The organism is Streptomyces sp. NPDC046805 (genome assembly GCF_040645355.1).
Classification (GTDB): Bacteria; Actinomycetota; Actinomycetes; order Streptomycetales; family Streptomycetaceae; genus Streptomyces.
Genome location: NZ_JBEYYC010000017.1, coordinates 94,589 through 151,369, shown reverse-complemented (window position 1 = coordinate 151,369; position 56,781 = coordinate 94,589). Strand labels below are relative to the sequence as shown.

The following is a 56,781-nucleotide window of genomic DNA, read 5'->3' as shown; positions in this document are numbered from 1 at the left end:
CACATGCCGATCCCGATCACGTCCGGACGGCCGCCCCCGTCCTCGCGGTCGGCCGCGGTGCGCCGCGCGTCCAACGACCAGACCTGACCGCAGCGCGTGAACACCAGGCAGACCGCCATGACATGGACGATATTGTCCCCGCCGTCCCCCATCAGCGGACTGCGGTTCTGCAACGACAGCACGCCCAGCATGAAGAGCAGCGAAGTGGTGCGGGTCCGCCATCCAAGGGCCAGCAGCGCCGCAGAGGCCATCCCCGCGACGTAGACGACCTCGAACCACAGTTGGCTGTTGCTCCACATGAGTGCCGTGAAGGCATGGTTCGTGGAGATCAGTTCACGGGCCATCGTCCAACTCCACGGACCGTCCGGCCCGTAGAGCTCATTACGATGCACCCACTCGCGGAGCAGATACGCAAGCCAAGCGAGAGAGAAGCCGATCCGAAGGACGGCGCACTGGTACGGCGCGATGGCAGTGCTGGTGATGCGTCCGAAGCCTCGCCTCATCGCGGCGCCGAAGGATTGCCGTAGCCCCGCGAGAGGGCGCGGCGCAGGTTCTCGCACATCAGGGCAGGTGCTCATGGGAAGTCCTTGGCGTCGACGGTCCCCCAGGGCTCGACCTGATAGACGGTCCCGGAGTCGATGCGCTGCTTGCTCCACGGGGGCGGACTCACCGGCGTATCGGCCGAACGCAGTTGGACGCGTAGCGGCCTGCCGCCGTCGAGGCTCGGTGCAAGTCGCTGTACGGCGATGCGTCGTACGTACTCCTGCGTCAGATTTCCGAACAGGCCGATGGGGCGGTCCTGTTCATCACGCGAATTGACAAAGCTGTTCCAGGCGATGCGTATTTCGTTCTGGTTCGTATGGCTCGGGAAAGGATTGTGCAGGATCCGTTTCTCGTCCATCGCGGTCAAGTTCATCCAGCCTGTCGTGGTGAGAGATCCGTCCGGCATCAGGACCTTCGCGCGTGCCTGTACCCGAAGGTTCGACGAAACCGGGTTGGGGGCGAAGAGCCGCCAATTCTGTTCGAACTCGGGGGAGAGGTGCTTGCGGACGGCTGCGACATGCGGTTGGGACACCGGGTTCAGGGGAGCGATGCTGAGGAAGACCACCACCAATTGCGCGACGGCTGCGGTCGCGACGCCCAGAATTGTCAACACCAGGATGGCCAGTGATACTGGTGACAGACGGAACAATCCGCCGGGATCGTTCACGCGTCTCGACGGAAAACGTGTGCCGGGGCTCGGGTCGCCGGGAGTGGGTTCGGTCGGTGTGGGCCTGTGCGGCAGCAGCTCGCCGCCTGCCCCCCGAACCGCCCGTGCAGATGTCGGGCCGGAATTCTTGGATGCGGTACCGGAGCGGGTACTTGTCATGGTGAACCCGCAAGCCGCCAGGAGATACGCGGCCGTTGCACTGATGCTTCGCCGTTTCTTCTTCATCGCAGCCTCATGAGATTCCGGTCCAGGGCCGCGTAAGCCACGCATTCATGACGGGATGCGCAAGGTGGTTACCGTGGAGAACTGGGATCGCAAGGGGTGTTCAGAACTCCGCCGTCCGAGGCCGTCGCCTTGGAACCCTGGGACTCTTCGACCAGGCCAGCCTGCTCCTGCCGTGGCCGGGGGCGCATCGGGTGAACACCCCACGTTGAGCCGGGGCACACCCCACATCCCACCTCCGTGCACCCCACCCATGCGGCGACACCGCACCCCTCGTCCTGCCTGTCTTGACCGGGTTTTGATCTATCGCGCCGCGGCCCGGAGGGATACTGGGTGGTGATGGACCTGCTGGAGCGAGACTCCGTCCTCCAGGACCTCGCGGGTCACCTGCAGGCGGCCGTGAGCGGGCCTGGACGAGTGGCCCTTGTGCGTGGCGAGGCCGGTATCGGCAAGACCACCGTCGTTCACCGACTGGCCCGGCTGGCCGACCCCCATGTCCGGGTTCTGGTCGGTGCGTGTGACCCGCTGGCCACGCCGCGGCCCCTGGGTCCGCTGATGGACCTGGCTTCCAGCCTCGGCGGTGCGGTGCGTGCCGCCCTCACCGGGGCGCTGGCCGGTGACTGCCGTCCCGCTGAGGTCTTCGACTGTCTGCTGGCCGATCTGAGCGGTCATCCCAGCCTGCTGGTCATCGAGGACGTCCACTGGGCCGACGAGGCCACCATGGACCTGCTGCTCTACCTGGGGCGGCGTCTGTCGTCCGTTCCGGCGCTGGTGGTGGCCACCTACCGCGACGACGAGATCGGCCGCACCCACCCCCTGACCGCTCTTCTCGGCACCCTGGCCGGCTACCCGTGGGTGCACCGCCACACGCTGGCCCCCCTGAGCCGCCAGGGCGTGGCCCGGCTGGCCGCCGGACACGCCGTCGACGCCGGGGAGTTGTATCGGGTCACTGCCGGTAACCCGTTCGTCGTGACCGAGACCCTGGCCACCCCCGGCGAGACCATCCCGGCCACGGTGCGCGAGGCCGTCGCCGGGCGGCTGGTCGGTCTGTCGGACGCCGCGCGCAGGGTCACCGACGTGCTGGCCGTCCTGGGGCACCGGGCCTCGCTGTCCCTGCTGGCCGACCTGCTGCCGGAGGTGAACGGGGCGGTCGAGGAGGCCGTCGCCTGCGGGATCCTGCGCACCGACGGGCAGGTGATCGAGTTCCGCCACGAGCTGGCCCGGCGGGCGGTACTGGAATCCGTCCCCGTCCACTGCCGCCTGCGCGTGCACCGGCAGGTGCTGGCGACGATGGACGCGGGACATGTCGGTGCCGATGATCTGGCGCTCCTGGCCGATCACGCCGAGGCGGCCCGCGATCCGGCCGCCGTACTGGAGTACGCGCCGAGGGCGGCCGCCCATGCCGCCGCGCTGGGCTCGCACCGGGAGGCCGCCGCCCAGTACGCCCGGGCCCTGCGGTACGCCGACCGCCTGCCGCCCGTCCGGCAGGCCGCCCTGCTGGAGGGCCACTCCCAGGCCTGGCTCCTGGCCAGCCGGCTGGACGAGGGGATCGCCTCTCGCCGTACCGCCGTGGAGCTGCGCCGTGCGCAGGGGAACCGGCTGCGCGAGGGGGACGATCTGCGCTGGCTGTCGTACGTCCTCTGGCCCGTCGGGCGGACCGCCGAGGCCCGACGGATCGGCCTGGACGCGGTACGGGTGCTCGAAGGGCTGGGGCCGAGCCGGGAGCTGGCCGGGGCCTATCTGAACCTCTGTCAGCTGGCCGTCTACGAGCACGAGGCGGCGGCCGTCGCCGTCGCCCATGCCGAGAAGGCGATCGCCCTGGGGGAGCGGTTCGAGGACGCGTCGGTGGTCGTCCAGGCGCGCTTCCACGCCGCGGCGGCACGGCTGCTCGGCGAAGGGGGCGGCTGGGACGCGTGCGAGCAGGAGCTGTCCAGCGCGATGGCGCAGGACCTCCCGGTGGACGCCGGTTTCCTGGCGATGCTCATGTGCTGGTTCGCCGCGCTGGAGCGGGACAGCGCCCGGACCACTGCCGCCGTACGGCGGGCCGAAGCCTATCTGCTCGATCGCGACCTGGTGTCCTACGTGGTGTGCACACGGGCCTGGAGCAGCTGGGGGCTGCTGAACCAGAGCTCGTGGAGCCGGGCGACCGATGCCGCGCAGGAGGTCCTGGCCCATCCCGGCTCGCCGGCGGCCGCCCGGGCCGTCGCCCTGAGCGTCCTGGGCCTCGTACGGGCCCGCCGGGGCGAGCCCCAGGTGTGGCCCCTGCTGGACCAGGCGGCGAACCTGGTCGACAGGAACTGCCTGCTGGACACCGGCATCGGGTGGGAGGCCCGGGCCGAGGCGGCCTGGCTGGCCGGTGACGACGAGCGGGCGCTGGCAGAGGCGCGGCACGGCCTGGTGGCCCTGGCCGACCGGGTCCATCCCTGGCTGTCCGGCGCCCTGGCCTGCTGGATCCGCCGCGTCGGGGGCACACCCCCACGGGCTCCGGCGGCCGGACCCCACGCGCTGGAGCTGGCCGGCGACTGGGCCGGCGCCGCCACGCGGTGGAGCGAGCTCGGCAGTCCGTACGACGCCGCCGTGGCCCGCCTGGCCGGGGATGCGTCCGCGCTGCGCGCGGCCCTGGCGGCGTTCGAGGCGCTCGGCGCCCGGCCCGCCGTGAAGCGCACGCGCGCCGTGATGCGTAACCGCGGGGTGCGCCCGGTCTCGTGCGGTCCGCGGGCGGCCACGCGGGCCAATCCGTACGGGCTGACCAACCGGGAACTGGATGTGTTCAAGCTGCTGGGCGAGGGCCTGTCGGATGCCGAGATCGCCGCCCGGCTGTACATCACCCCGAAGACCGCCGGGCATCACGTCGGCGCGGTGCTGGCGAAACTCGGCGTCCACACCCGCCTCGCGGCCGCCCGTAAATTCAGCCGCCCCGAGCGCCGTTAGGGCTTCTCGTTTGGATCAGGCCGGGCTCGCGGGGTCTGGCACGCACATCTGGGGCGTTGTCGTCGGTTGCCGACTCCCCCAAGCTCTCGGCTGCGCTCGAGCAGGGGGGACCCCCATCGCGTCGACGCCCTCCTCCGCCTTGCAGTTGCACGCACCAGACCCCGCTCCCTGATCCGGCCTGATCCAAACGAAAGACCCTAGCGCCCGCGGGGAACGCAGTCGCGGCCGGCGTCAGTCGGCCTGCTGCCCCTCGCCCCGCTCCCGGCGGCGCAGCTCCTCCTCGCGGCGGCGGAGGTCGGCCTCCCAGTCCTTGAGCAGGGCCTCGTCCTTCTTGTTCTCTTCCTTCAGGGACCGGAGGAACTCCGGGTTGTCGTCGGGGGCGACGTAGTCCGTGCGGTGGTTGCGATGCCACTCGGAGGGCGTGGAGCCTGTACGCCCGGCCGGGGCGTGGCGCGCCTTGCCCGCGACGAGCCACGCTATGGGGCCGACCAGCACCTCGCCGAAGAGCAGGATGATGATCACCCAGACCACCTTCGGCAGCCCGCGCACCTGCTCCTCGGGGGTGTTCAGGCAGTCGATGAAGGCGTAGATCCACAGGGCCAGGACGAGCAGGTAGGGCACATACCTGATCATGGTGACGCGATCCCCCCACGAGACAGTGACAGACCGGGCCAGGGCCCGATGACCGGGTCAGGGTAGCGGGTGGCGGCCGCGCATCCCGGGGGGACGACCCCCCGAACCTCCGGCCGGGCGGGGGCGCTCGCGTGGACACGGGGATTCGTCGGCGATACTGGGGCGCATGGCTTATGACGATCTTCGCTCCCTGCTGAGGGCTTTGGAACGCGACGGAGACCTCAAGCGCATCAAGGTTCAGGTCGATCCGTACCTTGAGGTCGGGGAGATCGTCGACCGGGTGCAGAAGGCCGGCGGACCGGCGCTGCTCTTCGAGAACGTGAAGGGCTCCTCGATGCCCCTCGCGATGAACGTGTTCGGCACTGACCGGCGCCTGCTCAAGGCCCTGGGCCTGAAGTCGTACGGCGAGATCAGCGAGAAGATCGGCGGGCTGCTGAAGCCCGAGCTGCCGCACGGCTTCATGGGCATGCGCGAGGCGTTCGGCAAGCTCGGCGCGATGGCGCACGTGCCGCCGAAGAAGGTCAAGTCCGACAACGCCCCGGTGCAGGAGGTCGTCCTGCACGGCGACGAGGTGGACCTGGAGCGGCTCCCGGCCCTGTTCACCTGGCCGCAGGACGGCGGCTCCTTCTTCAACCTGGGGCTCACCCACACCAAGGACCCCGAGTCGGGTGTCCGCAACCTCGGGCTCTACCGCCTCCAGCGCCACGACAAGCGCACCATCGGCATGCACTGGCAGATCCACAAGGACAGCCGGAACCACTACCAGGTGGCCGCGCGCCGCGGCGAGCGGCTCCCGGTCGCCATCGCCTTCGGCTGCCCGCCCGCGGTGACGTACGCCTCCACCGCCCCGCTGCCCGGTGACATCGACGAGTACCTCTTCGCCGGGTTCATCGCGGGCAAGCGGATCGAGATGGTCGACTGCAAGACGGTGCCCCTGCAGGTGCCGGCGAACGCCGAGGTCGTCCTGGAGGGCTGGCTGGAGCCCGGCGAGATGCTGCCGGAGGGGCCGTTCGGCGACCACACCGGCTTCTACACGCCGCAGGAGCCGTTCCCGGCGCTGAAGATCGACTGCGTGACGATGCGCAGGCGGCCGCTGCTCCAGTCGATCGTCGTGGGGCGCCCGCCGACCGAGGACGGACCGCTGGGCCGCGCGACCGAGCGGTTCTTCCTGCCGCTGCTCAAGGTCATCGTCCCGGACATCGTGGACTACCACCTGCCCGAGGCCGGCGGCTTCCACAACTGCGCGATCGTCTCGATCGACAAGAAGTACCCCAAACACGCCCAGAAAGTGATGCACGCGATCTGGGGTGCGCACATGATGTCCCTGACCAAGCTGATCGTGGTCGTCGACTCCGACTGCGACGTCCACGATCTGCACGAGGTCGCCTGGCGGGCCCTGGGCAACACGGACTACGCCCGGGACCTCACGGTCGCCGAAGGTCCCGTAGACCACCTCGACCACGCCTCCTACCAGCAGTTCTGGGGCGGCAAGGCGGGTATCGACGCGACGAAGAAGTGGCCCGAGGAGGGCTACACGAGGGACGGGGGCTGGCCGGACATGGTCCTGTCCGACCCCGACACGGCGACGATGGTCGACCGCCGCTGGAAGGAGTACGGACTGTGAGCAGCGCCTCCGCAGCGATTGCGCAGCCGGGACGCACCAAGGCGTTCCTGCGCCTGGTGATGATCGAGCACTCCGTCTTCGCGCTGCCCTTCGCCTACATCGCCTCGCTGACCGCGATGTACGAGTGGGACAAGCACATCCACTGGGCCAAGCTGCTCCTGGTCACCATCTGCATGGTGGGCCTGCGCACCTTCGCGATGGCCGTCAACCGGATCATCGACCGCGAGATCGACGCCCGTAACCCGCGCACCGCCCAGCGTGAGCTGGTCACCGGCGCCATGTCGGTCCGGCACGCCTGGACGGGCGCGCTGATCGCGCTCGCGATCTTCCTCGGCGCGGCGGCCCTGCTGAACCCGCTGTGCCTGGCCCTCGCCCCCGTCGCGGTGATCCCGATGGTGGTCTATCCGTACGGGAAACGTTTCACGAACTTCCCGCAGGCCATCCTCGGCCTCGCCCAGGCGATGGGCCCGATCGGCGGCTGGCTGGCGATCAGCGGCCAGTGGTCCTGGGACGCGCTGATCCTGGGCCTCGCGGTCGGCATCTGGATCGGCGGCTTCGACCTGATCTACGCCTGCCAGGACGTCGAGGCCGACCGCGAGCACGGCGTGCTGTCGGTCCCGGCCCGCTTCGGCATCCCGGCGGCCATCTGGGGAGCCCGGGTCTGCCACATGATCACGACGGGCCTGTTCGTCTGGTACGCGCTGGCCACCGGCGCGGGCGCCTTCTTCTGGCTGGGCCTGGCCATCGTCGCCGGTGCCTTCGTCTACGAGCACCGGATCGTCCGCCCGCACGACCTGTCCCGCCTCAACAGGGCGTTCTTCACGACCAACGGCTTCATCGGCATCAGCCTCTTCGTCTGCGCGCTGATCGACCTTCTGCTGCGCGGGCTCACGGTGTAGTCCGTTCGGATGCCCCTGGCGCGGACGTCCGGCCGGTCTTCGGCCGGGTGACCGCGCCGACGGGGCGCTTTCCCCGCCGCGGCGGGGATGACCCGAGGGCGGTCCCGACGCATCCGCGCACGGCCAAGTGCTCCCCGCGGGTGCGGGCTTGCTGTCCGGCCGCCCGGCGCCCATGCCGGGCCGCCGGATAGGCTCGACACCATGAACCCAGGACAAACGCAGCGCACGCCTTGGATCGTGGGGGTTTCCGGGGCGTCCGGCACCCCCTACGCGGCTGCCGTGCTGCGTGCGCTCCTGGACGCGGGGGAGAGCGTCGACCTCGTGGTCAGCCGGGCCTCGCGGCTCACGCTGCTCGACGAGACGGGCATCTCCTTCCGGGACGCGCACTGGCAGGACGACCTGCGGGAGTGGCTCGCGCGCGGGGCCGACGGAAAGCCCGGGACCTTCCAAGCGGACGTCAGCGGGGTGCGGTACTGGAACGCGGGGGATCTCGCGGCCGGGCCGTCCTCGGGGTCGTACCCCGCGAAGGGCATGATCATCGTGCCCGCCTCCACCGCCTGCGTGGCCGGTGTCGCGCTCGGGCTCTCCAAGGACCTGCTCCAGCGGACGGCGAGCGTCACCCTCAAGGAGCGCCGCACACTGGTCGTGGCCGTACGGGAGACCCCGCTGAACGGCCAGACGCTGCGGCACCTGGTGACCCTGGACGACGCCGGCGCGTCCGTGGTGCCCGCCTCGCCGGCCTTCTACGCGGGGGCCACCCACATCCAGGACCTGGTGGACTTCGTCGCCGGACGCGTGCTCGACGCGGCCGGTGTCGAGCACGGGCTCTACCGCCGCTGGAAGGGCGAACTCGGCGGCGGCGCACGGCCCGAGTGAGCCGCACGCGGTACCTCACCAAGACTCAGCATCACCTCGCACCACCCAGCATCACCCCGCACCACCCAACATCACCCCGCACCACCCAGCACACCTCTGCACCACGCAGCACCGAGTCAGCAGCACACGTCACTTCAGGAACTCTGCAGATCTCCCAGGGGGATCTCTCAGTGGAAGGCTTCGATCGCATGGACGCCGTGGACAGGCAGCTCATCCAGGCCCTGAGGGAGAACGGCCGGGCCTCCTATGCGGAGCTGGGGCGCCTCGTCGGCCTGTCGGGACCCAGCGTCACCGACCGCATCAACCGGCTCGAAGCGGCCGGTGTCATCACCGGTTACCGCGCCACCGTGGACGCCGCCTCCCTCGGCCTCGGTGTCACCGCCCTCATCGGCATCTCGCTCTCCGACGCCACCGACCACGAGGACGTGGCGCGCCGGCTGAAGGACCTGCCGGAGATCGAGGACTGCTGGTTCATCGCGGGCGACGACTCCTACATGCTCAAGGCCCGGGCGGCGGACGTCGACGGACTGGAGCGGATCATCCGGCGGCTCAGCGGCACCAAGGGCGTCTCCCGGACCCGTACGACGATCGTGCTCTCCACGAAGTGGGAGAACCGCGTCGGGGAGCTTCCCGAGGAGGTCTAGGCACTCCTCCACCGCAGCGCGGCCGCGCTGCCAAGGTGGAGCGGGGGAGTACGGTTTACGAAGTCTGTCGGGAGAAAGAAGAGGTAGCGGTATGGACGTCGGGCTCAAGCGTGAGCTGGAGGAGAAGGTCCGCTCCGGCGAGCGGCTGACCCGCGAGGACGGCATCGCGCTGTACGAGTCGGACGACCTGGCATGGCTCGGCGGACTCGCCCACGAGGTGCGCACGCGGAAGAACGGCGACGTCGTCCACTTCAACGTCAACCGTCACCTCAACATGACGAACGTGTGCACCGCGTCCTGCGCCTACTGCTCCTTCCAGCGCAAGCCGGGCGAGAAGGACGCGTACACGATGCGCATCGAGGAGGCGGTCAAGCTCGCCAAGGCGATGGAGTCGGAGAACCTCACCGAGCTGCACATCGTCAACGGCCTGCACCCGAACCTCCCGTGGCGCTACTACCCGCGCTCCCTGCGGGAGTTGAAGGCCGCCCTGCCGCACGTCTCGCTCAAGGCCTTCACGGCCACGGAGATCCACCACTTCGAGACCATCTCCGGGATGTCGGCCTCCGAGATCCTCGACGAGCTGATCGACGCGGGCCTGGAGTCCCTCACCGGCGGCGGCGCGGAGATCTTCGACTGGGAGGTCCGCCAGCACATCGTGGACCACAGGACCCACTGGGAGGACTGGTCCCGCATCCACCGCCTGGCGCACGAGAAGGGTCTGAAGACCCCGTGCACCATGCTGTACGGCCACATCGAGGAGCCCCGCCACCGCGTGGACCACGTGCTGCGGCTGCGTGAGCTGCAGGACGAGACGAACGGCTTCCAGGTCTTCATCCCGCTGCGCTACCAGCACGACTTCGTCGACATGCAGGACGGCAAGGTCCGCAACAAGCTCCAGGCCCGGACCCAGATGGCGACCGGCGCCGAGGCGCTGAAGACCTTCGCGGTCTCGCGGCTGCTGTTCGACAACGTCCCGCACGTCAAGGTCTTCTGGGTGATGCACGGCGTGCAGACCGCCCAGCTCGCCCTCCAGCACGGCGCGGACGACATGGACGGCTCGGTCGTCGAGTACAAGATCACGCACGACGCGGACAACTACGGCACGCCGAACAAGCTGACCCGCGACGACCTGCTCGACCTGATCCGTGACGCGGGCTTCCAGCCGGTGGAGCGCAACACGCGCTACGAGATCATCCGCGAGTACGACGGCCCGGACCCGGCGCGCCGTGAGTCGCCGCAGCCGATGCGGGTCTGAGCAGCCGGTGGCGTCGACGTGGCGTTGACCTTCGAGCTGGACCCGGCGATCTCGCCCGCGCTCCGGGACGACGTGCTCACGCTGTGGGCCGACGTCTCGAACGCGGGCGGTTCGGCCGGCTCGGTCGGCTTCCTGCCGCCGGTGACGGTGGACGACATACGCCCCGAGCTGCTGCGGCACCTCATGGCGATGGCCGACGGGCGGATGCGGCTGCTGGTGGGCCGGGACGCGGCGGGCGCGGTCGCCGCGGTGGCGTTCCTCGCCCGCAACACGAACCGGCTGAAGCGCCACTGGGTCTGGCTGTACACGGTGATGGTGCATCCGCGGCACCAGGGCAACGGGTACGGGCGCGACCTGCTGGCCGCGGCGGCCGAGGCCGTGACCGGGTGGGACGGCGTCGACGCGATCCGGCTCACCTGCCAGGGCGGGCTCGGCCTGGAGCGGTTCTACGGCGCCTGCGGGTACCGGGAGGTCGGCCGGGTGCCCGGCGCGATCCGTGTCGCCCCCGATGACGACCGGGACGACATCACGATGGTCCTGTCCCTCGCGTGACTGCCCCCGACCCCCCTCCAAGATCCGGCACCCGGCGTGCTTCACTGGGCGTTGCCCCTTTTGGGCGTTCGGACTGTTGTTACGGAAGAGTGGATTGAGATGCTCCGCTACACGCTGATGCGCCTCGGGATCTTCGCGGGCTGCCTCCTCGTCGTCTGGGGCCTCGTCTTCGCCGGCGTGTTCCCGCGCGGCTTCGGCGCCTCCAACTTCCTGTGGGTGCTCCTGCTCGCCATGGTGATCTCGGCACCGATCAGCTTCGTGGTGCTGCGCAAGGAGCGGGACCGCGCGTCCGCGCGGATCGTGCAGCGGGTCGACCGGGCGAAGGCCAACCTGGAGGCCAGCCGCAACCAGGAGGACCTGACCGACGACGCGGCACGGACGCAGGGCCAGACGTCCTGATCGGAGTCGTCATCACCGCGGCCGCGCGACCGTCCGCGGCCGCGTCACCGCACCCGGCGCCTCGTGGGCCCAACTAACCTGGCCCCATGGGTGCCGTGAAGACCAAGCGGATGCCGCGGGCGGTCCGGGAGCAGCAGATGCTGGACGCCGCCGTACGGACCTTCGGGCGGCGGGGCTACCGGGCCGCGTCGATGGACGAGATCGCCGAACTCGCGGGCGTGTCCAAGCCGTTGGTGTACCTGTACCTGAACTCGAAGGACGACCTGTTCGCGACGTGCATCCGCCGTGAGGCCGCGGCGCTCACGGACGCGGTCCGCACCGCTGTCCGGCCCGACGTCCCCGTCGACCGTCAACTCTGGGACGGACTGCGGGCCTTCTTCACGCACACCGCCGAGCACCCCGACGGCTGGTCTCTGCTGCACCTGCGCGCCCGCACCGGCGGCGAACCCTTCGCCGCCGAGGTCACCGCGATGCGCGAGGAGCTGGTCGCGTTAGTGACCCGGCTGATCGTCTCCGCGACGCGCGAAGCCTGCCGGGATCCCCATGTCCCCGAGTACGAGGTCGCCGGGTTGGCCGAGGCCCTGGTGGGCGCGGCGGAGTCCCTCGCGGGCTGGTCCAACGGCACCCCGGACGTCACGGCGCGGCAGGCGGCGGCGACCCTGATGAACTTCGCCTGGTCCGGCCTGGGCAACCTGCTGGACGGGCGCCCCTGGGCTCCACCGGTCGACGACGGCCGGACGACTAGCTAGGCGCTGCCGACGGGCGTACCTCGCCGGTCAGATGGACGCGCTCCCGACTCGTGGCGCCGGCGCGCAGGGCGAAGCGGCCCTCGGTGTCCGCCGCGTACTCCACCGTGGCCGGAAGCAGCACCGGCGCGCGGAACTCCGCCCGCACCAGGGCCGCTTGGGGCGTGCTGTGGGCGGCGAGGCAGCGGGCCACGGTCCACATGCCGTGCGCGATGGCCCGGGGGAAGCCGAAGAGGCGGGCGGTGAGCGGGTGCAGGTGGATCGGGTTGCGGTCCCCCGAGACGGCCCCGTACCGGCGCCCGATGTCCTCGGGAATCCGCCACTCGGCGACGGCGGGCAGCGACTCCCCCGGCTCCCCGGGCTCCCTGGAGCCCCCGGCCTCCCCTGCTTCTCCGGTCGGCTCCGTCGGCCGTGCGCCGGTGCGATGCCGCGCGAGATAGGTGCTGCGCGACTCCCATACGACCTTCCCGCCGCCGTCTTCGCCCCCGTCACTGTGGAGCTCCGTGACGACCGTGGCCTGCGTTCCGCGTCGGTGGGGCGCGAGGCCGGCCACGTGCACGGCGAGGTCGTACGTCCCGGTGGCCGGGAGGGCCGTGTGCCGGACGATCTCCATCGACGTGTGGACCAGGCCGAGCAGCGGCAGCGGGAAGTCGCGGCCGCTCATCAGGCGCATCGCCAGGGGAAAGCCGAGGACGTGCGGATAGGTGACGGGCAGCGCGTCGTCGGCGGGGTCGAAGCCGCACACCCGCGCGTAGGCGGCCAGGCGGGCGGGGGCGACGCGCACACCGGGGAGTACCAGCCGGGTCCGGGGAAAGCCGGCTTCCGGGTGGGGTCGCTTGAACGGGGAGCGCAGGGCGCCCTGGACGAGCACCCGGGAGAGTGCGGGGGCGCGGGTGAGGGCGACGGTGCTGCTCGGGTGACGGTCGGCCATGTACAACTCCCGCGGGGTTCCGGATGCGGTCGGATGCTTTGCTCGTGCTTGCTCCGACGCGAAGTTACCGGAGGTAAGTCCATGGTGGGGCAGGAGGCGTCCCGATGTGACGGTGAACCTGCGACAAACGTGAACTGCCCTCACGTAATCCGTGATTTTGCACACGCCCGGTGCCGGACCAGCCCCGAACATGCACAGGCCTGTCACCTCGGCGCCGTACGATCTCGTGGCTGACCGCCGGTAACCCCTTCTGTGGTCCGCCGGTGAACACCCCGGTATGCGGGGCGCGTACGTCATGCAGCAAGCAGTTCACCGCTGCACGCCCAAGGAGCCGCCCGTGTCCACGCCGTACCCGAACGCCCCCGTGCCCGTCGGCGCGACCGTCTCGACCATCGACTACGAGGGCGACGCGATCCTCGTCGAGCCGGAGACGCGGCGCCTGAACGGGGCCGTACGGGAGGCGTCGGTACCGCCGTTCGCCCCGCCGGTGACCCGTGGGTCGCTGGGCGACCTGCCGTTCGACAACGCGGACGCGGCTCCCGACGCGGTGGTCCTCAGCCGCCGTACGGTGGACGGCAGTTGGGAGGACGTCACGGCCGCCCGGTTCGCCGAGGAGGTGCTGGCGGTGTCGACGGGGCTGATCGCGGAGGGGCTGATGCCCGGCGACCGGATCGCCATCATGGCCCGTACGCGGTACGAGTGGACGCTGCTGGACTTCGCCGCATGGGCGGCCGGCCTCGTCACGGTGCCGGTCTACCCCACCTCCTCCGTCTTCCAGACCCACTGGATCCTGCAGGACTCGGGCGCGGTGGCCCTGGTGACGGAGACGGCCGAGCAGGCGGCCGCCCTGGAGCCCGAGCGCGAGACCCTTCCCGACCTGAAGCACGTGTGGGTCATGGAGAAGGGGGACGTGGACGGCCTCGCCGAACTCGACGCGGAGGTGCCGGAGTCCGAGGTCGGCATCCGCCGGGGGATGCTGGGCCCCGCCACGCTCGCCACCCTCGTCTACACCTCGGGCACGACGGGCCGCCCCAAGGGCTGCGCGCTCTCGCACGGCAACTTCTTCGCCGAGGTGGACAACGCGATGGAGCTGCTCCACCCGGTCTTCAGGTCCAAGTCGGGCGAGGAGGCGTCGGTGCTGCTGTTCCTGCCGCTGTCCCATGTCTTCGGCCGCATGGTGGCGATCGCGTGCATCCGGTCGCGCGTGCGGCTCGGCCACGCCCCGAGCCTCAAGGCCGAGGACGTGCTCCCGGATCTGGCGGCCTTCCGGCCGACGTGCCTGATGGCCATCCCCTACATGCTGGAGAAGGTCTACAACACGGCTCGTGCCAGGGCGGAGGCCGACGGCAAGCTGACGAACTTCGACCGCGCGGTGACAGTGGCCCGGCGCTACGCCGAGGCCGTGGAGGCCCGGCAGACCGGCACCGGCAGCGGCCCGAACGCCGCCCTGAAGACGGGCCGCGCCTTGTACGACCCGCTGGTCTACCGCCGCATGCGAGCCGCACTGGGCGGCCGTGTCCGGCACGTCATCTGTGGCGGCTCCCCGCTGGGCCGCCGCCTCGCCGCCTTCTACGCCGGCGCCGGCATCACGGTCTTCGAGGGCTACGGCCTGACGGAGACCGCGGGCGCGACGACCGTGACGCCACCCCTGAAACCCCGGCTGGGAACGGTGGGTTGGCCCCTGCCGGGAACGAGGGTCCGCATCGCGGCCGACGGGGAGATCCTCATCGCCGGCGAGCATGTGCTGCGAGGCTACTGGGACCCGCAGGCCGGCGGGGTGGTCCCGGCGACGCGGGAGGGCTGGCTCGCCACCGGCGACCTCGGCGAACTGGACGACAAGGGCTACCTCACCATCACCGGCCGCAAGAAGGAAATGCTGATCACGTCGGGCGGCAAGTCGGTGGCCCCGGCCCTGCTGGAGAACTGGCTCCGCTCCCACCCGCTGATCTCGCAGTGCATGCTCGTCGGCGACGGCCGCCCCTACATCGGAGCCCTGATCACCCTCGATCCCGAGGGCATCACCCACTGGCGCCGGATGAACGGCAAGCATCCGGTGCCGCCCGAACTCCTCGTCACCAACGAGGCGTTGCGGGAGGTGCTGCAGCAGGCGATCGACGAGGCCAACCAGTTGGTGTCCCGCCCGGAGTCCATCCGCGACTTCGCCGTACTCCCCGTCGACTTCACCGAGGAGGCGGGTCAGTTGACCCCGTCGATGAAATTGCGGCGCGAGCAGATCATGCGGGACTTCGCGGTGGAGGTGAAGGGTCTGTACGCGGGATACACCGGGTAGGGGCGGCCCCGGTCGAGGCCGCCCCTGCCCTTTTTTCGAATGGTGCTGTGCGAGGTACTACGGCGTTGCGCGGCGTGAGCGTCAGAAGCCGCAGTACACGCTGCTGCCGTAGTCGCTCAGCAGGTCGTCGCGGACCCAGCCGTACACGCCCGTGCTGTCGTTCCTCAGGTACGTCCAGGTGTAGTCACCCGCGACGGTGAAGCAGTGATAGTCGAGGCGCTGCGTGTTGTAGGCGACGCCGTTGATGCCGCAGCCGGTACTGGAGCCGCTGCGCTCGTTCGCGCCGTTGGCCGTCTTGTTCCAGGCGCTGCCGTCCTTGTCGGCGACGCCCGTGCCGCAGGAGGCGGCGGCCGAGGCCGGGGTGGTGGCCAGCGCGATCGGAATACTCGCGGCCACCGCCACGAGCGCCGGTAGGACTGCTGCGAATCGACGCTTCATCGAAACCCCCATCGTCGTTGTCTGTAGTGCGCTGGTGGCCACTCGCGGTGCCCGGGATGCGGGTGGCACGAGTACGATTCAGCGCACGACGGCGGTGAAGAAATGATTCCGCCGGAAGATGTCCGGAACCGATCAGGCACGGCCGGAAGTGTTTTCAAGGGGGAATCGGACATTCCTGTGGTGATTTCCGTCGGGAGGCAACCCTGGGCGGGAATGCGCAGGTGGCCGGATCTCTGCCGTGATCTTCGGGCGGATTTCTGAATTCCGGATCGAGGGTTCCCGGGAGAGGCGGCCGGTGGGCCGAGGAATTCCGGGGAAGTCCGGGGAAAGGGGAATCGCGTTGGGGGCCCGCATACTCGTCGCCGAAGACGACGTGAAACAAGCGCAACTGATCCGGATCTATCTGGAACGAGAGGGCAACGAGGTCCAGGTCGTGGCCGACGGGCGCGCCGCGATCGACCGGGCCCGGACCTCCCTGCCCGACCTCGTCGTGCTCGACGTGATGATGCCGAACGTCGACGGGCTCGACGTCTGCCGCGTCCTGCGCGCCGAGTCCCAGGTGCCGATCCTGCTGCTGACCGCTCGCAGCACGGAGGAGGACATGCTGCTCGGCCTGGACCTGGGGGCCGACGACTACATGACCAAGCCCTACAGCCCGCGTGAACTCACGGCCCGGGTTCGGGCGTTGCTGCGCAGGGCGCGGGCCCGGTCGGCGGGCGGCGGCGAGGTCACCGTCCACACCGTCGGCGATCTGGAGGTCGACCTGGCCCGCTTCGAGGTCAGGGCGGGAGCGCGGGAAGTTGCCCTCACCGGCAAGGAGTTCGCGATCCTGAGCGTGCTCGCGGCGGAGCCGGGGCGGGTGTTCACCCGGGCGCAGATCATCGATCGGGTCTTCGGCTTCGACCGATACGTCCTGGAGCGGACGGTCGACGCCCATGTGATGAACCTGCGGCGGAAGTTGGAGAAGGGCGGCGGCGGAGCGCGGTACGTCGAGACCGTCTACGGACGCGGCTACCGGCTGGCCGACCCGGCCGGGGGCGGACCGTGAGCCTGCGGCTGCGCGTGCTCGGGGTGCTCGTCCTGATCGCGCTGGTGGCCACCGCCGCGACCGCCTGGCTCACCCTGCGGCAGGCCACCAACCAGGTCGAGGAGTCCGTCACCGCCGGGCGCCAGGAGACCGCGCGGATCACCGAGGTCCTGCGGTCCTACGGATACGCGCACGGCACGTGGGACGGGCTCGCGCCGACCGTACGCGAACTGGCGAGGGACACCGGCCAGCGCATCCGGGTCGCCACCGAGAACGACGCCCTGCTCGCCGACTCCGACGCCCTGGCCGGCCGCACGCCCCGCCCGGTCAGCGGCCAGCCCCCGGTCCTCGTGGACCCGCGGCCGCGGCTGCGACTGCCCGCGGACAAAGTGCCGTTGGCCTCGGTCAAGACCACGGTGGCCGCGATCGGCGAGTACCGGGCGGCGGCCACCTACGCGGCGTGCCTGACCCGGGCCGGGGCAAGGGTGACCGCCCGGCCGGGCGGCAACGGCGTCCCCCGGGTCAGTGGGGACCGGCGGCCGGCCCAGTGCCGCGCACCCGGCGACTCCCCGGCGGCCCCGGTCGCGCAGGATCATGCCGCGGCCTCCGCGTGCGCGGCCGACCGGGAGCTCGCCGCGTGTCTGCGGCGGGTCTTCGCCGAGCGGACCGCCTCCGTCGCACCCCCGCGCCTCCAGGTGCGCCTCGGCGTCCGGGACGAGGTGCCGGCCGGGCTCGCCGTCGCGCCCACCGCCGCCGTCGCGGGCGGCGTCGCCCTCGCCGCCGTCCTCGGCGCGCTGCTGCTCAGCCGGGCCGTGCTCCGCCCGGTCCGGGCGCTCACCGCGGCCGCCCGGGGACTGGGCGAGGGGGAACTGGACCGGCGCGTGCCGGTGTCCGGGCGGGACGAGATCGCCGAACTCGGCCGTACGTTCAACCGCATGGCCCACTCCCTCCAGTCCGCCGAGGAACGCCAGCGCCGGCTCACCGGCGACATCGCCCACGAACTGCGCACCCCGCTGGCCAACCTGCGCGGCTACCTGGAGGCGCTGCGCGACGGGGTCGTCGCCCCCACCCCCGAGCTGCTCGACTCGCTGCACGAGGAGGTGATGCTCCAGCAGCGGATCGTGGACGACCTGCAGGACCTGGCGCTGGCCGAGGCGGGCGCGCTCACCTACCACCGGGCCGTCGTCGAGCTCGGGGAGCTGCTGGAGAACGCCCGCACCGCGCACCGCGCCCAGGCGGAGGCCGTGGGCGTGGCCCTGCGGGTGGAGGCGGAGGGGCCGGTGTACGCCGACGCCGACGCCGACCGCCTGCGGCAGGTGGTCGGCAACCTGGTCGGCAACGCGCTGCGCGCCACCGCGCCGGGCGGCTCGGTGACCCTGGCCGTCACCCGGCGCGGCGCCTCGGCGGTCCTCCGGGTACGGGACACCGGCAAGGGCATCGCCCCCGCGGACCTGCCCCACCTCTTCGACCGCTTCTGGCGCGCGGACCCGTCCCGTGGCCGTACGACCGGGGGCAGCGGCCTGGGCCTGTCCATCGCCCGCCAGATCGTGACGGACCACGCAGGCACGATCGAGGTCACCAGCAGGGTGGGCGTGGGCACGACCTTCACGGTGACGCTGGCGGCGGTCGACGCCGACGGCTGACCCCCGTCGGCGGGCGGGCGCCGACCGTCAGGGTCCGGCCAGCGCCTGGGTCGGGGCCAGCCGCCCCGCCCGTACCGCCGGATACAGGCCGGCCAGCGCACCGATCACCAGGGTGACGGCGATTCCCGCGGCCGTCGCCCACACCGGGACCTCGGTGGGCCAGCCTCGTACGGCGGCGAAACCGGCGGTGATCGCGGTGCCCAGGACCGTGCCGCCCAGGCCGCCCAGCGCGGACAGCAGCAGCGCCTCCGCGACGAACTGGCCGCGGATCTGGCCGCTGGTCGCCCCCAGCGCACGGCGCAGGCCGATCTCCGGGCGCCGCTCCAGAACCGAGATCACCATGGTGTTGCCGACCCCGACCGCGCCCACGAGCAGCGCGACCGAGCCGAGCCCCAGCAGCAGCCCGGTGAGCGTGGACTCGGTGGCCTCCCGCGCGGCCAGCGCGTCGGAGGGCCGGGAGACGAGGACACCGCCCGGCTTCTCGGGGTTCGCCGTGGCCGCGAGGACGGCGCGGACCGCCTGGACACGGTCGTCGCGGGCACGGACGTACACGGTGGACGGATGCCCGTCGAACCCGAGGTACGTCCGCGCCGCCTGCCGGCCGACCAGCGCAGTGTTGTCGATCTCCGGCGCCAGCGGCACCGGGTGCAACACCCCCACCAGGGAGAACCACGTGCCGCCCAGCCACAGCCGGGTCCCCGGCGTGTAGACGTCGAGGCGGCGGGCCGCCTGCGCGCCGAGCACCACCGTCGGGTACTCCTCCGGCGCCTGGTCCAGCCACCGCCCGATCCGCACTTCGCCGCCGATTGCGGGCAGCAACTCTGCGTCCGCGGCCGCGACTTCGACGCTGCTGGTCCGGCCCGCGGGGATGTGCTCGTTACGGTAGACCGCGGCGCCCTTGACCTCGCCGGTCGCCGCCACCTGCCGTACGGGACCGATGTTCCGGATCATCGCCGCCGCCTCGCGGGGCAGCCGGGTCGTCGTGCCGTCGGGCGCCTGGCCGGGCGCGACGCGCAGCATGTTGGTGCCCAACGCGTCCAGTCTGCGGTCGACTTCGGCCCGGCTGGAGCTGGAGATGCCGACCACGGCGACCATCGCGGCCACCCCGATCGCGATGCCCAGCGCGGACAGGAACACCCGCAGCGGCCGGGTGCGCAGCCCGGTGCCGCCGAGCCGGACCAGGTCGGCGGGCCGCAGCCGGGCCGGACGCAATGCGACGGCCGCGCGCCGTCCCTCCCCGCTCATCCCTGCGCTCCGGACACGGCTGTGGTGTCTGTGATGTCCGTGGCGTCAGTGGTGTCCGTCGTGCCTGTGGTGTCCGTCGTACGAGGACTGCCTCCGCCCGTGTCGGCGACGATCCGTCCGTCCCGCATCTCCACCCGGCGGTCGAACACCTCGGCCATCTCCCGGTCGTGCGTGATGACCACGACCGTGGTGCCGGAGGCGTGCAGCTCCCGCAGCAGGGCCAGCACCGCGGCGCCGGACGCCGAGTCGAGGTTGCCGGTCGGCTCGTCGGCCAGCAGCAGCGCCGGTTCCCCGATCACCGCGCGGGCGACCGCCGCGCGCTGCCGCTCGCCGCCGGAGAGTTCGTGGGGGAGATGGTGCAGCCGGTGGCTGAGCCCCACCCGGGCCAGCGCCCGGGCCGCCCGGCGCCGGCGCTCGCGCAGCGGCACGCCCGCGTACAGCAGACCGTCGGCGACGGTGTCCAGCACGGGCACGCCGACGGCGAGATGGAACTGCTGGAACACGAAGCCGATCCGCTGCGCCCGCAGCGCGGAGACCTCGCGGTCGGACAGCCCCGCGATCTCGTGACCGTCGATCGCGATCAGGCCGTCGGACGGCCGGTCCAGGGTGCCCATGAGGTGGAGCATCGTGGACTTGCCCGACCCCGACGGGCCGACGACACAGACCAGTTCGCCCTGCGAGATCGTCAGGTCGACCCCGCCGACCGCCGTGACACCGCCGGCGTAGACCTTCGACACGCCCGTGAACTCGACGACGGGTGCGGGCACTTGAGTCGCTTGGCTGCCATGGGCCCCGTTGGCTCCTCGGGTCATCCGGGTCACTTGGGGATTCTCACTTTCATGCCCTCGTGCACCCGGGGGCCGCTCACCTCGACCTTGCCGTCCGCGAACAGGCCGGTCTTCACGGGGACGTACGTGCCCGATCCGTCGGCCCCGTCGCCGCCTCGGTGCTCGGCCGGGGCGAGTTCGAGGCCGTAGCCGCCCTCGGCGAGCGCGGTCAGCGCGGCGACCGGGACGGTCAGCACGTCCTTGCGCTGCCTGGTCACATAGCGGACGCCGACCGGGCCGCTCTGCAGCCGGCCCAGCGCGTCCCGGTCGGCGAAGACGATCACGACGGAGACGGTGGCGGACTTGCCTCCGGACCCGGGCCCGGTCCCGCCGTCCCCCGAGCCCGCGTTGGACCCGGCGTCGCCGCCCTCCGTGCCACCGCCTCCGCCCTCGGCCGCGCTCGCGTCCGTGCCCAGGCTGGCCACCGTGCCCTTGATCGAATGCCCGTCCGGCAGATCCACGGTGACTTTGTTGCCGCGCTGCGCCCAGTTCGTGTCGTCGGCCCGGGCGTTCACGGTGACCATGCGCGAGGTGCTGGTGTAGCTCACCGGGCTGCCGCCGGGGCTGTCGCCGATCCGGGCGCTCGTGCCCGCGACGCGCACCGCACCGGGCGCGTAGACGACGTCACCGATGCCGACCCGGCCGGTCTGCGGCAGCCCCAGGTCCTTCTGCCAGCGCTTGACCGCGTTCGCGGTCAGTTCGGTGTACGTCTCGTCGACGGTGAAGCCCGAGTATCCGAGGGCGCTGAGATTGGCCTCGAACTGCTTGACGTCCATGCCGTGCAGGGGCCTCGGGGCCGCCGCCCGTCGGGTCGGCTGCGGGGGCGCCGATTCCGTGTCCGCTTCCCCCTTGGCACTCGAACTCGCCGATTCTTCCGCCGGGTTCGCGTCCCGCGGTTGCGGGGATTCCCGGGTGATTCCCAGCTCCCGGTACATGGGCAGGCTCCCGTACAGCAGCACCACCGGCCGGTCGTCGACCCGCAGCACGGCCTCGCCGCGCCGTACGGTCCTGCCCGTGGCCGGGAGCCAGGTCACCGTGCCCTCCGCCTTCACCGGGAACGGCACTTCGGGGCCGTGGCCGAGCTCGCCGTCCACCTCGGTCTGGTCGGTCAGCGTGTCCCGGGTGACCCGGACGACCCGGCTGCTGCGGCCCGGGGCCCCGGCGTCGTCCGAGCCGCCTCCGCCCAGGCCGAGGGCGCCGACCACGCCGACCACCGTCACCAGCAGGAAACCGCCCGCGACGAACAGCGGGCCGCGGCGGCGCCTGCCCGGGCGGAGGCTGTCCTCGTAGCTGTCGCCGTAGTCGTCACCGGGGGCCGCGGGGCCGTCGTGCCCCGCGGTGCGCTCCCGGCCGGCGTCGTTCATGACGTCCACCGTCGTTCCGTCCCGTCAGCCCTTGGCCGGGGGCGCGTCGGTCGGGACGCCGATGATCGACGCGCACTGGCGCGTCGCCCGCTTGGCCCCCGCCGACGTCGAGTCCCAGGTGACGTCCATGAAATGGCCGTCCGGGCCGGTGTCCGGGAAGTCGGGAGCGCCGTGCTCCTGCATACAGCGCGCGTACTGCTCGTTCTTCTTCTTCTCGGCCGCCGACAGCTCGGGCCGCTGCGCCTTCTCGACGCTCTGCGGGACGGGCACGCTGAGCTTCGCGCACTTCTCCTGCGCCTTGAGCGCCTTGGGGTCGCGCTTCCACTTGGACTGGTCGCCGAGGTCGACCCGGCCCTGTGCGTCCGGGTCGGGCGCGTCGAGTCCCTCGCCGCGCAGGCATCCGACCCACTTGCGCTGCGCCTCGATGTAGTCGGTCAGTTCGCTCGCACCGCCGTGGGCGCCGCTTCCGGCCGTGGCCTTGCCCGCGGAGGCGACCTCGTCGCCGTTCCCGTCGCCGCACCCGGCCACCGTCAGCGCCACCACCGACGCCAGCCCGGCCAGCCACATCCGGGCCGCGCCGCGTGGCCGCGCACTCGTCGTCATCCGGGCCATCGGACTCCCCCTGCAGTCGTTGTCACCCCGCCCTCCCCGGCCGGGTGGCGACGACTGTAGGGAGGAGCCTTTGAAGTTCCCATGAAGAAGCCGTCAAGAACCGTTCGGCTTCACGAAGCGCTCGGCGTTCCGGGGCGCCGGGCGAGCAGGAAGGCCTGGGGGACCGACTCCCCGAGCGCCTCGTCCGGTTCGCGCACGGTGCGGGAGTAGAGGGCGAAACCGGCCTCGGTCAGCAGCCGTGCCATGTCCTCCGGCCGGCGTCGCAGGAAGTCCAGGGAGACGGCGTGGCCCCACGGGTTGTCGTAGCGGCGCGGTGCGTCGCCTACCTGGAAGCCGAGCAGGAGGGTGCCGCCGGGCGCGAGGACCCGGTGGAACTCCGCGAAGAGGCCGGGCAGTCGTTCCACCGGGGTGTGGATGGAGGAGTACCAGCAGAGCACCCCGGCCAGCCCGCCGTCCGGGAGGTCCAGATCCAGCATCGAGCCCTGCTCGAACCGCAGGTCGGGGTTCTCGCGCCGGGCGATCGCCAGCATCGACGCCGACAGGTCGAGCCCGAACACCGACAGGCCGAGCGAGGCGAGGCGCGCGGTGGTGCGGCCCGGCCCGCACCCGAGATCGGCCACCGTGCCGTCACCGACGAGTGCGGCGAACGTACCGAGCACGGCCCGCTCCAGCGGCCTGGCGGTGAGATCGTCCCGGAAGCGGTCGGCGTAGTCGTCGGCGACGGCGTCGTAGAAGGAGCGGGTGGCGGTGAGGAACTCGGCGTCGGTCATGGCCGCAGACCGTAGCGGGGGCCACGGACAGACCGCCCGGCCCAACACCACCAGCGGCAGCGGCCGTTCACGCCGCACCCGCCATCCGCGCCAGCGCCGTGGTCCCCGCCGCCCCCAACACCACCACCGCGAACGGTGCCCGCCTCCACGCCAGTACGCCGCCGACCAGCACCCCGGCCGGACGGGCCCAGCCCGCGAAGCCCCCGCCCTGGGTCAGCGCACCGGTCGCCAGCAGCGCCACGAGCAGGACGACCGCCCCGGCCGACGCCAACTCCTGCACGCGGGCCGGGACGTCCAGCCGACCGTGCAGCATGGGCCCCACCAGCCGGAAGGCGTACGTCCCGACGGCCAGCGCCAGGATCACGGCCACGGTCGCGCTCATACGGCACCCTCCTCGCGTGCCGCGCTCCCACCGTCGGCCTTCTCGCCGGGCCGCCCGCCGCGTCCGTGGAGGAGCAGGCCGCCGAGCGCCGCCAGCACCGGCACCCCGGCCGGCACGAAGGGCGTCGCCGCCAGCGCCACCACCGCACCGAGCAGCGCGGACCGCCGGACGCCGCCGTCCGTGCGCAGGGCGGGCAGTACCAGGGCCACGAGGACGGCCGGGAAGGCGGCGTCGAGCCCGTACGTCGCCGTGTCGCCGAGCGCGCTTCCCGCGAAGGCCCCGCACAGCACCCCGGCGTTCCACGCGGCGAACAGGCCGAGTCCGGAGACCCAGAAGGCGACCCGGCGCCGCAGGGGATCCGGCTGGGCGAGAGCGAAGGCGACGGTCTCGTCGGTCACCAGGTGGGCGCCCAGGAAGCGCGCCGCCCGGCCGGGGCCGAGGATCTCGGCCACCGCCAGACTGAAGGCGGCCGTACGGGTGTTGAGGAGCAGGCCGGTGGCCGCCGCGGCCAGCGGGCCGCCCCCGGCGATGAGGACGCCGACCGCGCTGAACTGGGCCGAGCCCGCGTACACCAGCACCGACATCAGCACCGGAACCCACACCGGCAGCCCGCCCGCCACGGACACGGCGCCGAAGGACACGCCGACGACGGCGCAGGCCAGCCAGACGAGCGAGCTGTCGCGGACCAGCGGGCGGGCCGTGTCGCTCACCAGCGGTGTTCGGAGTAGCGAACGCATGTTTTCTACAATGAACACCAACCGCCTGGTTCGTCAAGGCGAACGATCGTACCGATGGAGCGAACGACATGTCCGACGCCGTGCCCCCGCCCTCCCGGCTCCCCCTCGACTGGATCGCCGCGTCCCTGAAGCGCGAGCGCACCCGTGCCGGTCTGTCCCTGTCCGAGCTGGCCAAGCGGGCCGGCATCGCGAAGTCCACGCTGTCGCAACTGGAGGCGGGCAGCGGGAATCCGAGCATGGAGACGATCTGGGCGCTGGGAGTGGCCCTCGGTGTGCCGTTCAGCGTGCTGGTCGAGCCGCCCGCGTCGACGGTGCGGGTGATCCGCGCGGGCGAGGGCGCGACGGTCGCCTCGGAACAGGCCAACTACGTCGCCACTCTGCTGTCGGCGAGCCCGCCGGGCGCCCGGCGCGACATCTACCACCTGCGGGCGGAGCCGGGGGCGGCCCGGGAATCGGAACCACATATTCCGGGGACGGTCGAGCATCTGATCGTGAGCACCGGCAAGGTGAAGGCCGGCCCGCGCGGGGAGACGGTCGAACTCGGACCGGGGGATTACCTGACGTATCGCGGGGATGTGCCGCACTTGTACGAGGCGCTGGCACCCGGCACGACCTTCGTGCTCGTCATGCAGCACGTGTGAGCCGATCGGTCGCGCGGCCGGCGCGTGCGAGGCGCGGAATCGCGCACGGAATCGCGCGGAAAGGATCGCGCGAACTGTTCCGGGAGAATTCACCGAATGGTGGTGCGGAACAAAAGGCAGGAGCCCCGTCGCCGGATGGCGCGGGGCTCCTTGGGTACTGCTTCAGTCTGCGATCAGACCGGCGTGACGTTCTCCGCCTGCGGGCCCTTCGGACCCTGCGTGACGTCGAAGCTCACCTGCTGGTTCTCCTCGAGGGAGCGGAAGCCAGAGGCGTTGATCGCGGAGTAGTGAACGAAGACGTCCGGGCCGCCGCCTTCCTGGGCGATGAAGCCAAAGCCCTTTTCGGCGTTGAACCACTTCACGGTTCCGGTAGCCATAAGCCCTCCTTGGGCCCAAAGGGTTGCCCTGCTCCAGAACCTGCAAGTGTGAAACAAAGCCGCACAACTGCATATGTCTGAAAACGACGAGAGCCCGCGGTCACATGCTCCGCAGGCTCTGTACTGCAAGGGAAACCAAACTGCAACTTGCGGCGAGCCTAGCATGCGGACAGCCGAAAGCAATAGCGGTCAAGATCACGTCACCCGGATGTTTGAACGTCCCGGTGAGTGAGTTGACGGCGGGGTCGGTCCCGGCACCGTACTCCACGGGGTCTAGTCTCGCGATGTGGACATTTCTCGCACCCGGCCGCGCGTCGGCCACATCCAGTTCCTCAACTGCCTGCCCCTGTACTGGGGGCTCGCGAGAACCGGCACCCTCCTCGACTTCGAGTTGACCAAGGACACCCCGGAGAAGCTCAGCGAGCAGTTGGTGCGGGGGGATCTCGACATCGGGCCCATCACGCTCGTCGAGTTCCTCCGGAATGCGGACGACCTGGTCGCCTTTCCCGACATCGCGGTGGGCTGCGACGGCCCGGTCATGTCCTGCGTGATCGTTTCGCAGGTTCCGCTGGACCGGCTGGACGGCGCCCGCGTCGCCCTCGGCTCGACCTCGCGCACCTCGGTACGCCTCGCCCAGCTGCTGCTGGCCGAGCGCTTCGGCGTACAGCCGGACTACTACCGGTGCCCGCCCGACCTGAGCCTGATGATGCAGGAGGCGGACGCGGCGGTCCTCATCGGGGACGCGGCGCTGCGGGCCAACCTGCTCGACGGCCCGCGCTACGGGCTGGAGGTACACGATCTCGGCACGCTGTGGAAGGAGTGGACGGGGCTGCCGTTCGTCTTCGCGGTGTGGGCGGCGCGGCGCGAGTACGTGGAGCGTGAGCCGGTGATCACCCGTCAGGTGCACGAGGCGTTCCTGTCCTCCCGCAATCTCTCCCTGGAGGAGGTCGGCAAGGTCGCCGAACAGGCTTCCCGCTGGGAGGCCTTCGACGAGCGGGTCCTGGAGCAGTACTTCACGACCCTCGACTTCCGGTTCGGCCGGCCGCAGTTGGCGGCCGTCGCGGAGTTCGCCCGCCGGGTGGGCCCGACGACCGGCTTCCCGGCGGATGTGACGGTGGATCTGCTGAAGCCGTAAGGCGCAGGAGGGGGGAGGGGGATGAGTGACCTGCCGCTGGTCGCCGCCGCCGCGCTGTGGGGCGCGGTGGCCGGCGCCCTGCTGCCCCGGGCGGCCTACCGCTTCTCCGTCCCGTCGGGGGAGCCGTGGCGGGACGCCTGCCCGGGCGGCCATCCGGTCCCGGGATGGATCGGGCGGGGGTGGTGCGGGCGGTGCCCCGAGCCGTCGTACGGCCCCGGTGTCCCGCTGCTCTCCCTCGCCACCGCCCTCGTCTGCGCCGCCCTCGCCCTCGCCACCGGTACCCGGCCCGAGTTGGGCGTGTGGCTGCTCCTCGCGCCCGTCGGGGTGCTGCTGACGGTCGTGGACATCCGGGTACGGCGGCTGCCGGACCCGCTGACGCTGCCCCTCGCGGGCGTCACTCTCGGCCTCCTGGCCCTGGCCGCCCTCGTACCCGAGCATGCCGGGCACTGGCTCACCGCGCTGTACGGCGCCCTCGCGCTCGGCGGCGGCTACCTCGTGCTGTTCCTCGTCAACCCCGGCGGCATGGGCTTCGGTGACGTGAAGCTGGCGCTCGGGATGGGGGCCGTCCTCGGCTGGTACGGGTGGGCCACCGTCCTGCTCGGCGCCTTCGCGGGCTTCCTGTTGGGAGCGCTGTACGGCGGGGCCCTCGTCGTCGCCCGGCGGGCGGGGCGCACATCGGCGATCCCGTTCGGGCCGTTCCTCGTCGCCGGCGCCTTCGCGGGTGTCCTGATCGGCGCGTACGCCGCCTGAGGTCGGGGGTACCCGGGCGCTGGCGTAGGCTGGTTCGGTCTGTCCACAACCCGACGAAAGGGACGCCCCGGTGACCGAGAAGGCCGACCTGCAGTCCGTGCTCGACCGTGCCGCGGCGGGTGGACGCATCACCCCCGAAGAGGCGCTCGACCTCTACCGCGACGCCCCGCTGCACGCGCTCGGGGCGGCCGCCGACGCCGTACGCCGCCGCAAGTACGCGGGCGTCGAGCACATCGCGACGTACATCATCGAGCGCAACATCAACTACACGAACGTGTGCGTCACGGCGTGCAAGTTCTGCGCCTTCTACGCCGCGCCGAAGGACACCGCCAAGGGCTGGACGCGGGATCTGGACGACATCCTGCGCCGCTGCGCGGAGACCGTCGAACTCGGCGGCACCCAGATCATGTTCCAGGGCGGCCACCACCCGGACTACGGCGTCGAGTACTACGAGAAGCACTTCGCCGCCATCAAGAAGGAGTTCCCCGAGCTCGTCATCCACAGCCTGGGGGCGAGCGAGGTCGAGCACATGGCCCGGATCTCGAAGGTGTCGGTCGAGGAGGCCATCACCCGCATCCACGCGGCCGGCCTCGACTCCTTCGCCGGCGCCGGCGCCGAGCTCCTGCCCGAGCGGCCGCGCAAGGCCATCGCCCCGCTCAAGGAGAGCGGCGAGCGCTGGCTGGAGATCATGGAGATCGCGCACAAGCTCGGCGTCGAGTCCACCTCGACCATGCTCATGGGAACGGGCGAGACCAACGCCGAGCGCATCGAGCACCTGCGGATGATCCGGGACGTGCAGGACCGTACGGGCGGCTTCCGCGCCTTCATCCCGTACACCTACCAGCCCGAGAACAACCACCTGAAGGGCCGCACGCAGGCCACGCTGTTCGAGTACCTGCGGATGATCGCGATCGCCCGCCTCTTCCTCGACAACGTCCAGCACATCCAGGGCTCCTGGCTGACCACGGGCAAGGAGGTGGGCCAACTCTCCCTGCACTACGGCGCCGACGACCTCGGCTCGATCATGCTGGAGGAGAACGTCGTGTCCTCCGCCGGTGCCAAGCACCGCTCCAACCGGCTGGAGATCATCGACCTGATCCGCAAGGCGGGGCGCACCCCGGCTCAGCGTGCGACGACGTACGAGCACCTCGTCGTGCACGACGACCCGGCGAACGACCCCGTCGACGAGCGGGTCGTGTCGCACATCTCCTCGACGGCGATCGAGGGCGGTACGGCGCACCCCGAGCTGAAGCTGCTGACGTCCAACTAGGGCCGCCGTGCTGACACTTCACCTCGCCGAGCGGTCTCCCGAGACGGCTGTTCTGGTCGACGGCGCGTCCCTCGCCGCCGTCGGCCCGTACGAGGAACTGGTCGCCGCCGAGCCCCGGGCGAGGGTGCGGCGCTGGCCCGGCATCCTCACCCCGGGGTTGCTGAACCCGTACGGCCCGGAGCTGCTGGAGGCCACCTACCACCCCGACCCGCGCGAGGCCGACGTGCTCGGCACCGAGCCCATCGTCGGGGCGCGGGCGCGGGAGATCTTCCGCAGCGATCCCGCGCGCCTCGGCGCGAGCGCGCGACGCGGGGTGCAGCGGATGCTGGCGCACGGCACGGTGGCGGTGGCCGGAGAGCTGCGGTCGCCGGCCGTGGTCGACGCGGTGCGCAGGGCCGGGCTCGCGATGGGGCTGCGGCCCGACCGCCTTGCGGGCCCGGCGTCGCTGTCCCCGACCCCGCTGATCCTGCTGCCGCGGCTCGCCCCGGGCGGGCCCGCCCGCTTCGCCGTGTTCGACGTCGCGGACCGTGCCGAACTGGTCCGCCGCGGCGCCGGCACCTGCGTGGCGACCGTGCTGGGCGGCCGACTGGTGTACCGCGGACGCTGAGCCGCGGCCGGTCCGGTCGGCCGATGCTGCAACAATGGGCGGGTGACCCGCGCATCCCTGGACAAGCAGCCGCACGAAGTCGCCTCGATGTTCGACAACGTGGCGGAACGGTACGACCTGACGAATGACGTCCTGTCGCTCGGCCAGGACAGGAGATGGCGCAAGGAGGTCGCGCGGGCGGTCGACGCGCGCCCCGCGCAGAAGATCCTGGACCTGGCGGCCGGCACGGCGACGTCGTCGCTGCCCTTCGCGCAGACCGGCGCCTACGTCGTCCCCTGCGACTTCTCCCTCGGCATGCTCCAGGTCGGCAAGAAGCGCAACACCTGGCTGCCCTTCACCGCCGGCGACGCGACGCGGCTGCCCTTCAAGGACGACACCTTCGACGCGGTGACGATCTCCTTCGGCCTGCGCAACGTGCAGGACACGGACGCGGCGCTGCGCGAGATGTACCGGGTGACCCGCCCCGGCGGCCGGGTCGTGATCTGCGAGTTCTCGCACCCGACGTGGACGCCCTTCCGGACCGTCTACACCGAGTACCTGATGCGCGCGCTGCCGCCGGTCGCACGCGCGGTCTCCTCCAGCCCCGACGCCTACGTCTACCTCGCCGAGTCCATCCGCGCGTGGCCCGACCAGCCCGCGCTGGCCGAGCGGCTGCAGAAGGCGGGCTGGTCGAAGGTGGCCTGGCGCAACCTCAGCGGCGGCATCGTCGCCCTGCACCGGGGCTTCAAGGAGGCCTGAGCCCCCGGCTCACCCGTTGATCGCCTCGAACGCGTCCCCGGGCCGGTCGAGTTCACGCCGCATCCCGCCCCTGGGCGGCCTGGGCACGCGCGGCTCGCGCACGCCTCCGCCGCCCTCTCCCTCACCGAGGTCGAACCACACGTACACCAGGGACTCCCGCGGCACCTCGGCGCCGGGCTGGGGGTACTGGCGTGCGACGTAGTCGACGACGGTGAGGTGGAAGTCCGGCCGGTCCGGCGCGGCGAGGAGCAGGCCCTGAGCCTGGGCCCTCGCGCGCGCGTCCACGGCCATCAGGCCGACCAGGTGCGGTACGCGCACTTCGGGTGTCTTGGGTGTTATGCGCACAGATGTCACCCCCAGCGGTACGGGAAGGGTAACTCCCGGCGTACGGCGCCCGGAAGCGGCGGGTGTCTTTCTGTGACAGTCGGCGACTGTCCGTTACGGCCGCCGCTGGAAGACCGCCCTCACAGGTCGAGGCGGTAGCAGTGCCCCTGGCGCCTCGTACCGTCCCCCGTCTCCGGGGTCGTGAACGTCTCGGCGAGGCGCATGCCCAGGCGCCGGGTGACCGCGATGGAGCGTTCGTTGCGTGCGTCGACCATCGCCACGACGCCGCTCACACCGGCCGCTCGCAGCCGCTCCAGGGTCTCCCGCGCGGCCGCGGTGACGTACCCGTTGCCCCAGTGCGCCCGGCCGAGCCGCCAGCCGATCTCGATCTCGCCGGTCGGGCCCCAGGCACGCTCCCACGGCTGCGCGCCCGTGAAGCCCACGACCTCGCCGGACGCGTCCAGCACGGACCACAGACAGAAGCCGAATTCCGCGTCGTGCCGGCGCTGCCGGGCGGTCAGCTCCTCGTACACGGACAACTCCGCGGCCCTGCCGCCGTGGAACTCCATGACGTCCGGGTCGGCGAAGACCCGGTGCCACGCGAAGGCGTCCTCGTGGGTGGGGACGCGCAGCCGCATTTCGGGGAGAGCTCGGTTCACGAGTGCAGCCCTTCAGCCGGTTGATCAATTCTGCTGAATAGACTGCACATGTCCAGTGCCGGTCGGCACGCAGATTTCGAACCTTGGGGAGATCCCGTCGTGACCGAGCCACTCGCCGACAACACCGCAGATGTGATCGTCGTGGGCGCGGGGCCTGCGGGCTCCACGACGGCGTACCACCTCGCCAGGTCCGGACTCGACGTACTCCTGCTGGAGAAGACCGAGTTCCCGCGGGAGAAGGTCTGCGGCGACGGCCTGACCCCGCGCGCCGTCAAGCAGCTCGTGGCGATGGGCATCGACATCTCCGAGGAGGCCGGCTGGCTGCGCAACAAGGGCCTGCGCATCATCGGCGGCGGCAACCGCCTGCAGCTGGACTGGCCGGATCTCGCCTCCTTCCCGAACTACGGACTCGTCCGCAAGCGCGACGACTTCGACGAGCAGCTGGCCCGCCAGGCCCAGAAGGCGGGCGCGCGGCTGTACGAGCGCTGCAACGTCTCCGGCCCGATCGTCGACGACCGTACCGGCCGCATCACCGGTGTCACGGCCAAGCTGGGCGTGGAGAAGCGCGAAGTCACCTTCCACGCGCCTCTGGTGGTGGCCGCCGACGGCAACTCCACGCGGCTCTCCCTCGCGATGGGCCTGCACCGCCGCGAGGACCGCCCGATGGGCGTGGCCGTACGGACGTACTTCGAGTCCCCCCGCCACGACGACGACTATCTGGAGTCCTGGCTGGAGCTCTGGGACCGCCGCGGCTCCGAGAAGCGGCTGCTGCCCGGCTACGGCTGGATCTTCGGCATGGGCGACGGCACGTCGAACGTCGGCCTGGGCGTGCTCAACACCTCCGCGGACTTCAAGGAGCTGGACTGGCGCGAGGTCCTGAAGGCCTGGTGCGCCTCGATGCCGGAGGAGTGGGGCTACACCCCGGAGAACATGACCGGCCCGATCCGCGGCGCCGCCCTGCCCATGGCCTTCAACCGCCAGCCGCACTACACCAAGGGCCTGCTGCTCGTCGGCGACGCCGGCGGCCTGGTGAACCCCTTCAACGGCGAGGGCATCGCCTACGCCATGGAGTCCGGCCAGATCGCCGCCGACGTCGTCGTCCAGGCCTTCGCGCGGGCCACGCCGGCCCAGCGCGAACTCGCGCTCCGGAACTACCCGCGCATCCTCAAGGACACCTACGGCGGCTACTACACGCTGGGCCGCGCCTTCGTGAAGATCATCGCGAACCAGAAGGTCATGCAGATCGGCACCCAGCGCGGCCTCACCCACCCGGTGATGATGAAGTTCGTCCTGAAGCTCCTGGCGAACCTCACCGACCCGACGGGCGGCGACGCGATGGACCGCGTCATCAACGCGCTGAGCAAGGTGGCCCCGAAGGCCTGAGCGGCCGGCTCGACGTCCGGTCCTACCCGCTGACTCGGCGCTAGGACCGGCCGAGCGCCTCGGCCCTGGCGGTCCGGCGGGCGAACACGTCCTCCCGCCGGACCGCCACCTGCCGCAGGGCCTCCTTGCGGTCCCGGCGGGAGAGCCGGTCCAGGTAGACATGCCCGTGGACGTGGTCGGTCTCGTGGGCGAGACAGCGCGCGAAGTACCCCGTCCCCTCGATGACGAGCGGGTGGCCGTCCTTGTCCTGCCCGCGTACGACGGCCCGGTCCGGCCGCGGTACGTCCATCACGGCACCGGGCACGGACAGGCACCCCTCGCCCTCGTCGAGCAGTCGCCGGGCGGTCGGCGGCAGTGGGTCCAGCACGGGGTTGGCGATGTGCCCGACATGGCGGATGCCGTCGTCGTCGGGGCAGTCGTACACGAACAGCCGCAGATCGACGCCGACTTGGTTCGCCGCGAGACCGGCGCCCTCGGCGGCGTACATCGTCACGAACATGTCGTCGATGAGCGCGGCGAGGTCGGGCCCGAACTCGGTGACGTCCCGGCACGGCTTGTGCAGGACCTCCTCACCGGCCTCGGTGATGCGGCGCACCGACCCGCGCCGGGCCTCGGGCGCGAGCGGCGGATACGAGTCGACGGGGGCGCCTTGCACGAACACACGTGGCATCGCTGTCTCCTTGTGATGGCGAGGATGCTGCGGGTGGCGGAGCAGACGGGTTTCCGGCCGTCGAAGGCCCTCCCCGCCCTCCGGGTCCCATGACAACAGAACTCGCTCAGCGGTCACAGGGACACGTCGGGCACTCGCGCAGACGCTTTCCGGCCAGGATCAAGGCCCCGGAACGCGCCCGAGGGGCCGCTGCCGCAGAGCGGCCGCGACCCCTTCCGGGTGCTTGTGTACCGGTGTGCTCAGAGCACGCGCACCGCGCCGGTCGGCGGGTCGTACGACAGCGGCTTCTCCACCACGCCGGTGGACGGGTTCTGCGCGCCGACGAACATGCCGCCACCGACGTACACCGCCACGTGGTAGGCGCTGCCCGAGCTGCCCCAGTAGAGGATGTCGCCCGCCTTCAGGTTGTTCAGCGAGACCTGGGTGCCGGCCGTCGACTGGTCCTGCGAGACGCGCGGCAGGCTGACGCCGACCTGCTTGAAGGCGGCCTGAACGAGGCCCGAGCAGTCCCAGGAGCTGGGGCCGGTGCCGCCGGAGACGTAGGCGTCGCCGATCTGCGCCTTCACGAAGGAGACGATCGAGGCGGCCGAACCCGTGGACGAGCTGGAGCCCGTGCTCGCGGACACGGACAGGCTGGGCCGATCGGCGCTGCGCGCGGCGCGCTCGGCGGCGGCCCGGCGGGCGGCCTCGGCAGCCTTCTTCTTGGCTTCAGCGGCCTTCTTCTTGGCCTCGGCCTTCTTCTGCGCGTCGGCGAGGTCGGCCCTGGCCTGCTTCGCGGCCTGCGCGGCGGCGGCGTCGCGCTCGGCCCGCAGCCGGTAGTCCGCGGCGGTCTGCTGGGTGACGTCGGCGGACTGGGCGACCTGAGAGGCCATGTCAGAGGTCAGGGTGGGCAGTTCGATGGTCTGCGTCACCGGCTCGGCAGCGTTCGCCGCGCCGGACGCCCCGACGACGGCCAGGGTGCCGAGAACGCCACCGGCGACTCCGGCCCGCATCGAGATGGTCGACGCGCTGCGGCGGGGCTTCCGGTGGCTGCGTATGTGAGCGGTGTGGGACATGGGTACAACCGGTATCAGGGGCTTCTCCATATCTTCAAGAAACGTGTGCTGCGCCACAGTTGTTCAATCGGCGCCGTGAATCCCGTGCGTGTCACTCTTTATTGACGTCGTAACGGACATTGCGGGCACGGTTAATCGCGCCCGTGATCACGTTCTTTCATCATTACGCCCGAATTGCCCCCGACCTATCACCGGTCGGGGTCGATGGCCAAGCCCGCTTCTTGAGGGACTCTCAGATGTGTGGTGGACGTCACGGAACGGTCACCTCTGGGGGTGCGTCCTGCGCGTACCCGAGTTCGTGAATGCGCGCACGCGTCCACATCTCGTCCCGCACCTCCCCCTGACGTGTGAACGCGCTCCTCTATCAACGCGTTCGGTCCAGCACCAATTTGCATGCAAGGGAAGCATCTTGATATGGAGACGCACCCTCTGACCTGCGACGACGAGCGAATATGTCACCTCTGGTGATCGCTCGGACACTTCGCGTGCGAAGATCACCGCTCATCCGACTTCATGATCCTTCGTCAGGTGGTGGAGATCACAAAGGTTGTGTAATACCCCGTGTCGCAGATCACAGAGCGGCAGGCATAAGATGCGAGGCAGTTGGGCTTGTGACCTGCTTCACATGTTCTCGATCTTCGTCCGTGGCGAGCGGGGCTCGTGGGACGGGTGGGGCGGATGTGAGCCCGGCACCAACCGCCAGCAGTCAGTGCCGACTGAGAGGAGCGAGGAGCGGTGAACGCGTATGCGCCCATCCTCGTACTGGGAGCCCTCGGGGCAGGCTTTGCGATCTTCTCCGTGGTCATGGCCACGCTGATCGGGCCGAAGCGGTACAACCGCGCCAAGCTCGAGGCCTACGAGTGCGGCATCGAGCCGACACCCACGCCGGCCGGTGGCGGCCGCTTCCCGATCAAGTACTACCTGACGGCGATGCTCTTCATCGTCTTCGACATCGAGATCGTCTTCCTCTACCCCTGGGCCGTCACCTTCGACGCCCTGGGTGTTTTCGGGCTCGTGGAGATGCTGCTCTTCGTGCTCACCGTCTTCGTCGCGTACGCGTACGTGTGGCGGCGCGGCGGCCTGGAATGGGACTGAGGGGCCTTAGGACATGGGACTCGAAGAAAAGCTGCCGAGCGGCTTCCTGCTGACCACGGTCGAGCAGGCCGCCGGCTGGGTACGCAAGGCGTCCGTCTTCCCCGCCACGTTCGGACTCGCCTGCTGTGCCATCGAGATGATGACGACCGGCGCCGGCCGCTACGACCTGGCGCGCTTCGGCATGGAGGTGTTCCGCGGCTCACCGCGCCAGGCGGACCTCATGATCGTCGCGGGCCGGGTGAGCCAGAAGATGGCGCCGGTGCTGCGGCAGGTCTACGACCAGATGCCCAACCCGAAGTGGGTGATCTCCATGGGCGTCTGCGCCTCCTCGGGCGGCATGTTCAACAACTACGCGATCGTCCAGGGCGTCGACCACGTCGTCCCGGTCGACATCTATCTCCCCGGCTGCCCGCCCCGGCCCGAGATGCTGATGGACGCGATCCTCAAGCTCCATCAGAAGATCCAGTCCTCCAAGCTCGGCGTCAACGCCGAGGAGGCGGCCCGCGAAGCGGAGGAGGCGGCGCTCCAGGCCCTGCCCACGATCGAGATGAAGGGGCTGCTGCGGTGAGCGACGCGAACGGGGCCAACGGGCCCGCGAACGGGGCGAACCCCGAGAAGGACCTCTCCGCCTCCAACCTCCCCGGCCAGCGTGGCCAGGGCGGCGAGGAGATCCGCGTCCAGCGCGGCATGTTCGGCGCCAACAACGGCGGCGACACCTCGGGTTACGGCGGGCTGGTCCGCTCGGTCCGCCTCCCGGGTCCGGCGAACCGCCCGTACGGCGGCTGGTTCGACGAGGTCGCCGACGAGCTCGAGGGCGCGCTGGAGGAACAGGGCCTCGTCCCCGAGAACGCGATCGAGAAGACGGTCGTCGACCGCGACGAGCTCACCTTCCACATCGAGCGCGAGCACCTGGTCCGGGTCGCCCGCACCCTGCGTGACGACCCGGCCCTGCGCTTCGAGCTGTGCACCGGCGTCAGCGGTGTCCACTACCTGCACGACAAGGGCCGCGAGCTGCACGCCGTCTACCACCTGCGCTCGATCACCCACAACCGGCTGATCCGCCTCGAAGTCAGCGCCCCCGACGCCGATCCGCGCATCCCGTCCCTGGTCTCCGTCTATCCGACCAACGACTGGCACGAGCGCGAGACCTACGACTTCTTCGGGATCGTCTTCGACGGTCACCCGGCCCTGACGCGGATCATGATGCCGGACGACTGGCAGGGCCATCCGCAGCGCAAGGACTACCCCCTCGGCGGCATCCCCGTCGAGTACAAGGGCGCCCAGATCCCGGCTCCGGACCAGCGGAGGTCGTACTCGTGAGCACGCAGTCAGCATCTGCCCGGGAAACCACCGAGGGCACCGTCTACACGGTCACCGGTGGCGACTGGGACGAGGTCGTCCAGTCCGCGGCCCGCGCCGACGACGAGCGCATCGTCGTCAACATGGGGCCCCAGCACCCCTCCACCCACGGGGTGCTCCGCCTGATCCTGGAGATCGAGGGCGAGACGGTCACCGAGGCCCGCTGCGGCATCGGCTATCTGCACACCGGCATCGAGAAGAACCTCGAGTACCGCACGTGGACCCAGGGCACCACGTTCGTGACGCGCATGGACTACCTGACGTCCTTCTTCAACGAGGTCGCCTACTGTCTCGCCGTCGAGAAGCTCCTGGGCATCGAGGACCAGATCAGCGAGCGAGCCAAGATCATCCGGGTGCTCCTGATGGAGCTGAACCGGATGTCCTCCCACCTGGTGTGCATCGCCACCGGCGGCATGGAGCTCGGCGCCACCACGATCATGATCTACGGATTCCGTGATCGCGAGATGATCCTCGACCTCTACGAGCTCATCACGGGCCTTCGGATGAACCACGCGTACATCCGCCCCGGCGGACTCGCCCAGGACCTGCCGCCCGGCGCGGTGGACCAGATCCGCGAGTTCGTGAAGAAGATGAAGAAGAACCTCCCGGAGTACGACAAGCTCGCCACCGGGAACCCCATCTTCAAGGCCCGCATGCAGGACGTCGGCTACCTCGACCTGGCCGGCTGCATGGCCCTCGGCGTCACCGGCCCGATCCTGCGCTCCACCGGCCTGCCGCACGACCTGCGCAAGACGCAGCCGTACTGCGACTACGAGACGTACGACTTCGACGTCCCGACCGCCGACACCTGCGACGCCTACGGCCGCTTCCTGATCCGCCTGGAGGAGATGCGCCAGTCGCTCGGGATCGTCGAGCAGTGCCTGGACCGGCTGCAGCCCGGACCGGTCATGGTCGCCGACAAGAAGATCGCCTGGCCCGCCCAACTCGCCCTGGGTCCTGACGGGCTGGGCAACTCCCTCGACCACATCAAGAAGATCATGGGCACCTCCATGGAGGCCCTGATCCACCACTTCAAGCTGGTCACCGAGGGCTTCCGCGTCCCGCCGGGACAGACGTACACGGCTGTCGAGTCGCCCAAGGGCGAGCTCGGCGTGCATGCCGTCTCCGACGGCGGCACCCGCCCCTACCGGGTCCACTTCCGCGACCCGTCCTTCACCAACCTGCAGGCCATGGCGGCGATGTGCGAGGGCGGCCAGGTCGCCGACGTCATCGTCGCCGTCGCGTCCATCGACCCCGTGATGGGAGGCGTCGACCGGTGACCACCAGTTCTTCGGAGCGGGGCGTCAGCCTGGGCATGCCCGAACTGCCCGCCCCCGCGTATCCGGACGACGTCCGCGCCCGGCTGGAGACGGACGCCCGCGAGATCATCGCGCGCTACCCCGACTCCCGTTCCGCGCTCCTGCCGTTGCTGCACCTGGTGCAGTCGGAGGAGGGCCATGTCACGCGCACCGGGATGCGGTTCTGCGCGGACATGCTGGACCTGACCACCGCCGAGGTCACCGCGGTCGCCACCTTCTACTCGATGTACCGGCGCAGGCCGAGCGGTGACTACCAGGTGGGCGTCTGCACCAACACCCTGTGCGCGGTCATGGGCGGCGACGCGATCTTCGAGACCCTCCAGGAGCACCTCGGCCTCGGCAACGGCGAGACCACCGAGGACGGCAAGGTCACCCTGGAGCACATCGAGTGCAACGCGGCCTGCGACTACGCGCCGGTCGTGATGGTCAACTGGGAGTTCTTCGACAACCAGACCCCGGGGAGCGCCACGCGCCTCGTCGACGACCTGCGTGCGGGACGCCCCGTCGAGCCCACGCGCGGGGCGCGCCTGTGCACCTTCAAGGAGACCGCCCGGATCCTGGCGGGCTTCCCCGACGAGCGGCCCGGGGCCGTCGAGGAGGGCGGAAGCGCGGGACCCGCTTCGCTGGTGGGCCTCCGCCTGGCCAAGGGAGAGGCCGCGCGCGTGGTGCATCCGCGGGACGGCGGACCGCACGACGAGGCGCAGGACAGGGCCGTGCACGAGCCGTCGCCGGCCGAGCACCTCAGCTCCCACGACGCGCCGCTGGACACATCGGCCTCCGACCCCGACCACCCGGCCGGGCCTACCGCCGAGGAGGGGGAGTGATGACGGTGGCACCCGAACTCAAGGACAACACCAGCCCCGAGAAGCTGCTCGCACCCGTGCTGTCGGCCTTCTGGGACGAGGACAGCTCCTGGACGCTGGACGTCTACCGAAGGCACGAGGGATACGAGGGGCTCCGCAAGGCGCTCGCCCTGTCGCCGGACGACCTGATCGCGTACGTCAAGGACTCCGGTCTGCGCGGACGCGGCGGCGCGGGATTCCCGACGGGAATGAAGTGGCAGTTCATTCCCCAGGGGGATGGAAAACCGCACTATCTAGTTGTCAACGCCGACGAATCGGAGCCCGGAACCTGCAAGGACATCCCGCTCCTCTTCGCGAACCCGCACAGCCTCATCGAGGGCATGATCATCGCGTGTTACGCCATCAGGTCGTCGCATGCCTTCATCTATCTGCGTGGTGAAGTCGTCCCCGTATTGCGGCGGTTGCACGAGGCCGTGCGCGAGGCCTACGCGGCGGGATTCCTCGGCGAGAACATCCTGGGCAGCGGACTCGACCTCGACATCACCGTGCACGCGGGTGCGGGCGCGTACATCTGCGGTGAGGAGACCGCGCTGCTCGACTCGCTCGAGGGCCGCCGTGGTCAACCGCGGCTCCGTCCCCCCTTCCCTGCGGTGGAAGGCCTCTACGCCTGTCCGACTGTGGTGAATAACGTCGAGTCGATCGCGTCAGTTCCCGCCATCCTGAAAAACGGCAAGGACTGGTTCAGGTCGATGGGCAGCGACAAGTCCCCCGGCTTCACGCTCTACTCGCTCAGCGGCCATGTCGCGAGCCCCGGCCAGTACGAGGCGCCGCTCGGCATCACGCTGCGCCAACTCCTCGACATGAGCGGCGGGATGCGGCGCGGCCACCGGCTGAAGTTCTGGACGCCGGGCGGCTCCTCGACGCCGATGTTCACCGACGAGCACCTCGACGTCCCCCTCGACTACGAAGGAGTGGGCGCCGCCGGTTCCATGCTCGGCACCAAGGCCCTGCAGTGCTTCGACGAGACGACCTGCGTCGTGCGCGCCGTCACCCGCTGGACCGAGTTCTACGCCCACGAGTCCTGCGGCAAGTGCACGCCCTGCCGTGAAGGCACGTACTGGCTCGTGCAGTTGCTGCGCGACATCGAGGCCGGCAAGGGCGTGATGTCCGACCTCGACAAGCTGAACGACATCGCCGACAACATCAACGGCAAGTCGTTCTGCGCCCTCGGCGACGGCGCCGCCTCGCCGATCTTCTCCTCGCTCAAGTACTTCCGCGAGGAGTACGAGCAGCACATCACGGGCCGGGGCTGCCCCTTCGACCCGGCAAAGTCGACGGCCTGGGCCGACCGCCCGGAGGTGAACGCATGACCGTGACCACCAGCGCTCCCTCAGGAGGGGGAGAGGCGGCGGTCCCGCCGGAGGACCTCGTCACGCTGACCATCGACGGCGTGGAGATCAGCGTGCCCAAGGGCACGTTGGTCATCCGCGCCGCCGAGCAGCTCGGCATCGAGATCCCCCGCTTCTGCGACCACCCCCTGCTCGCCCCGGCCGGTGCCTGCCGCCAGTGCATCGTCGAGGTCGAGGGCCAGCGCAAGCCGATGGCGTCCTGCACGATCACGTGCACGGACGGGATGGTGGTGAAGACGCAGCTCACCTCGCCGGTCGCCGAGAAGGCCCAGAAGGGTGTGATGGAGCTGCTGCTCATCAACCACCCGCTGGACTGCCCGGTCTGCGACAAGGGCGGCGAGTGCCCGCTGCAGAACCAGGCCATGTCGCACGGCAACGCCGAGTCGCGCTTCGAGGGAAAGAAGCGGACGTACGAGAAGCCCGTCGCGCTCTCCACCGAGGTGCTACTCGATCGCGAGCGGTGCGTGCTGTGCGCCCGCTGCACCCGCTTCTCCAACCAGATCGCCGGCGACCCGATGATCGAGCTGCTCGAACGGGGCGCGCTCCAGCAGGTCGGCATCGGTGAGGGCGACCCCTTCGAGTCGTACTTCTCCGGCAACACGATCCAGATCTGCCCGGTCGGCGCGCTGACGTCGGCGGCGTACCGCTTCCGCTCCCGCCCCTTCGACCTGGTCTCCTCGCCGTCGGTGTGCGAGCACTGCGCCGGGGGCTGCGCCACCCGCACCGACCACCGGCGCGGCAAGGTGATGCGGCGGCTCGCCGAGAACGACCCCGAGGTCAACGAGGAGTGGATCTGCGACAAGGGACGCTTCGCGTTCCGGTACGCGCAGCTGCGGGACCGGCTTCAGACGCCCCTGGTCCGCAACGCCGAGGGTGAGCTCGAACCGGCCTCCTGGCCGGAGGCGCTGCGGATCGCCGCCCAGGGGCTGCTGGCCTCGCGCGGCAGGACCGGTGTCCTCACCGGGGGCCGGCTGACCGTCGAAGACGCCTACGCCTACAGCAAGTTCGCGCGCGTGGCCCTCGACACCAACGACATCGACTTCCGCGCGCGCGTGCACAGCAGCGAGGAGGCGGACTTCCTGGCGGCCCGGGTCGCCGGCCGCGGACGCGACCTCGACGGTACGGGCGTCACGTACACGTCGCTGGAGAAGGCGCCCGCGGTGCTGCTGGTCGGATTCGAGTCGGAGGAGGAGGCGCCCGGCGTCTTCCTGCGGCTGCGCAAGGCCTGGCGAGGCCACAAGCAGCGGGTGTTCTCGCTCGCCACGCACGCCACCCGGGGCCTGGAGAAGGCGGGCGGCACGCTGCTGCCGGCCGCTCCCGGCACCGAGACCGAGTGGCTGGACGCACTCGCGAGCGGCGTCGGCCTGGAGGAGGGCGGTACGCAGGCCGCCGAGGCGCTGCGCGCCGAGGGTGCGGTGATCGTCGTCGGTGAGCGGCTGGCCGAGGTCGCCGGCGGTCTCACCGCCGCCGTACGGGCCGCCACCGCCACCGGCGCCCAGCTGGTGTGGATCCCGCGCCGGGCCGGGGAGCGCGGCGCGATCGAGGCGGGCGCGCTGCCGTCGCTGCTGCCCGGCGGACGCCCGGCCACCGACCCGCGCGCGCGGGAGGAGGTCGCCGCGGCCTGGGGCCTGGCCGAACTCCCCCTGCGCTACGGGCGGGACACCGGCCGGATCATCGAGTCCGCCCTGAGCGGCGAGCTCCAGGCGCTGCTGGTCGCGGGAGTGGAGATCGCCGACCTGCCCGACCCGACGCGCGCGCGTGAGGCGCTTGGCGAGGTCGGCTTCCTGGTGGCGCTGGAGCTGCGGCCCAGCGAGGTCACCGAGCAGGCCGACGTCGTACTTCCCGTCGCCGCGGTCGCCGAGAAGGCGGGCGCCTTCCTCAACTGGGAGGGCCGGGTCCGCTTCTTCGAGGCGGCGCTCAAGCCCGACCAGATGCCCCGCGGACTCGCGCCGACCGACGCGCGCGTGCTGCAGATGCTGGCCGACGCCATGGACATCCACCTGGGGCTGCCGGATCTGCGCACCACGCGCGCGGAGCTGGACCGGCTCGGTACCTGGGGCGGACCGTACGCCTCCGAACCGCTGGAGACCGGGAGGGTGCTGCCGCGTCCGGCCGCCGGGGAGGCCGTGCTCGCCGGGCACCGGCTGCTGCTCGACCAGGGCGCCCTGCAGCAGGGCGACGAGGCGCTCGCCGGAACCCGGCACGCGGCACGCGCGCGCGTGTCGGCCGCGACGGCCGCCGAAGCGGGCGTCGAGGACGGCGACGTCCTCGCGGTGACCGGCCCCGCCGGGGCCGTCGAACTCCCGCTGCAGATCACCGAGATGCCCGACCGCGTGGTCTGGCTTCCGCTGAACTCCGTCGGCGGGGGCGTCGCCTCCGACACCGGCGCGCTGCCCGGTTCCCTCGTCCGTATCGGCCCGGCGGCGCTTGCCGGTGAGGCCCCCAAGGAGGTGGAGGCATGAGCCCGTACCTCGCCGCTGAAGACCTGTCGATGTTCGGCCACGACCCGTGGTGGCTGGTCGTCGTCAAGGCGGTGTTCTGCTTCGCCTTCCTGATGGTGACCGTGCTGTTCTCCATCGTCTGGGAGCGCAAGGTCCTCGCCTGGATGCAGCTGCGCATCGGTCCCAACCGGCACGGCCCCTGGGGCATGCTCCAGTCGCTCGCCGACGGCGCGAAGCTGATGCTCAAGGAAGACATCATCGTCAAGCGCGCGGACAAGGTGGTGTACGTCCTCGCGCCGATCGTCGCGGCCATCCCGGCCTTCATGGCGATCGCGGTGATCCCCTTCGGGCCGGCCGACGACGAGATCTCGATCTTCGGCCAGCGCACCACGATGCAGCTCACCGACCTGCCGATCGCGATGCTCTACATCCTCGCGGTCGCCTCGGTCGGCATCTACGGCATCGTGCTGGCGGGCTGGAGCTCGGGATCCACGTACCCGCTGCTCGGCGGCCTCCGCTCCTGCGCGCAGATGATCTCGTACGAGATCGCCATGGGCGCCGCGTTCGCCTCCGTGTTCCTCTACTCGGGGTCGATGTCGACGTCGACGATCGTCGAGCAGCAGCACGACCGCTGGTACATCCTGCTGCTGCCGGTCTCGTTCATCCTCTACATCATCACGATGGTCGGCGAGACCAACCGCGCCCCCTTCGACATGCCGGAGTCCGAGGGCGACCTGGTCGGCGGCTTCAACACCGAGTACTCGTCGATCAAGTTCGCGATGTTCATGCTCGCCGAGTACGTGAACATGGTGACGGTCTCGGCCGTGTCGACCACGCTGTTCCTCGGCGGCTGGCGCGCCCCCTGGCCGATCAGCGGCTTCTGGGAGGGCGCGAACCACGGCTGGTGGCCGCTGCTCTGGTTCGTCATCAAGGTCCAGCTGCTGCTGTTCTTCTTCATCTGGCTGCGCGGCACGCTCCCGCGCGTCCGCTACGACCAGCTGATGAAGCTCGGCTGGAAGGTCCTCATCCCGGTGTCCGTGACCTGGCTGATGCTCGTCGCGACCGTGCGGGCCCTGCGCAACGAGCACTACGACTTCGCCGACATCGCCCTCTATGTGGGCGGCGGTGTCCTGACCCTGCTGCTGGTGTCGTTCGTCGTCGACATGTTCCGCGAGAAGGCGAAGACGGCCGAGCAGCCCGCCGACCGGGCGGCCGGGTTCGACGCGATGGCCGGCGGCTACCCCGTACCGCCGCTGCCCGGACAGCAGGTGCCGCCGGTGCCCCGGCGTCGCTCGCGCCGGGAGCGGGAGCTGATTGTCAGTGGCGGGTCGGACCCTGTCAGTGACGGATCTTCGGATGGAAAGGAGGCGTCCGATGGCTGAGGAGCCCAAGGAGACCGCACCCGGTTTCCTGAACCCCGTGGCCGGCTTCGGCGTGACCTTCAAGGCCATGTTCAAGAAGCGGCTGACCGAGCAGTACCCGGAGCAGAAGAAGACCACGGCTCCGCGGTTCCACGGACGGCACCAGCTCAACCGCCATCCGGACGGCCTGGAGAAGTGCGTCGGCTGCGAGCTGTGCGCCTGGGCCTGCCCGGCCGACGCCATCTACGTCGAGGGCGCCGACAACACCGACGAGGAGCGCTACTCGCCCGGCGAGCGGTACGGCCGCGTCTACCAGATCAACTACGCCCGCTGCATCCTGTGCGGCCTGTGCATCGAGGCGTGCCCCACGCGCGCGCTCACGATGACCAACGAGTTCGAGCTGGCGGACTCCAGCCGCGCCAACCTCATCTACACCAAGGAGCAGCTGCTCGCCGGTCTCGAGGAGGACATGGTCGACACCCCGCACGCGATCTTCCCGGGGATGACCGAACAGGACTACTACCGGGGCCTGGTGACGGAGGCCGCGCCCGGCACGGAGCGCCAGGTCGCCCTCTCCAAGGGCGAGAGGCCTGAAGAACAGGGGGCGGACGCATGAGCGCGCAGCTCGCCGCCTACTCCACCTCCACCGGAGAGGCCTTCCAGTTCTGGGTCCTCGCCACCGTCGCCGTACTCGGCGCCCTGGGCACCGTCTTCATGAAGAAGGCCGTGCACAGCGCGCTCTGCCTCGCCGGGACCATGATCACCCTGGCGGTGTTCTACCTCGCCAACGGCGCCTACTTCCTGGGCATCGTGCAGATCGTCGTCTACACCGGCGCGATCATGATGCTCTTCCTGTTCGTGGTGATGCTCGTCGGCGTCACGGCCGCGGACTCGCTGAAGGAGACCATCAAGGGCCAGCGCTGGCTGGCCCTTCTGTGCGGGGCCGGCTTCGGCGTGCTGCTGTGCGCGGGCATCGCGAACGCCTCCCTGAAGGACTTCGCCGGCACCGGCCAGGCGAACGCGAACGGCAACGTCGAGGGCCTCGCGGCCCTCATCTTCACCAAGTACGTCTTCGCCTTCGAAATCACCGGCGCCCTGCTCATCACGGCCGCGGTCGGCGCCATGGTGCTCACCCACCGCGAGCGCACCGAGCGCGCCAAGACCCAGCGCGAGCTGGCCGAGCAGCGCGTGCGCGAGGGCAAGCACGTGCCGCCGCTGCCCGCCCCCGGCGTCTACGCCCGGCACAACGCCGTGGACATCGCGGGTCTGCTGCCCGACGGCACCACGTCCGAGCTCACGGTCAGCAAGACGCTGCGCCAGCGCGGCCAGATCCGTGACGTGTCGGCGGAGGCCCTCAACGACCTGCGGGCCCTGGAACAGCGCGCGGAGGAACGCCTGGAGCGTACGGCGATCGAGCCGGCGAACTTCAAGCGGTCCGAGGAGGCGTCGAAATGAACCCTGTCAACTACCTCTATCTCTCAGCCCTGTTGTTCACGATCGGCGCCACCGGCGTGCTGATCCGGCGCAACGCGATCGTGGTGTTCATGTGCATCGAGCTGATGCTCAACGCCTGCAACCTCGCGTTCGTCACCTTCTCCCGGATGCACGGCAATCTCGACGGCCAGATCATCGCCTTCTTCACGATGGTCGTCGCCGCCGCGGAGGTCGTGGTCGGGCTCGCGATCATCGTGTCGCTGTTCCGTACCCGCCACTCGGCCTCGGTCGACGACGCCAGCCTGATGAAGCTGTAAGGGGTCGCTGAATCGTGGAGAACCTGATTGCGCTGCTGATCGCGGCGCCCCTGCTCGGAGCGGCCGTCCTGCTGGTCGGCGGCCGGCGCCTGGACGCCGTCGGCCACTGGATCGGCACGCTGCTGTCGACCGTGTCCTTCGTGCTCGGCGTGATCCTCTTCGCCGACCTGCTGGGCAAGAGCCCCGAGCACCGCACCCTGATCGACCCCCTGTTCAGCTGGATCCCGGTCGCCGGCTTCCAGGCGGACGTCACCCTCCGCCTCGACCAGCTGTCGATGACCTTCGTCCTGCTGATCACCGGCGTCGGCTCGCTGATCCACCTGTACTCGGTCGGGTACATGGAGCACGACGAGCGCCGCCGCCGCTTCTTCGGCTATCTGAACCTGTTCCTCGCGGCGATGCTGCTGCTCGTCCTCGCCGACAACTACCTGCTGCTGTACGTCGGTTGGGAGGGCGTCGGCCTCGCGTCGTACCTGCTGATCGGCTTCTGGCAGCACAAGCCCAGCGCGGCCACGGCGGCGAAGAAGGCCTTCCTGGTCAACCGCGTCGGCGACATGGGTCTGTCGATCGCGATCATGATCATGTTCGCGACGTTCGGGACCTTCGCCTTCGGCCCGGTCTTCGGCCACGTCGGCGACACGAGCCAGGGCAGGCTCACCGCCATCGGCCTGATGCTCCTGCTGGCCGCCTGCGGCAAGTCCGCCCAGGTGCCGCTGCAGTCCTGGCTCGGGGACGCGATGGAGGGCCCGACCCCGGTCTCGGCCCTCATCCACGCCGCGACGATGGTGACCGCGGGCGTCTACCTGATCGTCCGCTCCGCGCCGATCTTCAACGCCGCACCGGACGCGCAGCTGGTCGTCACCGTCGTCGGTGCCGTCACGCTCCTGTTCGGTGCGATCGTCGGTTGCGCGAAGGACGACATCAAGAAGGCGCTGGCCGGCTCGACCATGTCGCAGATCGGCTACATGATCCTCGCCGCGGGCCTCGGCCCCGTCGGCTACGTCTTCGCGATCATGCACCTGGTGACGCACGGATTCTTCAAGGCCGGGCTGTTCCTCGGCGCCGGTTCGGTCATGCACGGCATGAACGACGAGGTCGACATGAGGAAGTTCGGCGGCCTGAGGAAGTACATGCCGATCACGTTCATCACCTTCGGCCTCGGCTACCTCGCGATCATCGGCTTCCCGGGCCTGTCCGGCTTCTTCTCCAAGGACAAGATCATCGAGGCGGCCTTCGCCAAGGGCGGCACCGAGGGCTGGATCCTCGGCGGCGCGGCCCTGCTCGGCGCGGCCATCACCGCCTTCTACATGACGCGCGTGATGCTGATGACCTTCTTCGGCGAGAAGCGCTGGCAGCCCGACGAGCACGGCAACGAGCCGCACCCGCACGAGTCGCCCAAGGTCATGACGATCCCGATGATCGTGCTCGCCTTCGGCTCGGTCTTCGCCGGCGGCCTGTTCAGCTTCGACGACCTCTTCCTGCACTGGCTGGAGCCGGTCACCGGGCACACGGAGGGCCACTCTCCGGTCAGCGCGCTCACGGTCACCCTGGCCACCATGGCGGTACTGGTCGTCGGTGTCGCCCTGGCGTATCTGCAGTACGGCCGTAAGCCCGTCCCGGTCGTCGCCCCGCGGGGGTCGCTGCTCACCCGGGCCGCCCGGCGAGACCTGCTGCAGGACGACTTCAACCACGTGGTCCTGGTGCGCGGCGGCGAGCACCTCACGCGCTCGCTGGTCTACCTCGACCACACCCTGGTCGACGGTGTCGTCAACGGCACGGCGGCCGCCGTCGGCGGCCTGTCCGGACGGCTGCGGCGGGTGCAGAACGGCTTCGCGCGCAGTTACGCGGTCTCGATGTTCGGCGGTGCGGCACTCCTGGTCGCCGCGACCCTGCTGATGAGGGCGGTCTGATACCGATGTCCTTTCCCCTGCTGACAGCGACGGCGGTGCTCCCGGCCCTCGGGGCGGTCGCCACGGCCGCCGTACCGGCCGCGCGGCGCACCGCCGCGAAGTGGCTGGCGCTGCTGGTCTCGCTCGCCACGCTCGCGCTGGCGATCGTCGTCCTGGTCCGCTTCGACCCGGACGGCGCCCGCTACCAGCTCACCGAATCCCACCCCTGGATCAAGGACTTCGGGGTCAGCTACGAGCTGGGCGTCGACGGCATCGCCGTCGCCCTGATCGCGCTGACCGCCCTGCTGATCCCGTTCATCGTCCTCGCGGGCTGGCACGACGCCGACCCGATGGAGACCGGCAGCCGCCGCTGGCGTCCGACCCAGGGCTTCTTCGCGCTGATCCTGGCCGTCGAGGCGATGGTGGTCATCTCCTTCGAGGCCACCGACGTCTTCCTCTTCTACATCTTCTTCGAAGCCATGCTGATCCCGATGTACTTCCTCATCGGCGGCTTCGGCGACCGTGCCCACGAGCACGGGGAGGAGGCGGCCGCGACACAGCGGTCGTACGCGGCGGTGAAGTTCCTGCTCTACAACCTGGCCGGCGGTCTGGTCATGCTGGCCGCGGTGATCGGTCTGTACGTGGTCGCCGGGAACTTCAGCCTCCAGGAGATCGCGCAGGCCCGCGCGAACGGCACGCTGCACATGGCGACGGACACCGAACGCTGGCTGTTCCTGGGCTTCTTCTTCGCCTTCGCGGTGAAGGCGCCCCTGTGGCCGCTGCACACCTGGCTGCCCAACGCCATGCAGGAGTCCACCGCCCCGGTCGCGGTCCTCATCACCGCGGTCGTTGACAAGGTGGGCACCTTCGCGATGCTCCGCTACTGCCTCCAGCTGTTCCCGGAGGCGTCGAAGTGGGCGACGCCCGTCGTCCTCGTCCTCGCGCTCATCAGCATCATCTACGGCGCACTGCTCGCGGTCGGGCAGCGGGACATCAAGCGGCTGGTGGCCTACGCCTCGATCTCGCACTTCGGCTTCATCATCATGGGCATCTTCGCCATGACGACCCAGGGCCAGACCGGGGCGACGCTCTACATGATCAACCACGGCATCTCCACCGCGGCGCTGATGCTGGTGGCCGGATTCCTGATCTCCCGGCGCGGCTCGCGGCTCATCGCCGACTACGGCGGCGTGCAGAAGGTCGCTCCGGTGCTCGCCGGCACGTTCCTGATCGGCGGCCTGGCGACGCTCTCGCTGCCGGGACTCGCGCCGTTCGTCAGTGAATTCCTGGTCCTCGTCGGCACGTTCACGCGCTACCCGGCGGTCGGCATCATCGCCACCTCCGGCATCGTCCTGGCCGCGCTCTACACGCTCGTCCTCTACCAGCGGACGATGACCGGTCCGGTGAAGCCGAAGGTCTCGGCGATGCCCGACCTGCGGGCGCGGGAGCTGCTGGTCGTGGCGCCGCTGATCGTGCTGCTGATCTTCCTGGGCGTCTACCCGAAGCCCGTGGCGGACATCGTCACCCCGTCGGTCCAGCAGACCATGTCCGACGTACATCAGACCGACCCCAAGCCCGAGGTGGAGGCGGCCCAGTGAGCGCAGCAGCCGTCCACAGCCTGTGGACAACCGCGGCCGACCCGATCTCGAAGATCGAGACGCCGAAGATCGAATACGGACAATTGTCCCCGACCCTGATCGTGGTCGGTGCCGCGATCGTCGGCGTCCTGGTCGAGGCCTTCGTCCCGCGAAAAGCCCGTTACTACGCCCAGGTGTTCGTGTCCGTCGTCGCGCTCTGCGCCGCCTTCGCGGCGGTCGTGGCGCTCGCGGCCGACGGGTACGGCACCACTAAGGCGCACATCGCGGCCATGGGCGCGATCGCGGTCGACGGCCCGTCGCTGTTCCTGCAGGGCACGATCCTGCTGGCCGGTCTGGTCGGCCTGTTCACCTTCGCCGAACGGCGTCTGGATCCCGAGGCGCACGGCAACCGGGTCGACTCGTTCGCGGCACAGGCCGCGTCGGTGCCGGGCAGTGACAGCGAAAAGGCCGCGGTGAAGGCCGGGTTCACCACGACCGAGGTCTTCCCGCTCCTGCTGTTCGCGGTCGCGGGCATGCTGGTCTTCCCCTCGGCCAACGACCTGCTGACCCTCTTCATCGCCCTGGAAGTCTTCTCGCTGCCGCTGTACCTGCTGTGCGCGCTGGCCCGCCGCAAGCGGCTCATGTCGCAGGAGGCCGCGGTCAAGTACTTCCTGCTCGGCGCCTTCGCCTCCGCGTTCACCCTGTTCGGCATCGCGCTGCTGTACGGCTACGCGGGCTCGGTGTCGTACGGGACGATCGCCCAGGTCGTCGACGGCACGGTCACCGGTGTCGACCCGGCACTGGCGAACACCATGGGCAATGACGCGCTGCTGCTGATCGGCGCCGCGCTCGTCGTCATGGGCCTGCTGTTCAAGGTGGGCGCGGTGCCGTTCCACATGTGGACGCCCGACGTCTACCAGGGCGCCCCGACCCCGGTGACCGGCTTCATGGCCGCGGCGACCAAGGTGGCGGCCTTCGGCGCGCTGCTCAGGCTGCTGTACGTCGTGCTGCCCGGGCTGCGCTGGGACTGGCGGCCGGTCATGTGGGCCGTCGCGATCGTCACGATGCTGGGCGGCGCGATCATCGCGATCACCCAGACCGACATCAAACGACTGCTGGCGTACTCGTCGATCGCGCACGCCGGCTTCATCCTCGCCGGTGTCATCGCGACCTCGAAGAACGGCGTGTCGGCCGTCCTCTTCTACCTGGCCGCGTACTCCTTCGTCACGATCGGCGCGTTCGCCGTGGTGACGCTGGTGCGCGACGCGGGCGGCGAGGCGACGCACCTGTCCAAGTGGGCCGGGCTCGGGCGGCGCTCCCCGCTGGTGGCGGCCGTGTTCGCGGTGTTCCTGCTCGCCTTCGCGGGCATTCCGCTCACCTCCGGCTTCGCCGGGAAGTTCGCCGTGTTCAAGGCGGCGGCCGAGGGCGGCGCCGCTCCGCTGGTCGTGATCGGTGTGATCTCCTCGGCGATCGCGGCGTTCTTCTACATCCGCGTGATCGTGCTGATGTTCTTCAGCGAGCCCAAGCCGGAGGGCCCGACCGTCGCCGTGCCGTCGCCGCTGACCATGGCGGCGATCGGTGTGGGCGTCGCGGTGACGCTGGTGCTCGGCCTGGCGCCGCAGTACTTCCTGGACCTGGCGGGCCAGGCGAGCGTCTTCGTCCGCTGACCCGGAACCCGGCTCCTATGCAGCGGCCTGGCACCTCATGTGGGTGCCGGGCCGCTGTGCTGCGGGCGGTCACGCGGGCAAGTGGGCCGGCGGCCTGCCCCAGGGTCTGCTCCACGGTTTGTCCCGCCGACTGTCCTGTGGATAACTCCGATGCTGTCAGTGCGGGCCCCTATCGTGGAGGAAGTGGTCGAGGGACGACGTACGGGGGACACGACAATGCGCGGGACGGGCGTGATCAGCGAGATGCCAGGGTCGACCGAGAGCGAGGCGCTGACCACGCTGCACAAGGTCTTCGGGTACGAGGCCTTCCGGGGCGAGCAGGAAGCGATCGTCGAGCATGTGGTGGCGGGCGGCGACGCCGTCGTCCTCATGCCGACCGGTGGCGGAAAGTCGCTGTGCTACCAGATCCCGTCGCTGGTGAGACGGGGCACGGGCATCGTGGTCTCCCCGCTCATCGCGCTCATGCAGGACCAGGTGGACGCGCTGCGGGCGCTCGGCGTGCGCGCCGGGTTCATCAACTCCACCCAGGACTTCGACGAGCGCCGCATGGTCGAGACGGAGTTCCTCGCCGGCGAGCTGGACCTGCTCTACCTGGCCCCGGAACGCCTGCGCCTGGACTCCACCCTCGACCTCCTCGCCCGCGGCGAGGTCGCTCTCTTCGCGATCGACGAGGCGCACTGCGTGTCCCAGTGGGGCCACGACTTCCGTCCCGACTATCTGGCCCTGTCGGTGCTGGGCGAGCGCTGGCCGGACGTCCCGCGGATCGCGCTCACGGCGACGGCCACGCGCGCGACGCATCAGGAGATCGTCCAGCGGCTGAACATGCCGACGGCCCGCCATTTCGTGGCGAGCTTCGACCGGCCCAACATCCAGTACCGGATCGTGCCCAAGGACGACCCCAAGAAGCAGCTACTCGCCTTCCTGCGGGAGGAGCACGAGGGCGACGCGGGCATCGTGTACTGCCTCTCCCGGAAATCGGTGGAGCGGACGGCCGAGTTCCTGACCCGCAACGGCATCGATGCGGTGCCGTACCACGCGGGCCTGGACGCGGGCACGCGCGCGACGCACCAGTCCCGGTTCCTGAGGGAGGACGGCCTGGTCGTGGTCGCCACGATCGCCTTCGGCATGGGCATCGACAAGCCGGACGTGCGCTTCGTCGCCCACCTCGACCTGCCCAAGTCGATCGAGGGCTACTACCAGGAGACGGGACGGGCGGGCCGGGACGGCCTGTCCTCCAACGCCTGGATGGCGTACGGGCTGGGCGACGTCGTCCAGCAGCGCAAGCTGATCCAGTCCGGCGAGGGGGACGAGGCGTTCCGCCGCCGGGCCTCCGCCCACCTCGACGCGATGCTCGCGCTGTGCGAGACGGCCCGGTGCCGACGCGGCCAGCTGCTCGCCTACTTCGGCCAGGACCCGGATCCGACGGGCTGTGGCAACTGCGACACGTGCCTCGTCCCGCCGGAGACCGTGGACGGCACGATCGCGGCCCAGAAGGTGCTGTCGACGGTCGTGCGGCTGCAGCGCGAGCGGGGACAGAAGTTCGGCGCGGTGCAGATCGTGGACATCCTGCTCGGAAAGCGCACGGGCAAGGTTATCCAGTTCGACCACGACCAGCTGTCCGTCTTCGGCATCGGCGAGGAGCTGGCCGAGAGCGAATGGCGCGGTGTCATCCGGCAGTTGCTGGCCCAGGGACTGCTCGCGGTCGAGGGGGAGTACGGCACGCTGACGCTCACCGAGGAGAGCGGCGCCGTACTGCGGCGGGAGCGCGAGGTGCCCCTGCGCAAGGAGCCGAAGAAGCCGACGTCCGCGGGCGGGGAGTCCTCCTCGTCCTCCGGGTCCCGCCGGGGCGGACGCAAGGCCAGGGCCGCCGCGGCCGAGCTGCCCGACGAGCTGCTTCCCGCCTTCGAGGCGCTGCGCGCCTGGCGCGCCGAACAGGCCCGTGAGCAGGGCGTCCCGGCGTACGTCATCTTCCACGATGCCACGCTCCGGGAGATCGTCACCACATGGCCCCGGTCGGTGGCGGAACTGGGCACGGTGGGCGGCGTCGGCGAGAAGAAGCTGACGACGTACGGAGAGGGCGTGCTCGGGGTGCTGTCCTCCCTGGACACTGCGGCCGACGCCGCACCGGCGAGAGGCGGGGCACCGGACGACGACTGGCCCGAGCCGGACGCGGAGCCGGAGATGGAGCCGGAACCGGACGACTGGATATAGGGGCCTCGGTGGCGCGGTCCCCAGGCGTCAGGACAACGCCGTCAGCCCGGGAGCGAACGTGATCAGGAGCGGGAGCAGCGGCACCAGCGTGGCCACGGTCGTCGTCAGGGCCCGGCGTCTGCGGGGCAGCCGCGGCGGGGGTTCGAGGAGGCGGTCCACGCGCTCACCGAGGAGGCGGCGGCTGGAGGCGCACGAGAGGACTCCGCGGTGCTGGTTGAGCTCGATCAGCGCCAGGGCCGTGGTGAGGTGGCCGCACCGGCGGGACGCCGTGTCGTCGGCGGCCAGTTCGACGAGCCGGTGGGTCTGGTCGCAGAACTGGGCGAACAGGGGGACCCGCGGGAAGCCCGCGCCCAGCGCGGCGGAGAGGTGCAGCAGCCAGTCGTGGTGAGCCCGGGCGTGTCCGCGCTCATGGGTGAGGACGGCGTCCAGCTGAGGGTCGGTGAGGCGGTGCAGGGCACCGGTGGTGACGACCAGTTGGGGCGGGTGACCCGACATCCACCAGGCGTCCGGGTACTCGTCCTCCAGCACCAGCATGGGACCCCGGGCGGCAGGCAGCCCGGGAGGTAGCTCAGGGGCGCGCTCACGCAGGTGGGCGCGGGTCTGCCCACGGCGACGCCGAGCCTGTGCGAGCTCACGGACCAGCATCGCCGTCGTCCACGCGGCACCGCCGGCCAGCAGCACGGTGAGCGCGTCGGCCCAGACCGGGGCGGCGGAGAGGTCGTAGGCGGCGGTGACGGCCGGCGGCGCCGACGCGAACACCTGATCGCGCACGGTGTGGAAGACGGCCGCGGCACCCAGGAGCAGCGCGGCCAGGCAGCACAGCAGGACGGCGGCGACCAGGCACTGCCACACCCACAGGGCGACCACGGGGTCCCGCTCGGGCCACGCCGCCCGGGCCAGCGCGCGCGGCGCCGGCACGGCGGCCGCCAGGGTGACGACGCTCAGCAGGAGCAGGCAGAGGGTCATGCCGGGGGCTCCGGTTCCTGGTCGGAGGTGGGGTGGAGGTGGGTGGAAACGGGGTGGAGGGGGAGGTGGGAGAGGGGCGGGGTGGGGGAGGGGGGAGGGGGCCCCGGAGATCGCGTCAGGTGGCGACGCCGACCCTCAACGCCCCTTCCTCACCGCCAGTATGACGTCGGCGGACAGCAGCAGTCAGGCGTCGAGAACAACCGGTTGCCCGTCCGCTCCCCTCTCCCCTCCCCCCTCTCCCCTTGCCCCACCCGATTGCTGTCAGGTCGGCCTCAGGCCCACCCACCGTCACAGCCGCCCGCCGTCACCAGTCACCGCTGACGGTTCACCGCTCACCAGTCACCGTTAACGATCACTACTCATCGGTCACCGCCAACGGTCACCCCGACACCACCCGCCCCGTGACCTCTCCCAGGCCGACCCGCGTCCCGCCCGCGCCCGGTGCCCATGCCGACATGGTCACCACGTCGCCGTCCTCCAGGAACGCCCGCTTGCCTTCGGGGAGTTCGAGAGGATCCCGTCCGTTCCAGGTCAGCTCCAGCAGGGAGCCGCGTTCGCGTTCCGTCGGCCCGCTGACCGTCCCCGATCCGTACAGGTCGCCGGTCCGGAGAGAGGCGCCGTTCACCGTCATCTGCGCCAGTTGCTGTGCGGCGGTCCAGTACATGGTGGAGAACGGCGGCTCCGACACCACATGGCCGTTGATCGCGACGGAGATGCGCAGGTCGTACCCACCGAGCTCGGAGCCGGAGCCGGAGCCCGAGCCGGAAGCAGAACCGGAGTTGGAGCCGGACCCGGAACCAGAGCCGGCACCCGAGGGGGCATCGTCGAGATACGGCAGCAGCGGGTGGGTTCGCTCGGGCGGTGCCACGCGCGCCTCCTCCAGCGCCTCCAGCGGGGTGATCCACGCCGACACCGACGTGGCGAAGGACTTGCCGAGGAACGGGCCGAGGGGGACGTACTCCCAGGCCTGGATGTCCCGCGCGGACCAGTCGTTCAGCAGGCAGAGCCCGAAGACATGCTCGCGGAAGTCGCCCAGCCCCACCGGCTTGCCCAGTTCCGACGGCACGCCGACCACGAAGCCGACCTCTGCCTCGATGTCCAGCCGGACCGACGGCCCGAAGACGGGAGCGGCGTCGCCCGGGGCCTTGCGCTGCCCCGACGGCCGTACGACATCGGTCCCCGACACCACGACCGTGCCGGAGCGGCCGTGGTAGCCGATCGGCAGGTGCTTCCAGTTGGGGGTCAGCGAGTCCTCGGCGTCCGGGCGGAAGATGCGTCCGACGTTCCGGGCGTGGTTCTCCGAGGAGTAGAAGTCGACGTAGTCGGCGACCTCGAAGGGCAGGTGCAGGGTGACCGCGGACAAGGGGTGGAAGAGCGGCGCGACCGTCTCGCGGTGCTCGGGCTCGGCCACCCACGCCGTCAGCGCGCGCCGCACCTCCGACCAGGTCGAACGACCTGCGGCCAGCAGCGGGTTGAGGGTGGGGCGGGCGAGCAGGTCGGCGTACGGCGAGCCGAGCGCCCGCGCCGCCGCGCCCGCGTCGAGCACGTGGTCGCCGAGCCGGACGCCGACCGTCCGCTCCTGACTGCCGGGCGGGGAGAAGACGCCGTACGGGAGGTTGTGCGGACCGAAGGGATCGCCCTCGGGGACGTCGAAGGGGGGCAGGGACATGGGGTGCTGCCTCGCTCTCAACTCTCAGCCGTGCCCTGCGCGGGCCGACGTTCCATGTGGTCGCGGCACACGTTACGGGGGCATTGCATGGCTTGGGCAGTGCTTCGGCCTGCCCGCCGCGGCGTCGTACGGCCCGGTCATGCGTTTCGTCTGCGGCACGGATTTCGCCTCCCCGCGCCTTGGCCAAACACCTGGAGGCAGCGCGCGGTTGAGCCTCGGGGAGCCCCGGGCACCCCGTGCGGCCGAGGAAAGGAGAGGAACGGAAGGGAGGGAGTGGGAGGGAGAGTTCGGTGGGGTGAGTAGGGGTGGCGCGCTGTCCGTATTCTCTGATCATGGCCGCACCTCCCGCGTATTCACTCGTCGCCACCGACTTGGACGGAACGCTCCTGCGTGGCGACGACACCCTCTCCGACCGTTCCCTCGCCGCACTCGCGCGGGTGGCGGCGGCCGGTGCCCGGCACCTCGTGGTGACCGGACGTCCGGCACCGCGGGTACGGCCGCTGCTCGACGCCCTCGGCTGCACGGGGCTCGCGGTGTGCGGACAGGGCGCGCAGGTGTACGACACCGGGGCGGACCGTCTGTTGTGGTCGGTCACCCTGGACCGGGAGCTGGCCGCGACCGCGCTCGGCAAGATCGAGGCCGAGGTGGGGCAGGTGTACGCGGCCGTCGACCAGGACGGGGTGGACGGGCTCACGCTCATCGAGCCCGGCTACCGGATGCCGCACCCGACCCTGCCCGCCGTACGGGTGCGTCGGCGCGACGACCTGTGGTGCGAGCCCATCAGCAAGGTGCTGCTGCGCCATCACGCTCTGTCCGACGACGAGTTGGCCGACACGGCACGCTCGGTCGTGGGTTCCCTGGCGACGGTCACCATGTCGGGGCCCGGCACCGTGGAACTGCAGCCGTGCGGCATCACCAAGGCGACCGGACTCGCGCTGGCCGCCGAACACCTCGGGCTGAGCGCCGAACAGGCCCTCGCCTTCGGTGACATGCCCAACGACATCCCCATGTTCGCCTGGGCCGCTCACGGCGTGGCGATGGCCAACGCCCATCCTGATCTCAAGGCGGTGGCCGACGAGGTCACCTCGTCGAACGAGGACGACGGCATTGCCGTCGTCCTTGAGAGACTGTTTCCCTAAAGGCCCGCTACTACCCACTGATACCCGCTGAGACCCCTAGGGGCCCTAGGGGTCTCAGCGGGTATGAGGGCCCCCTGGGAGAGGGGGCCGACTGTCAGTACGCGCCGTTGACGTTGTCGATCGTGCCGTACCGGGCGGCGGCGTAGTTGCACGCGGCCGTGATGTTCGCGACCGGGTCGTAGATGTTCCAGGACGTGCCGGACACGTGGTACGCGTTGAACGTCGGGTTGATCACCTGGAGCAGGCCCTTGGAGGGCAT

55 protein-coding genes (1 of these 55 running past the window's edge) are annotated in these 56,781 nt (G+C 70.7%); 35 read left to right on the top strand and 20 right to left on the bottom strand.

Annotated elements, in window-relative coordinates:
• A protein-coding gene (locus ABZ910_RS20285) for an HTTM domain-containing protein (protein ID WP_361366654.1) crosses the window boundary here: on the bottom strand, positions 1-344 show its start. The gene continues 601 nt to the left of window position 1, outside the view; 344 of the gene's 945 nt are visible here — the first part of the coding sequence; it begins with the start codon at positions 342-344; its stop codon lies off the left edge, out of view.
• Between the two features lie 230 nt (positions 345-574).
• Positions 575-1,435 (bottom strand): DUF5819 family protein, encoded by an 861-nt coding sequence (locus tag ABZ910_RS20280; protein WP_361366652.1) that lies wholly within the window; start codon positions 1,433-1,435, stop codon positions 575-577.
• Between the two features lie 336 nt (positions 1,436-1,771).
• On the opposite strand from ABZ910_RS20280, the gene ABZ910_RS20275 reads away from it, so the two are divergent.
• Positions 1,772-4,363: an AAA family ATPase gene (locus ABZ910_RS20275; protein WP_361366722.1), complete on the top strand. Its 2,592-nt coding sequence runs from the start codon at positions 1,772-1,774 to the stop codon at positions 4,361-4,363.
• A 231-nt stretch (positions 4,364-4,594) separates the two neighbouring features.
• Here the strand turns inward: ABZ910_RS20275 and ABZ910_RS20270 are convergent, their stop codons facing one another.
• Positions 4,595-4,996, bottom strand: coding sequence for a PLD nuclease N-terminal domain-containing protein (locus tag ABZ910_RS20270; protein ID WP_361366650.1), 402 nt, complete (start codon positions 4,994-4,996; stop codon positions 4,595-4,597).
• 166 nt (positions 4,997-5,162) lie between these two features.
• Here ABZ910_RS20270 and ABZ910_RS20265 point away from each other — a divergent pair, with 166 nt between their 5' ends.
• The 8 genes from ABZ910_RS20265 (at position 5,163) to ABZ910_RS20230 (ending at position 11,994) form a co-directional block, all read left to right on the top strand.
• Positions 5,163-6,620 carry a menaquinone biosynthesis decarboxylase gene (locus tag ABZ910_RS20265; RefSeq protein ID WP_361366647.1) on the top strand — a complete coding sequence of 486 codons (1,458 nt, stop codon included), beginning with the start codon at positions 5,163-5,165 and terminating at the stop codon, positions 6,618-6,620.
• A complete protein-coding gene (gene mqnP, locus ABZ910_RS20260) occupies positions 6,617-7,519 on the top strand; it encodes a menaquinone biosynthesis prenyltransferase MqnP (protein ID WP_361366644.1) in 903 nt (300 codons plus the stop codon). The genes ABZ910_RS20265 and mqnP overlap by 4 nt, the downstream gene beginning before the upstream one ends.
• Positions 7,520-7,720: 201 nt before the next feature.
• Positions 7,721-8,395, top strand: coding sequence for a UbiX family flavin prenyltransferase (locus tag ABZ910_RS20255; protein ID WP_361366641.1), 675 nt, complete (start codon positions 7,721-7,723; stop codon positions 8,393-8,395).
• A gap of 188 nt (positions 8,396-8,583) precedes the next feature.
• A complete protein-coding gene (locus ABZ910_RS20250; RefSeq protein ID WP_361366719.1) occupies positions 8,584-9,039 on the top strand; it encodes an Lrp/AsnC family transcriptional regulator in 456 nt (151 codons plus the stop codon).
• Between the two features lie 91 nt (positions 9,040-9,130).
• Complete coding sequence (gene mqnE / locus ABZ910_RS20245; RefSeq protein WP_361366638.1) at positions 9,131-10,294, top strand: aminofutalosine synthase MqnE; 1,164 nt, start codon at positions 9,131-9,133, stop codon at positions 10,292-10,294.
• Positions 10,295-10,312: 18 nt separating this feature from the next.
• On the top strand, positions 10,313-10,846 hold the full coding sequence (locus ABZ910_RS20240) for a GNAT family N-acetyltransferase (protein ID WP_361366636.1): 534 nt from the start codon (positions 10,313-10,315) through the stop codon (positions 10,844-10,846).
• A gap of 99 nt (positions 10,847-10,945) precedes the next feature.
• Positions 10,946-11,245: a DUF4229 domain-containing protein gene (locus ABZ910_RS20235; RefSeq protein WP_361366633.1), complete on the top strand. Its 300-nt coding sequence runs from the start codon at positions 10,946-10,948 to the stop codon at positions 11,243-11,245.
• Positions 11,246-11,331: 86 nt separating this feature from the next.
• Positions 11,332-11,994 carry a TetR/AcrR family transcriptional regulator gene (locus ABZ910_RS20230; RefSeq protein WP_361366630.1) on the top strand — a complete coding sequence of 221 codons (663 nt, stop codon included), beginning with the start codon at positions 11,332-11,334 and terminating at the stop codon, positions 11,992-11,994.
• On the opposite strand, the gene ABZ910_RS20225 is transcribed toward ABZ910_RS20230, so the two are convergent.
• Positions 11,987-12,922: a MaoC/PaaZ C-terminal domain-containing protein gene (locus tag ABZ910_RS20225; RefSeq protein ID WP_361366627.1), complete on the bottom strand. Its 936-nt coding sequence runs from the start codon at positions 12,920-12,922 to the stop codon at positions 11,987-11,989. The two genes, ABZ910_RS20230 and ABZ910_RS20225, sit on opposite strands and share 8 nt — an antisense overlap.
• A 364-nt stretch (positions 12,923-13,286) precedes the next feature.
• Here ABZ910_RS20225 and ABZ910_RS20220 point away from each other — a divergent pair, with 364 nt between their 5' ends.
• A complete protein-coding gene (locus tag ABZ910_RS20220; protein WP_361366717.1) occupies positions 13,287-15,212 on the top strand; it encodes an AMP-dependent synthetase/ligase in 1,926 nt (641 codons plus the stop codon).
• An 81-nt stretch (positions 15,213-15,293) separates the two neighbouring features.
• Here ABZ910_RS20220 and ABZ910_RS20215 read toward each other — a convergent pair whose 3' ends face one another.
• A complete protein-coding gene (locus tag ABZ910_RS20215; protein WP_361366624.1) occupies positions 15,294-15,650 on the bottom strand; it encodes an SH3 domain-containing protein in 357 nt (118 codons plus the stop codon).
• A gap of 340 nt (positions 15,651-15,990) precedes the next feature.
• On the opposite strand from ABZ910_RS20215, the gene ABZ910_RS20210 reads away from it, so the two are divergent.
• Complete coding sequence (locus tag ABZ910_RS20210; protein ID WP_361366621.1) at positions 15,991-16,698, top strand: response regulator transcription factor; 708 nt, start codon at positions 15,991-15,993, stop codon at positions 16,696-16,698.
• Positions 16,695-18,320: an ATP-binding protein gene (locus tag ABZ910_RS20205; protein ID WP_361366618.1), complete on the top strand. Its 1,626-nt coding sequence runs from the start codon at positions 16,695-16,697 to the stop codon at positions 18,318-18,320. The genes ABZ910_RS20210 and ABZ910_RS20205 overlap by 4 nt, the downstream gene beginning before the upstream one ends.
• 27 nt (positions 18,321-18,347) lie before the next feature.
• On the opposite strand, the gene ABZ910_RS20200 is transcribed toward ABZ910_RS20205, so the two are convergent.
• The 7 genes from ABZ910_RS20200 to ABZ910_RS20170 all read right to left on the bottom strand — a co-directional run bounded on the left by ABZ910_RS20200 (position 18,348) and on the right by ABZ910_RS20170 (position 24,257).
• Complete coding sequence (locus ABZ910_RS20200; RefSeq protein ID WP_361366615.1) at positions 18,348-19,565, bottom strand: ABC transporter permease; 1,218 nt, start codon at positions 19,563-19,565, stop codon at positions 18,348-18,350.
• Positions 19,562-20,332 (bottom strand): ABC transporter ATP-binding protein, encoded by a 771-nt coding sequence (locus ABZ910_RS20195; RefSeq protein ID WP_361366612.1) that lies wholly within the window; start codon positions 20,330-20,332, stop codon positions 19,562-19,564. The genes ABZ910_RS20200 and ABZ910_RS20195 overlap by 4 nt, the downstream gene beginning before the upstream one ends.
• Positions 20,333-20,382: 50 nt before the next feature.
• Entirely contained in the window at positions 20,383-21,756 is a 1,374-nt protein-coding gene (locus ABZ910_RS20190) for a peptidoglycan-binding domain-containing protein (protein ID WP_361366610.1), read from the bottom strand.
• A gap of 24 nt (positions 21,757-21,780) precedes the next feature.
• Positions 21,781-22,359: a hypothetical protein gene (locus tag ABZ910_RS20185; protein WP_361366607.1), complete on the bottom strand. Its 579-nt coding sequence runs from the start codon at positions 22,357-22,359 to the stop codon at positions 21,781-21,783.
• A 119-nt stretch (positions 22,360-22,478) separates the two neighbouring features.
• Positions 22,479-23,138 (bottom strand): class I SAM-dependent methyltransferase, encoded by a 660-nt coding sequence (locus ABZ910_RS20180; RefSeq protein ID WP_361366604.1) that lies wholly within the window; start codon positions 23,136-23,138, stop codon positions 22,479-22,481.
• 67 nt (positions 23,139-23,205) lie between these two features.
• Positions 23,206-23,520: an AzlD domain-containing protein gene (locus ABZ910_RS20175; protein WP_361366602.1), complete on the bottom strand. Its 315-nt coding sequence runs from the start codon at positions 23,518-23,520 to the stop codon at positions 23,206-23,208.
• Entirely contained in the window at positions 23,517-24,257 is a 741-nt protein-coding gene (locus tag ABZ910_RS20170; RefSeq protein ID WP_361366599.1) for an AzlC family ABC transporter permease, read from the bottom strand. Before ABZ910_RS20170 ends, ABZ910_RS20175 begins: the two co-directional genes overlap by 4 nt.
• 68 nt (positions 24,258-24,325) lie before the next feature.
• On the opposite strand from ABZ910_RS20170, the gene ABZ910_RS20165 reads away from it, so the two are divergent.
• Complete coding sequence (locus tag ABZ910_RS20165) at positions 24,326-24,898, top strand: XRE family transcriptional regulator (protein WP_361366596.1); 573 nt, start codon at positions 24,326-24,328, stop codon at positions 24,896-24,898.
• A 173-nt stretch (positions 24,899-25,071) separates the two neighbouring features.
• Here ABZ910_RS20165 and ABZ910_RS20160 read toward each other — a convergent pair whose 3' ends face one another.
• Positions 25,072-25,275, bottom strand: coding sequence for a cold-shock protein (locus tag ABZ910_RS20160; protein WP_003992177.1), 204 nt, complete (start codon positions 25,273-25,275; stop codon positions 25,072-25,074).
• 286 nt (positions 25,276-25,561) lie between these two features.
• Here ABZ910_RS20160 and ABZ910_RS20155 point away from each other — a divergent pair, with 286 nt between their 5' ends.
• The 5 genes from ABZ910_RS20155 to ABZ910_RS20135 all read left to right on the top strand — a co-directional run bounded on the left by ABZ910_RS20155 (position 25,562) and on the right by ABZ910_RS20135 (position 29,775).
• On the top strand, positions 25,562-26,410 hold the full coding sequence (locus tag ABZ910_RS20155; RefSeq protein WP_361366593.1) for a menaquinone biosynthesis protein: 849 nt from the start codon (positions 25,562-25,564) through the stop codon (positions 26,408-26,410).
• A gap of 21 nt (positions 26,411-26,431) precedes the next feature.
• On the top strand, positions 26,432-27,160 hold the full coding sequence (locus ABZ910_RS20150) for an A24 family peptidase (protein ID WP_361366590.1): 729 nt from the start codon (positions 26,432-26,434) through the stop codon (positions 27,158-27,160).
• A gap of 70 nt (positions 27,161-27,230) precedes the next feature.
• Positions 27,231-28,430, top strand: a complete 1,200-nt coding sequence (mqnC, locus tag ABZ910_RS20145) for a cyclic dehypoxanthinyl futalosine synthase (protein ID WP_361366588.1) — start codon at positions 27,231-27,233, stop codon at positions 28,428-28,430.
• A gap of 7 nt (positions 28,431-28,437) precedes the next feature.
• Entirely contained in the window at positions 28,438-29,037 is a 600-nt protein-coding gene (locus tag ABZ910_RS20140) for a hypothetical protein (RefSeq protein ID WP_361366585.1), read from the top strand.
• 42 nt (positions 29,038-29,079) lie between these two features.
• Positions 29,080-29,775, top strand: coding sequence for a demethylmenaquinone methyltransferase (locus ABZ910_RS20135; RefSeq protein ID WP_361366582.1), 696 nt, complete (start codon positions 29,080-29,082; stop codon positions 29,773-29,775).
• Positions 29,776-29,784: 9 nt separating this feature from the next.
• Here the strand turns inward: ABZ910_RS20135 and ABZ910_RS20130 are convergent, their stop codons facing one another.
• Complete coding sequence (locus ABZ910_RS20130) at positions 29,785-30,093, bottom strand: PASTA domain-containing protein (protein ID WP_361366579.1); 309 nt, start codon at positions 30,091-30,093, stop codon at positions 29,785-29,787.
• A gap of 146 nt (positions 30,094-30,239) precedes the next feature.
• Positions 30,240-30,758 carry a GNAT family N-acetyltransferase gene (locus tag ABZ910_RS20125; RefSeq protein WP_361366576.1) on the bottom strand — a complete coding sequence of 173 codons (519 nt, stop codon included), beginning with the start codon at positions 30,756-30,758 and terminating at the stop codon, positions 30,240-30,242.
• Between the two features lie 48 nt (positions 30,759-30,806).
• Between ABZ910_RS20125 and ABZ910_RS20120 the strand changes: the two genes are divergently transcribed.
• Positions 30,807-32,141, top strand: a complete 1,335-nt coding sequence (locus tag ABZ910_RS20120; protein WP_361366573.1) for a geranylgeranyl reductase family protein — start codon at positions 30,807-30,809, stop codon at positions 32,139-32,141.
• A 40-nt stretch (positions 32,142-32,181) separates the two neighbouring features.
• Here ABZ910_RS20120 and def read toward each other — a convergent pair whose 3' ends face one another.
• A complete protein-coding gene (gene def, locus ABZ910_RS20115) occupies positions 32,182-32,811 on the bottom strand; it encodes a peptide deformylase (RefSeq protein WP_361366571.1) in 630 nt (209 codons plus the stop codon).
• A 239-nt stretch (positions 32,812-33,050) separates the two neighbouring features.
• Entirely contained in the window at positions 33,051-33,866 is an 816-nt protein-coding gene (locus ABZ910_RS20110) for a C40 family peptidase (protein ID WP_361366568.1), read from the bottom strand.
• Positions 33,867-34,601: 735 nt separating this feature from the next.
• Between ABZ910_RS20110 and ABZ910_RS20105 the strand changes: the two genes are divergently transcribed.
• From ABZ910_RS20105 to recQ, 15 genes are all read left to right on the top strand, one after another.
• Positions 34,602-34,961, top strand: a complete 360-nt coding sequence (locus ABZ910_RS20105; protein ID WP_007383963.1) for an NADH-quinone oxidoreductase subunit A — start codon at positions 34,602-34,604, stop codon at positions 34,959-34,961.
• A gap of 13 nt (positions 34,962-34,974) precedes the next feature.
• Positions 34,975-35,529: an NADH-quinone oxidoreductase subunit B family protein gene (locus ABZ910_RS20100; RefSeq protein WP_361366565.1), complete on the top strand. Its 555-nt coding sequence runs from the start codon at positions 34,975-34,977 to the stop codon at positions 35,527-35,529.
• Positions 35,526-36,281: an NADH-quinone oxidoreductase subunit C gene (locus tag ABZ910_RS20095; RefSeq protein WP_361366562.1), complete on the top strand. Its 756-nt coding sequence runs from the start codon at positions 35,526-35,528 to the stop codon at positions 36,279-36,281. Before ABZ910_RS20100 ends, ABZ910_RS20095 begins: the two co-directional genes overlap by 4 nt.
• Entirely contained in the window at positions 36,278-37,600 is a 1,323-nt protein-coding gene (locus ABZ910_RS20090; protein ID WP_361366560.1) for an NADH-quinone oxidoreductase subunit D, read from the top strand. Before ABZ910_RS20095 ends, ABZ910_RS20090 begins: the two co-directional genes overlap by 4 nt.
• Positions 37,597-38,463 (top strand): NADH-quinone oxidoreductase subunit NuoE, encoded by an 867-nt coding sequence (gene nuoE, locus ABZ910_RS20085; protein WP_361366558.1) that lies wholly within the window; start codon positions 37,597-37,599, stop codon positions 38,461-38,463. The genes ABZ910_RS20090 and nuoE overlap by 4 nt, the downstream gene beginning before the upstream one ends.
• A complete protein-coding gene (gene nuoF / locus ABZ910_RS20080) occupies positions 38,460-39,812 on the top strand; it encodes an NADH-quinone oxidoreductase subunit NuoF (protein WP_361366555.1) in 1,353 nt (450 codons plus the stop codon). Before nuoE ends, nuoF begins: the two co-directional genes overlap by 4 nt.
• Entirely contained in the window at positions 39,809-42,313 is a 2,505-nt protein-coding gene (locus ABZ910_RS20075) for an NADH-quinone oxidoreductase subunit G (RefSeq protein WP_361366552.1), read from the top strand. Before nuoF ends, ABZ910_RS20075 begins: the two co-directional genes overlap by 4 nt.
• The gene (gene nuoH, locus ABZ910_RS20070) at positions 42,310-43,674 is read left to right on the top strand and encodes an NADH-quinone oxidoreductase subunit NuoH (protein WP_361366549.1); all 1,365 of its coding nucleotides are present in this window, start codon (positions 42,310-42,312) and stop codon (positions 43,672-43,674) included. Before ABZ910_RS20075 ends, nuoH begins: the two co-directional genes overlap by 4 nt.
• Complete coding sequence (nuoI, locus tag ABZ910_RS20065) at positions 43,667-44,269, top strand: NADH-quinone oxidoreductase subunit NuoI (protein ID WP_361366546.1); 603 nt, start codon at positions 43,667-43,669, stop codon at positions 44,267-44,269. Before nuoH ends, nuoI begins: the two co-directional genes overlap by 8 nt.
• A complete protein-coding gene (locus tag ABZ910_RS20060; protein WP_361366543.1) occupies positions 44,266-45,108 on the top strand; it encodes an NADH-quinone oxidoreductase subunit J in 843 nt (280 codons plus the stop codon). Before nuoI ends, ABZ910_RS20060 begins: the two co-directional genes overlap by 4 nt.
• A complete protein-coding gene (gene nuoK, locus ABZ910_RS20055; protein WP_071384283.1) occupies positions 45,105-45,404 on the top strand; it encodes an NADH-quinone oxidoreductase subunit NuoK in 300 nt (99 codons plus the stop codon). Before ABZ910_RS20060 ends, nuoK begins: the two co-directional genes overlap by 4 nt.
• A gap of 14 nt (positions 45,405-45,418) precedes the next feature.
• Positions 45,419-47,314 (top strand): NADH-quinone oxidoreductase subunit L, encoded by a 1,896-nt coding sequence (gene nuoL, locus ABZ910_RS20050; protein ID WP_361366539.1) that lies wholly within the window; start codon positions 45,419-45,421, stop codon positions 47,312-47,314.
• Between the two features lie 5 nt (positions 47,315-47,319).
• Positions 47,320-48,891, top strand: coding sequence for an NADH-quinone oxidoreductase subunit M (locus ABZ910_RS20045; RefSeq protein WP_361366536.1), 1,572 nt, complete (start codon positions 47,320-47,322; stop codon positions 48,889-48,891).
• Positions 48,888-50,537, top strand: a complete 1,650-nt coding sequence (nuoN, locus tag ABZ910_RS20040; RefSeq protein ID WP_361366534.1) for an NADH-quinone oxidoreductase subunit NuoN — start codon at positions 48,888-48,890, stop codon at positions 50,535-50,537. Before ABZ910_RS20045 ends, nuoN begins: the two co-directional genes overlap by 4 nt.
• A 216-nt stretch (positions 50,538-50,753) precedes the next feature.
• Positions 50,754-52,748: a DNA helicase RecQ gene (gene recQ, locus ABZ910_RS20035; protein ID WP_361366714.1), complete on the top strand. Its 1,995-nt coding sequence runs from the start codon at positions 50,754-50,756 to the stop codon at positions 52,746-52,748.
• 27 nt (positions 52,749-52,775) lie between these two features.
• Here the strand turns inward: recQ and ABZ910_RS20030 are convergent, their stop codons facing one another.
• Both ABZ910_RS20030 and ABZ910_RS20025 read right to left on the bottom strand, forming a co-directional pair.
• Positions 52,776-53,714: a M56 family metallopeptidase gene (locus ABZ910_RS20030; RefSeq protein ID WP_361366531.1), complete on the bottom strand. Its 939-nt coding sequence runs from the start codon at positions 53,712-53,714 to the stop codon at positions 52,776-52,778.
• Between the two features lie 379 nt (positions 53,715-54,093).
• Positions 54,094-55,377, bottom strand: a complete 1,284-nt coding sequence (locus ABZ910_RS20025) for a fumarylacetoacetate hydrolase family protein (RefSeq protein WP_361366711.1) — start codon at positions 55,375-55,377, stop codon at positions 54,094-54,096.
• Positions 55,378-55,715: 338 nt separating this feature from the next.
• On the opposite strand from ABZ910_RS20025, the gene ABZ910_RS20020 reads away from it, so the two are divergent.
• Positions 55,716-56,522 (top strand): HAD family hydrolase, encoded by an 807-nt coding sequence (locus tag ABZ910_RS20020; RefSeq protein WP_361366528.1) that lies wholly within the window; start codon positions 55,716-55,718, stop codon positions 56,520-56,522.
• Positions 56,523-56,616: 94 nt separating this feature from the next.
• Here ABZ910_RS20020 and ABZ910_RS20015 read toward each other — a convergent pair.
• Positions 56,617-56,781, bottom strand: a 165-nt coding sequence (locus tag ABZ910_RS20015; protein ID WP_361366708.1) for a transglycosylase SLT domain-containing protein, incomplete at its 5' end; no start/stop codon positions are given.

Excerpts from the sequence above, each read along its gene's own strand:
- def (WP_361366571.1), bottom strand. The coding sequence starts at position 32,811 with ATGCCACGTGTGTTCGTGCAAGGCGCCCCCGTCGACTCGTATCCGCCG.
- ABZ910_RS20075 (WP_361366552.1), top strand. The coding sequence starts at position 39,809 with ATGACCGTGACCACCAGCGCTCCCTCAGGAGGGGGAGAGGCGGCGGTC.
- ABZ910_RS20020 (WP_361366528.1), top strand. The coding sequence starts at position 55,716 with ATGGCCGCACCTCCCGCGTATTCACTCGTCGCCACCGACTTGGACGGA.
- ABZ910_RS20280 (WP_361366652.1), bottom strand. The coding sequence starts at position 1,435 with ATGAAGAAGAAACGGCGAAGCATCAGTGCAACGGCCGCGTATCTCCTG.
- recQ (WP_361366714.1), top strand. The coding sequence starts at position 50,754 with ATGCGCGGGACGGGCGTGATCAGCGAGATGCCAGGGTCGACCGAGAGC.
- ABZ910_RS20170 (WP_361366599.1), bottom strand. The coding sequence starts at position 24,257 with ATGCGTTCGCTACTCCGAACACCGCTGGTGAGCGACACGGCCCGCCCG.
- ABZ910_RS20150 (WP_361366590.1), top strand. The coding sequence starts at position 26,432 with ATGAGTGACCTGCCGCTGGTCGCCGCCGCCGCGCTGTGGGGCGCGGTG.
- ABZ910_RS20045 (WP_361366536.1), top strand. The coding sequence starts at position 47,320 with ATGTCCTTTCCCCTGCTGACAGCGACGGCGGTGCTCCCGGCCCTCGGG.
- ABZ910_RS20215 (WP_361366624.1), bottom strand. The coding sequence starts at position 15,650 with ATGAAGCGTCGATTCGCAGCAGTCCTACCGGCGCTCGTGGCGGTGGCC.
- ABZ910_RS20185 (WP_361366607.1), bottom strand. The coding sequence starts at position 22,359 with ATGACGACGAGTGCGCGGCCACGCGGCGCGGCCCGGATGTGGCTGGCC.
- ABZ910_RS20180 (WP_361366604.1), bottom strand. The coding sequence starts at position 23,138 with ATGACCGACGCCGAGTTCCTCACCGCCACCCGCTCCTTCTACGACGCC.
- ABZ910_RS20060 (WP_361366543.1), top strand. The coding sequence starts at position 44,266 with ATGAGCGCGCAGCTCGCCGCCTACTCCACCTCCACCGGAGAGGCCTTC.
- ABZ910_RS20200 (WP_361366615.1), bottom strand. The coding sequence starts at position 19,565 with ATGAGCGGGGAGGGACGGCGCGCGGCCGTCGCATTGCGTCCGGCCCGG.
- mqnE (WP_361366638.1), top strand. The coding sequence starts at position 9,131 with ATGGACGTCGGGCTCAAGCGTGAGCTGGAGGAGAAGGTCCGCTCCGGC.
- ABZ910_RS20175 (WP_361366602.1), bottom strand. The coding sequence starts at position 23,520 with ATGAGCGCGACCGTGGCCGTGATCCTGGCGCTGGCCGTCGGGACGTAC.
- ABZ910_RS20235 (WP_361366633.1), top strand. The coding sequence starts at position 10,946 with ATGCTCCGCTACACGCTGATGCGCCTCGGGATCTTCGCGGGCTGCCTC.
- nuoI (WP_361366546.1), top strand. The coding sequence starts at position 43,667 with ATGGCTGAGGAGCCCAAGGAGACCGCACCCGGTTTCCTGAACCCCGTG.
- ABZ910_RS20160 (WP_003992177.1), bottom strand. The coding sequence starts at position 25,275 with ATGGCTACCGGAACCGTGAAGTGGTTCAACGCCGAAAAGGGCTTTGGC.
- ABZ910_RS20250 (WP_361366719.1), top strand. The coding sequence starts at position 8,584 with ATGGACGCCGTGGACAGGCAGCTCATCCAGGCCCTGAGGGAGAACGGC.
- ABZ910_RS20230 (WP_361366630.1), top strand. The coding sequence starts at position 11,332 with ATGGGTGCCGTGAAGACCAAGCGGATGCCGCGGGCGGTCCGGGAGCAG.
- ABZ910_RS20030 (WP_361366531.1), bottom strand. The coding sequence starts at position 53,714 with ATGACCCTCTGCCTGCTCCTGCTGAGCGTCGTCACCCTGGCGGCCGCC.
- ABZ910_RS20275 (WP_361366722.1), top strand. The coding sequence starts at position 1,772 with ATGGACCTGCTGGAGCGAGACTCCGTCCTCCAGGACCTCGCGGGTCAC.
- ABZ910_RS20100 (WP_361366565.1), top strand. The coding sequence starts at position 34,975 with ATGGGACTCGAAGAAAAGCTGCCGAGCGGCTTCCTGCTGACCACGGTC.
- ABZ910_RS20110 (WP_361366568.1), bottom strand. The coding sequence starts at position 33,866 with ATGTCCCACACCGCTCACATACGCAGCCACCGGAAGCCCCGCCGCAGC.
- ABZ910_RS20165 (WP_361366596.1), top strand. The coding sequence starts at position 24,326 with ATGTCCGACGCCGTGCCCCCGCCCTCCCGGCTCCCCCTCGACTGGATC.
- ABZ910_RS20265 (WP_361366647.1), top strand. The coding sequence starts at position 5,163 with ATGGCTTATGACGATCTTCGCTCCCTGCTGAGGGCTTTGGAACGCGAC.
- ABZ910_RS20225 (WP_361366627.1), bottom strand. The coding sequence starts at position 12,922 with ATGGCCGACCGTCACCCGAGCAGCACCGTCGCCCTCACCCGCGCCCCC.
- ABZ910_RS20190 (WP_361366610.1), bottom strand. The coding sequence starts at position 21,756 with ATGAACGACGCCGGCCGGGAGCGCACCGCGGGGCACGACGGCCCCGCG.
- nuoK (WP_071384283.1), top strand. The coding sequence starts at position 45,105 with ATGAACCCTGTCAACTACCTCTATCTCTCAGCCCTGTTGTTCACGATC.
- ABZ910_RS20255 (WP_361366641.1), top strand. The coding sequence starts at position 7,721 with ATGAACCCAGGACAAACGCAGCGCACGCCTTGGATCGTGGGGGTTTCC.
- nuoH (WP_361366549.1), top strand. The coding sequence starts at position 42,310 with ATGAGCCCGTACCTCGCCGCTGAAGACCTGTCGATGTTCGGCCACGAC.
- ABZ910_RS20270 (WP_361366650.1), bottom strand. The coding sequence starts at position 4,996 with ATGATCAGGTATGTGCCCTACCTGCTCGTCCTGGCCCTGTGGATCTAC.
- ABZ910_RS20120 (WP_361366573.1), top strand. The coding sequence starts at position 30,807 with ATGTCCAGTGCCGGTCGGCACGCAGATTTCGAACCTTGGGGAGATCCC.